The 56169-nt window shown below is 67.0% G+C and carries 49 protein-coding genes and 1 tRNA gene (1 of these 50 only partly in view); 26 read left to right on the forward strand and 24 right to left on the reverse strand.

Translation table 11 applies throughout. The annotated features are described in order from the left end of the window. Window positions 1–69: 69 nt before the first annotated feature. The 3 genes from KVT32_RS10470 to KVT32_RS10480 all read right to left on the reverse strand — a co-directional run bounded on the left by KVT32_RS10470 (window position 70) and on the right by KVT32_RS10480 (window position 5379). Window positions 70–1773 (reverse strand): toxin VasX, encoded by a 1704-nt coding sequence (locus KVT32_RS10470; RefSeq protein WP_217618152.1) that lies wholly within the window; start codon window positions 1771–1773, stop codon window positions 70–72. A 283-nt stretch (window positions 1774–2056) separates the two neighbouring features. After that, window positions 2057–4237: an ATP-binding protein gene (locus KVT32_RS10475; RefSeq protein ID WP_152382707.1), complete on the reverse strand. Its 2181-nt coding sequence runs from the start codon at window positions 4235–4237 to the stop codon at window positions 2057–2059. 191 nt (window positions 4238–4428) lie between these two features. Beyond that, complete coding sequence (locus tag KVT32_RS10480; RefSeq protein ID WP_056324879.1) at window positions 4429–5379, reverse strand: LysR family transcriptional regulator; 951 nt, start codon at window positions 5377–5379, stop codon at window positions 4429–4431. Between the two features lie 92 nt (window positions 5380–5471). Here KVT32_RS10480 and KVT32_RS10485 point away from each other — a divergent pair, with 92 nt between their 5' ends. The 7 genes from KVT32_RS10485 (at window position 5472) to KVT32_RS10515 (ending at window position 13181) form a co-directional block, all read left to right on the forward strand. Further along, the gene (locus KVT32_RS10485; protein ID WP_152382706.1) at window positions 5472–6947 is read left to right on the forward strand and encodes an aldehyde dehydrogenase; all 1476 of its coding nucleotides are present in this window, start codon (window positions 5472–5474) and stop codon (window positions 6945–6947) included. A gap of 6 nt (window positions 6948–6953) precedes the next feature. Continuing rightward, on the forward strand, window positions 6954–7988 hold the full coding sequence (locus tag KVT32_RS10490; protein ID WP_128829331.1) for an NAD(P)-dependent oxidoreductase: 1035 nt from the start codon (window positions 6954–6956) through the stop codon (window positions 7986–7988). Window positions 7989–8078: 90 nt separating this feature from the next. After that, window positions 8079–9053: a tripartite tricarboxylate transporter substrate binding protein gene (locus tag KVT32_RS10495; RefSeq protein ID WP_152382705.1), complete on the forward strand. Its 975-nt coding sequence runs from the start codon at window positions 8079–8081 to the stop codon at window positions 9051–9053. 38 nt (window positions 9054–9091) lie between these two features. Continuing rightward, window positions 9092–9769, forward strand: a complete 678-nt coding sequence (locus KVT32_RS10500; protein ID WP_217618153.1) for an RraA family protein — start codon at window positions 9092–9094, stop codon at window positions 9767–9769. Beyond that, a complete protein-coding gene (locus KVT32_RS10505) occupies window positions 9766–10731 on the forward strand; it encodes a 2-hydroxyacid dehydrogenase (RefSeq protein ID WP_217618154.1) in 966 nt (321 codons plus the stop codon). The genes KVT32_RS10500 and KVT32_RS10505 overlap by 4 nt, the downstream gene beginning before the upstream one ends. Further along, window positions 10728–12149: an FAD-binding oxidoreductase gene (locus tag KVT32_RS10510; protein WP_217618155.1), complete on the forward strand. Its 1422-nt coding sequence runs from the start codon at window positions 10728–10730 to the stop codon at window positions 12147–12149. The genes KVT32_RS10505 and KVT32_RS10510 overlap by 4 nt, the downstream gene beginning before the upstream one ends. 81 nt (window positions 12150–12230) lie before the next feature. After that, complete coding sequence (locus KVT32_RS10515; RefSeq protein ID WP_223573203.1) at window positions 12231–13181, forward strand: tripartite tricarboxylate transporter substrate binding protein; 951 nt, start codon at window positions 12231–12233, stop codon at window positions 13179–13181. Between the two features lie 9 nt (window positions 13182–13190). Here the strand turns inward: KVT32_RS10515 and KVT32_RS10520 are convergent, their stop codons facing one another. The 4 genes from KVT32_RS10520 to KVT32_RS10535 form a co-directional block, all read right to left on the reverse strand. Then, complete coding sequence (locus KVT32_RS10520; protein WP_152382700.1) at window positions 13191–13814, reverse strand: glutathione S-transferase family protein; 624 nt, start codon at window positions 13812–13814, stop codon at window positions 13191–13193. An 18-nt stretch (window positions 13815–13832) separates the two neighbouring features. After that, entirely contained in the window at window positions 13833–14411 is a 579-nt protein-coding gene (ampD, locus tag KVT32_RS10525; RefSeq protein WP_056324903.1) for a 1,6-anhydro-N-acetylmuramyl-L-alanine amidase AmpD, read from the reverse strand. A 93-nt stretch (window positions 14412–14504) separates the two neighbouring features. After that, on the reverse strand, window positions 14505–14759 hold the full coding sequence (locus KVT32_RS10530; RefSeq protein WP_063954633.1) for a PP0621 family protein: 255 nt from the start codon (window positions 14757–14759) through the stop codon (window positions 14505–14507). Window position 14760: 1 nt separating this feature from the next. Continuing rightward, window positions 14761–15603: an inner membrane protein YpjD gene (locus KVT32_RS10535; protein ID WP_062839871.1), complete on the reverse strand. Its 843-nt coding sequence runs from the start codon at window positions 15601–15603 to the stop codon at window positions 14761–14763. 107 nt (window positions 15604–15710) lie between these two features. Here KVT32_RS10535 and ffh point away from each other — a divergent pair, with 107 nt between their 5' ends. Continuing rightward, entirely contained in the window at window positions 15711–17117 is a 1407-nt protein-coding gene (gene ffh / locus KVT32_RS10540) for a signal recognition particle protein (protein WP_056324911.1), read from the forward strand. Between the two features lie 115 nt (window positions 17118–17232). On the opposite strand, the gene lysM is transcribed toward ffh, so the two are convergent. The 4 genes from lysM to trmB form a co-directional block, all read right to left on the reverse strand. Continuing rightward, a complete protein-coding gene (lysM, locus tag KVT32_RS10545) occupies window positions 17233–17679 on the reverse strand; it encodes a peptidoglycan-binding protein LysM (protein ID WP_056324913.1) in 447 nt (148 codons plus the stop codon). A 303-nt stretch (window positions 17680–17982) separates the two neighbouring features. Then, window positions 17983–18183, reverse strand: a complete 201-nt coding sequence (gene thiS / locus KVT32_RS10550) for a sulfur carrier protein ThiS (RefSeq protein WP_063954630.1) — start codon at window positions 18181–18183, stop codon at window positions 17983–17985. An 11-nt stretch (window positions 18184–18194) separates the two neighbouring features. Next, window positions 18195–19136, reverse strand: a complete 942-nt coding sequence (gene pip / locus KVT32_RS10555) for a prolyl aminopeptidase (protein ID WP_062839872.1) — start codon at window positions 19134–19136, stop codon at window positions 18195–18197. Beyond that, on the reverse strand, window positions 19136–19978 hold the full coding sequence (gene trmB / locus KVT32_RS10560) for a tRNA (guanosine(46)-N7)-methyltransferase TrmB (protein ID WP_254607162.1): 843 nt from the start codon (window positions 19976–19978) through the stop codon (window positions 19136–19138). Before trmB ends, pip begins: the two co-directional genes overlap by 1 nt. A gap of 127 nt (window positions 19979–20105) precedes the next feature. Between trmB and KVT32_RS10565 the strand changes: the two genes are divergently transcribed. From KVT32_RS10565 to KVT32_RS10585, 5 genes are all read left to right on the forward strand, one after another. Next, the gene (locus tag KVT32_RS10565; protein WP_062839874.1) at window positions 20106–21002 is read left to right on the forward strand and encodes a LysR substrate-binding domain-containing protein; all 897 of its coding nucleotides are present in this window, start codon (window positions 20106–20108) and stop codon (window positions 21000–21002) included. A gap of 121 nt (window positions 21003–21123) precedes the next feature. After that, entirely contained in the window at window positions 21124–22317 is a 1194-nt protein-coding gene (locus KVT32_RS10570; protein WP_217618156.1) for a CaiB/BaiF CoA-transferase family protein, read from the forward strand. After that, the gene (locus KVT32_RS10575; RefSeq protein WP_217618157.1) at window positions 22314–23267 is read left to right on the forward strand and encodes a hydroxymethylglutaryl-CoA lyase; all 954 of its coding nucleotides are present in this window, start codon (window positions 22314–22316) and stop codon (window positions 23265–23267) included. The genes KVT32_RS10570 and KVT32_RS10575 overlap by 4 nt, the downstream gene beginning before the upstream one ends. 74 nt (window positions 23268–23341) lie before the next feature. After that, the gene (locus tag KVT32_RS10580) at window positions 23342–24328 is read left to right on the forward strand and encodes a tripartite tricarboxylate transporter substrate binding protein (protein ID WP_063954026.1); all 987 of its coding nucleotides are present in this window, start codon (window positions 23342–23344) and stop codon (window positions 24326–24328) included. A gap of 132 nt (window positions 24329–24460) precedes the next feature. Continuing rightward, window positions 24461–24534 (forward strand) — tRNA-Gly (locus KVT32_RS10585). A gap of 144 nt (window positions 24535–24678) precedes the next feature. Here the strand turns inward: KVT32_RS10585 and KVT32_RS10590 are convergent. Then, entirely contained in the window at window positions 24679–25065 is a 387-nt protein-coding gene (locus KVT32_RS10590; RefSeq protein ID WP_217618158.1) for a VOC family protein, read from the reverse strand. Between the two features lie 590 nt (window positions 25066–25655). Here KVT32_RS10590 and KVT32_RS10595 point away from each other — a divergent pair. After that, the gene (locus KVT32_RS10595) at window positions 25656–26051 is read left to right on the forward strand and encodes a hypothetical protein (RefSeq protein WP_175156141.1); all 396 of its coding nucleotides are present in this window, start codon (window positions 25656–25658) and stop codon (window positions 26049–26051) included. A 32-nt stretch (window positions 26052–26083) separates the two neighbouring features. Here KVT32_RS10595 and KVT32_RS10600 read toward each other — a convergent pair whose 3' ends face one another. The 3 genes from KVT32_RS10600 to KVT32_RS10610 all read right to left on the reverse strand — a co-directional run bounded on the left by KVT32_RS10600 (window position 26084) and on the right by KVT32_RS10610 (window position 29881). Beyond that, window positions 26084–26689 (reverse strand): hypothetical protein, encoded by a 606-nt coding sequence (locus KVT32_RS10600; protein ID WP_223573190.1) that lies wholly within the window; start codon window positions 26687–26689, stop codon window positions 26084–26086. 82 nt (window positions 26690–26771) lie between these two features. Then, window positions 26772–28625, reverse strand: coding sequence for an ABC transporter ATP-binding protein (locus KVT32_RS10605; protein WP_217618159.1), 1854 nt, complete (start codon window positions 28623–28625; stop codon window positions 26772–26774). A 356-nt stretch (window positions 28626–28981) separates the two neighbouring features. Further along, window positions 28982–29881, reverse strand: coding sequence for a LysR substrate-binding domain-containing protein (locus KVT32_RS10610; protein ID WP_152382689.1), 900 nt, complete (start codon window positions 29879–29881; stop codon window positions 28982–28984). A 144-nt stretch (window positions 29882–30025) separates the two neighbouring features. On the opposite strand from KVT32_RS10610, the gene KVT32_RS10615 reads away from it, so the two are divergent. Further along, window positions 30026–31003 carry a tripartite tricarboxylate transporter substrate binding protein gene (locus KVT32_RS10615; protein ID WP_152382688.1) on the forward strand — a complete coding sequence of 326 codons (978 nt, stop codon included), beginning with the start codon at window positions 30026–30028 and terminating at the stop codon, window positions 31001–31003. An 83-nt stretch (window positions 31004–31086) separates the two neighbouring features. Then, window positions 31087–32496 carry an amidase gene (locus KVT32_RS10620; RefSeq protein ID WP_152382687.1) on the forward strand — a complete coding sequence of 470 codons (1410 nt, stop codon included), beginning with the start codon at window positions 31087–31089 and terminating at the stop codon, window positions 32494–32496. A 13-nt stretch (window positions 32497–32509) separates the two neighbouring features. Here the strand turns inward: KVT32_RS10620 and KVT32_RS10625 are convergent, their stop codons facing one another. Continuing rightward, complete coding sequence (locus KVT32_RS10625) at window positions 32510–33358, reverse strand: Crp/Fnr family transcriptional regulator (RefSeq protein WP_227741308.1); 849 nt, start codon at window positions 33356–33358, stop codon at window positions 32510–32512. 147 nt (window positions 33359–33505) lie between these two features. On the opposite strand from KVT32_RS10625, the gene KVT32_RS10630 reads away from it, so the two are divergent. The 5 genes from KVT32_RS10630 to KVT32_RS10650 all read left to right on the forward strand — a co-directional run bounded on the left by KVT32_RS10630 (window position 33506) and on the right by KVT32_RS10650 (window position 39939). Next, the gene (locus KVT32_RS10630) at window positions 33506–34723 is read left to right on the forward strand and encodes an ABC transporter substrate-binding protein (RefSeq protein WP_152385362.1); all 1218 of its coding nucleotides are present in this window, start codon (window positions 33506–33508) and stop codon (window positions 34721–34723) included. A gap of 9 nt (window positions 34724–34732) precedes the next feature. Continuing rightward, window positions 34733–35647, forward strand: coding sequence for a 3-keto-5-aminohexanoate cleavage protein (locus KVT32_RS10635; protein WP_152382686.1), 915 nt, complete (start codon window positions 34733–34735; stop codon window positions 35645–35647). 131 nt (window positions 35648–35778) lie between these two features. Next, complete coding sequence (locus KVT32_RS10640) at window positions 35779–36342, forward strand: sigma-70 family RNA polymerase sigma factor (RefSeq protein WP_371825581.1); 564 nt, start codon at window positions 35779–35781, stop codon at window positions 36340–36342. Then, the gene (locus KVT32_RS10645) at window positions 36339–37331 is read left to right on the forward strand and encodes a FecR domain-containing protein (RefSeq protein WP_152382684.1); all 993 of its coding nucleotides are present in this window, start codon (window positions 36339–36341) and stop codon (window positions 37329–37331) included. Before KVT32_RS10640 ends, KVT32_RS10645 begins: the two co-directional genes overlap by 4 nt. A gap of 139 nt (window positions 37332–37470) precedes the next feature. Next, window positions 37471–39939, forward strand: coding sequence for a TonB-dependent siderophore receptor (locus KVT32_RS10650; protein ID WP_371825578.1), 2469 nt, complete (start codon window positions 37471–37473; stop codon window positions 39937–39939). Window positions 39940–39951: 12 nt separating this feature from the next. On the opposite strand, the gene KVT32_RS10655 is transcribed toward KVT32_RS10650, so the two are convergent. The 5 genes from KVT32_RS10655 to KVT32_RS10675 are packed head-to-tail and all read right to left on the reverse strand — an operon-like array spanning window position 39952 to window position 44995. After that, complete coding sequence (locus KVT32_RS10655) at window positions 39952–42054, reverse strand: TonB-dependent receptor domain-containing protein (protein ID WP_152382683.1); 2103 nt, start codon at window positions 42052–42054, stop codon at window positions 39952–39954. Between the two features lie 32 nt (window positions 42055–42086). Continuing rightward, window positions 42087–42527, reverse strand: a complete 441-nt coding sequence (locus KVT32_RS10660) for a CopD family copper resistance protein (protein ID WP_152382682.1) — start codon at window positions 42525–42527, stop codon at window positions 42087–42089. After that, window positions 42524–43222: an ATP-binding cassette domain-containing protein gene (locus tag KVT32_RS10665; protein WP_217618160.1), complete on the reverse strand. Its 699-nt coding sequence runs from the start codon at window positions 43220–43222 to the stop codon at window positions 42524–42526. The genes KVT32_RS10660 and KVT32_RS10665 overlap by 4 nt, the downstream gene beginning before the upstream one ends. Further along, window positions 43215–43994, reverse strand: coding sequence for an ABC transporter permease (locus tag KVT32_RS10670; RefSeq protein ID WP_217618161.1), 780 nt, complete (start codon window positions 43992–43994; stop codon window positions 43215–43217). Before KVT32_RS10670 ends, KVT32_RS10665 begins: the two co-directional genes overlap by 8 nt. Beyond that, on the reverse strand, window positions 43991–44995 hold the full coding sequence (locus KVT32_RS10675; RefSeq protein WP_217618162.1) for an ABC transporter substrate-binding protein: 1005 nt from the start codon (window positions 44993–44995) through the stop codon (window positions 43991–43993). Before KVT32_RS10675 ends, KVT32_RS10670 begins: the two co-directional genes overlap by 4 nt. Before the next feature lie 57 nt (window positions 44996–45052). Here KVT32_RS10675 and KVT32_RS10680 point away from each other — a divergent pair, with 57 nt between their 5' ends. Next, window positions 45053–45766 carry a Crp/Fnr family transcriptional regulator gene (locus KVT32_RS10680; protein ID WP_152382678.1) on the forward strand — a complete coding sequence of 238 codons (714 nt, stop codon included), beginning with the start codon at window positions 45053–45055 and terminating at the stop codon, window positions 45764–45766. Between the two features lie 57 nt (window positions 45767–45823). On the opposite strand, the gene KVT32_RS10685 is transcribed toward KVT32_RS10680, so the two are convergent. Further along, window positions 45824–46522 (reverse strand): response regulator transcription factor, encoded by a 699-nt coding sequence (locus KVT32_RS10685; RefSeq protein WP_152382677.1) that lies wholly within the window; start codon window positions 46520–46522, stop codon window positions 45824–45826. Window positions 46523–46600: 78 nt separating this feature from the next. On the opposite strand from KVT32_RS10685, the gene KVT32_RS10690 reads away from it, so the two are divergent. The 3 genes from KVT32_RS10690 (at window position 46601) to KVT32_RS10700 (ending at window position 53109) form a co-directional block, all read left to right on the forward strand. After that, window positions 46601–48640, forward strand: coding sequence for a sensor histidine kinase (locus KVT32_RS10690; RefSeq protein ID WP_217618163.1), 2040 nt, complete (start codon window positions 46601–46603; stop codon window positions 48638–48640). A gap of 241 nt (window positions 48641–48881) precedes the next feature. Next, complete coding sequence (locus KVT32_RS10695; protein ID WP_217618164.1) at window positions 48882–51419, forward strand: autotransporter outer membrane beta-barrel domain-containing protein; 2538 nt, start codon at window positions 48882–48884, stop codon at window positions 51417–51419. 175 nt (window positions 51420–51594) lie between these two features. Beyond that, complete coding sequence (locus KVT32_RS10700) at window positions 51595–53109, forward strand: argininosuccinate lyase (protein WP_152382674.1); 1515 nt, start codon at window positions 51595–51597, stop codon at window positions 53107–53109. Window positions 53110–53183: 74 nt separating this feature from the next. Here the strand turns inward: KVT32_RS10700 and KVT32_RS10705 are convergent, their stop codons facing one another. Beyond that, window positions 53184–54086: a LysR family transcriptional regulator gene (locus KVT32_RS10705; RefSeq protein ID WP_175156137.1), complete on the reverse strand. Its 903-nt coding sequence runs from the start codon at window positions 54084–54086 to the stop codon at window positions 53184–53186. A gap of 144 nt (window positions 54087–54230) precedes the next feature. Between KVT32_RS10705 and KVT32_RS10710 the strand changes: the two genes are divergently transcribed. After that, on the forward strand, window positions 54231–55643 hold the full coding sequence (locus KVT32_RS10710) for an MFS transporter (protein WP_227741307.1): 1413 nt from the start codon (window positions 54231–54233) through the stop codon (window positions 55641–55643). A gap of 41 nt (window positions 55644–55684) precedes the next feature. Here KVT32_RS10710 and KVT32_RS10715 read toward each other — a convergent pair whose 3' ends face one another. Further along, window positions 55685–56169, reverse strand: partial view of a tripartite tricarboxylate transporter substrate binding protein gene (locus tag KVT32_RS10715; RefSeq protein WP_175156136.1) — the 3' portion only. It continues 481 nt past the right edge of the window; only the last 485 of its 966 coding nucleotides appear in the window; the start codon falls outside the window, past its right edge; the stop codon is at window positions 55685–55687.

A 56169-nucleotide genomic window follows, 5' to 3' on the forward strand; every position in this document is an offset into this window, starting at 1 on the left:
GCTAGGCTATAAAACCCCAGCCCAGGTCGAGGCCAATGTGTCCTAACCAAACTGTCCGAGAAATCCGGGTTAGCTCAAACCCTTGACTTGCAAGGTTTGTCTCAGCGTGTTGGGGACTTCGTCCAGTAGCACTGGAGCGCTCAATGCGATACTTCCGTCCAGCACTTCAAGCATTCGTGAATAGCGGGATCCGGGGAATCTCTCTGGGGCCAGCAGTCCCTTCTTCCCTAGAAGCCCAAGCGTAATCTGGCTGATCTGTTGCGAGGCAGCGTCGGGCGGAACGGATTTGAATAGTGCATCCAGTTCTTTCAAGGCCGCGCTCGCCACTTGCTCCAAACTCAGAGACGCTGTCTTCACGACCACGTCGCTATTGTCCTGGGAAGTCGTCTGCGAGACGGCTGGCGCGTTCACGTATTGGGCAATGGCAGGATGGCCGAGCATCGCGTAGTAAAACGCGCCAGTGGGTCCGTGTTCCAGCAACTGGTCGGCCAGAGCCTGGCTGCCTTTCTCATGGTAGGCAAGGGCGAGTACACAGCGCGCGATCGCGCCGCGCATGGCTCGAAAGCTGAAATCGTCCTCCAAGTCATAGAGGGCGAGCGAGGGCCCCCAGGAGCCCGCGCCCGCATAGTTCCACCATTTCCAAAGCGGCTCCGTCCGCTGGCTGATGGATTTCATTAGCCGGTCGCGCGCCGCGAGGTCATTCTTCAGAAACTCTTGCCGTGCGTCATCATCCAGAAACTTCCTGCGCTTGTCGCGCGCCGCATTGCCAGCCCGTTCGGCTTCGGCGGCCGCACGCAGTCGCGGGTAGCCCGTTGCCGATGTCCCTCGCGAGCCACGGACTGCCAAGTCGCCGTTGTAGCTGTCTTCATACGCCTTGCGGTAAAGCGGGTCCAGCAACGAGTCGGCCACTTTCGAAACCCAAAGTGCTCTTTGCGAATACGCGTTGTATTCGGCCCATTCGGTGATCGCTGGGGCGATCATTGCGCTCAGTTCGCTGAGCAAGCCGACTGGGTCATGAAGGACGACCGCGAACCGCGCGCTGCCGGGACCTTGCGCCATGCTCGTGTCGGCCGTTGTAGGCAAGAGGCTGCCGTGAGGGTATTCAGACCAGGGGAGGTTATTTCCGTCAAGTCCGACCGCTTGTTGCGAGGTGACGTCCTCCAACCGGATGGTATGTCTGACGGATGGCGCGATCTCGGGGTTGGTGTTTGCCTTGAAAGCGGTCAACCATGGCACAAGATTGACTTCCGTGGCCAGCACGCTTCGCAAGTTGTTCGTATTGCCAAGAAAGGCGGTGAGCTTGCGGGGACTTAACAACGTGTCGGCAAACCAGATCGAGACCCGTGCAGGTATGTGCTCGTTAGCTGGGATGTAGGGGAACGGCAGCAACTCGCCGACCAGTGCCGTGGCGCGAAACTTGGCGTCCAATTCAAGCCGTTGGAATTTAGCTGGACCGCGTTGGCCCCCATTGGTACTGCCGTCCGTGCTGCGATAGACGAAGCATAGAATCTGTTCCCGGTTGTCCGGGTCGTGGATGTAACGGTAGCCGTCGTCATCGCGGAGCCCGCGCAAAACGTACTGGGCACCGTCCAATGCAGGGAAGCCGTTTTCGAGATTGGGATGGTTGTAGGCGTATCCGCCCTTCTCGGCGGGAGCGACGGCGTAGCGGAGTGGAAAAAATGGGATGACTTTTGCACAGTTGCGCGTTGACTGGCAGGAGTCGCTTGTAGTGCTGGCGCTAAGCTCGCGCGGGGTCTTTGCAATGACAGCCAATCTAAAAGGTCCTTCGTCGATACGTGCGTGCGGCGCAGTGTGGGCCGCAGACACCGCGAGTGAATCCTTGGCTGCGCGATTGACCGAGGCTTGTATGTGCGTGGTCCGCCGGCTGCCAGGCTTTGGCGGCAAGTATCTGACGAAGGCAGCTTTTTCGACTTAGGAAATATTCGAAATTTGCAGGCGCGCGTGCGCCGGGCGTCGGCCAGTGAACGCCTTGAAAACCGTCAAGAGGAATCTTGCAGGCTGCTCAGGACTGAAGCGCGGATTGCAATGCTTGCCCCTATCCCCGACCACCCCGCCGCTCGATCGTCGACAGCATCTCCAGCAGCACGTCCATATCCACTGGCTTGACCAGATGCGCATCGAAGCCGGCTTCCATCGACTCCCTGCGGTCCTCTTCCTGGCCCCAGCCGCTCAGCGCAAGAATCGTTGCGCGCTCGCCCCAGTCGAGGGTTCGCATGTGGCGGCAGGCTTCGTGGCCTGTCATGCCGGGCATGCCGATGTCCATGAGGATCACTTGCGGATGGACCTGGTTGCCGAGGGCAATGGCTTCTTCGCCGTCGTAAGCGGCAGTGACGTCGTGGCCTTCCAGGGCAAGCACGGCGACCATTGATTCGACCGCGTCGCGGTTGTCGTCGACCACCAGCACCTTGCGCACGATGGGCGATAGCGCGCTGGCGGATGGCTCGGGTGCGGCTGCCTGGATGCCGGTGACAGGCAGCCGGACGACGAATGTGCTGCCCTTGCCTTGGCCTTCGCTATGGGCGCGCACCGTGCCGCCATGCATTTGCACCAGGCGCTTGACGAGCATGAGGCCAATGCCCAGGCCGCCCTGCGCGCGTTCGAGTGTCCGGTCGACTTGCGTGAACATCTCGAAGATCCGGTCGAGCTGGTCGGGTGGAATGCCCGTGCCGTTGTCGCGGACAGTGACGTCGACGCTGTCCTGGCCCGGGTCGACGAAGAGCTCGATGTCGCCGCCGGGGGGCGTGTATTTGGCCGCGTTCGAGAGCAGGTTGCCGAAGACTTGCGTCAGGCGCTCGGCGTCGCCCTGCAGCGTGATCTGCGCGTCGGGCTGCACCAGCCTCAGCCGGTGCCCGTGTTGTTCCAAGGCGGGGCGGCAAGCCTCGATGGCGTGCTGCAGGACCGAGTCCAGCGTGAGCGATGTGAGGCGAAGCTCGAGCTTGCCGCGGTTGATGCGGTTGACGTCGAGCAGGTCGTCGACCAGCCTGACCAGTTGGCGCAACTGGCGGTCCATGACTTCGCGGGCGCGTGCCGTCATGGCGGGATCGCGCTCGGCGCGCTTGAGCACTTCGAGCATGTTGCGCAGGGCGGCAAGCGGATTGCGCAACTCATGCGCCAGCACCGCCAGGAATTCGTCCTTGTGCCGCCGTTCACGCGCCAGTTCCGATTCCGCGATATGACGTTCGAGCAGTTCGGCGGCCTGCCGCGCGAGCAGATCGATGTAGCGCAGGGCCTCCGGGGTGGGGCCGCCGGGCCACGTGTAATGGTTGTTGAGCATGCCGAGCAGCTGGCCGCTGCGGCTGAGCAGCGGTGTGCATTGGATCGACCGGATGTTGTCCTCCATGACGATCTCGAGCCCCTCGGTGCCTTGCAGGTCTGTCAGCAGTTCCACGTCGGGCACAACCAGCCGTTCCAGGTTCTGGGCAGCCTCGGCGCAGCTTGCGACCCAGCCGTCTTCCGCGAAATGCTCCACCAGGCGTGCACTCAGGCCTTGGTGCACGGCAATGCGCAACGTGTTCTTGGCGGGGTCGTAGATCTGGATGTTGCCTTTCTCGGTGCCGGAAATGTCGGCCGCGGCGGCGAGGATTTTTTTCAGAAGCGGTTCGAATTCGCCGGGGCCGACGAGTTCGGCGCTCAGCGCCTGCAGTCTGGCCAGGGCGTGGACTTCATGCCGAAGATGCGCGGCCGCGCGGTCCCGTTCGACCACGATGCTGGCGGCCAACGCGCCGAACTCCGCGACACGCTGCTCCCAAGTGCTCAACGCAGCAGCCTGAGGCAGAAACAACAGAAACCAGCCGACGGGCGCACCATCGGCAGCCTGTGCGGGTTGGGCGTGGCAGGCCCGGATACCGTGTTGCGCGCAAAGGGATTGCCAAGGCGCCGCCCACATCGCCGCGTCCTCGATATCGAGGCAGCCCGTTGGCTGATCACACCGCGCGGCAAGGCCCGGCGCGAAGAGCGCCTGATCGATCGATTGTCCGCGCAGGCCCGCGGCGAATTCGGCAGGCAATTGCGAGGAGTATCCGTCGTCCACGGTGGCGCGGCCCGCGCCGGCCAGAATGACGCAGGCGCGCGCGTCGGGAAGCAAGCGGCCGACGGCATCGGTAAGCGCCTCCAGGCATGCCTTGGCCGGCGTGCCGGACGCCGATGAAAGCAGGATCTGGCGTTGCGCTTCATGCAGCGCAGTGTGGCTTGCGAATTCTGGCGGCGGGCAAGTCAAGCAAGTCTCCTTCCTGGTGCCCCCAACGCATCAGTCATCTGGCGGGAACGATGCATGGATGGAGGCGTTTGGCCTGTGTCGCCGCGGTGTGCACCTGACGACGGCTTTAAATATTTACATGGATCCCGCCCCGCGAATGTTGCAATTTGTCGGTCAGCCGTCACGGATCGTGGCGCAGTTGTCGAGTTCTTTCAGGCGTCGGCGGTGATCGGGGGCAATGGCAACAGCCGCTGCTGGATGTGGGCCATCGCCGTCTCCAGTTGCTCGACCAGCGCCTGCGCGGCCGGCGACAGCGTGCGGTCGCGGCGATGCAGCACGCCGATGTAGCGGCGCGCCGACGCGTCGCAGAGGGGCGTGCAGAGAAGGCCAGAGAGGTTCAGCTCTGGCAGCGCCAGCCGCGGCAGCACACTGACGCCGAGTCCCTGGCGCACCATGCCGGCCGCCGTGCCCATGTGCGTGACGTCGTAGCGCAGCGCGGTGGTCGGAGCCCCGACCTCATCGCGCACGGCGCGGTCGAATTGTTGGCGCGCATGGGACCCCTGCGAGAGCAGGATCAGGTCGTAGCGCAGCACGTCGCGCCAGTGCAGCATCCCTGGCGCCTCGCCCAGCGGGTGGCCTGCGGGAAAGACGGCGCAAAAGCAGTCCTCGCCCAAGGGGGTGAACGTCAGGTCGGACGCCGGCTCGGCCTGTGCGGCCACGGCGAACTCGATCTGGTTGGTGCGCAAGAGGGCGACCAGTTCGTCGTTGTGGGCCTCGACCACACGCACCTTCAGCGCCGGATGCGCCTGGCGCAGCGTGCCGGTGGCGGCGGGCAGAAGTGTCAGAGCGGCCGAGGGCAGGGCGCCCAACGCCACATTGCCGCGCCGCACGGCAGCCAGATCCGCCAGGCTGCGGTAGGCCTCCTCGAGGTCGGCGATGGGCCGCTGCACGCGGGCATAAAAGTCCTGCCCGGCCGAGGTCAGGCTGATGCTGCGCGTGGTGCGTTCGAACAACCGCAGGCCGAGCACTTCTTCAAGGTCCTGGATCAGGGCGGTGAACGAAGGTTGCGTCACGCCGAGGTGATTGGCCGCGTGGGTGAAGGAGCCGGTGTCCACCGCGAGCAAAAAGGCCTTGAGCGGCCGGTATTTGATATTGATAGCCATCGGCTAATAATAGTGAAGAAATATCTATTTGTGTCTAATAATTGACCGGACGATGATGACGTCTACCGAAGCCCTCCGGATTCATAGACGTTATGGACGCATCGAGCCACAAGCCCTTCCGGCTGGGCGCCAACTGGCGCCAGAGCCAAGACGGCGACGCCGTCATCACCTCCATCAACCCGGCCGACGGCAGCATCGCCGGCATCGTCACGCGCGCGCTGCCGCAGGACGTTGACACCGCTGTTGCCGTCGCCTGGGACGCTTATCAAAACAAGCCCTGGCGCAAGCTGCGTCCCGACCAGCGCGCCGCCACGCTGTACGAAATCGGGCGCCGCCTGTCCGCCGAGCGCGAGCCGTTGGCGCGCCTGCAGATGCTGGACAGCGGCAAGCCCTACAAGGAATGCCTGAACATGGTCGACAGCGCGGCCGGGCATTTCCGCTATTACGCCGCCGTGTGCGAGACGTGGCAGAACGAGATGACGTCGCCGCGCGGGGAATACTTCTCCATGGCCTTGGCCGAGCCCTTTGGCGTGATCGCGGCCATCACGCCCTGGAACTCGCCGATCATGAACGAAGCGCAGAAGGCCGCGCCCGCGCTGGCCGCGGGCAACGCGGTGCTGATCAAGCCGTCCGAGGAAACGCCGCAATTGGCGCTGGAACTGGCCCGCATCTGCGCCGAGGCGGGGCTGCCGGAAGGTCTGCTGACCGTCCTGCCCGGCCACGGCGAAGATGTGGGCGTGGCGCTGGTCAAGCATCCCGGCGTGCGCATGGTGTCGTTCACCGGGGGTACCGAAACCGGCCGCGCCATTGGCGGCATTGCGGGCCAGCGCCTGATTCCGGTCGGACTGGAACTGGGCGGCAAGTCACCGCATATCGTGTTTGACGATGCCGACCTGGATCGCGCGGTGGCAGGCGTGGTGTCGGGCATTTTCGGTTCGGCCGGCCAGAGCTGCGTGGCGGGGTCGCGTCTGTTCGTGCAGAAGTCCATATATGGGCGTTTCATGCAGGCGCTGGTGGAGCGCACGCGGCAGGTCCGCGTCGGCCTGCCCGACGATTCATCCACGCAGATGGGGCCGCTGGTCTCTCGCGCGCATCGGGACAAGGTGGCGGGCTATGTGGACATCGGCCGTGCCGAGGGTGGGAAAGTCCTGGTCGGCGGCGCGGCGCCCACGCAGGCCGAACTGGCCAACGGATGGTTCTACCTGCCGACCGTGATCGATGGGCTGGGCAACGGCGCCCGCGTGTGCCAGGAAGAAATCTTTGGACCGGTGCTGGTGGCGCTGCCGTTCGCGGACGAGGACGATGTGGTCCAGCAGGCCAACGACACCGCCTTCGGCCTGGCCGCGGGCATGTGGACCGGCGACTACGCCCGCGCCTGGCGCGTGGCGCGTGAGATCGAGGCCGGCTCCATCTGGATCAACACCTACAAGCAATCGCATATCGCGACCCCGTTCGGCGGCTTCAAGGCCAGCGGCATCGGGCGCGAGAAGGGCCTGCACGGCCTGCGCCTCTACAGCCAGGTCAAGAGCCTGTACTGGGGCATGCACGACAAACCGATGGGACTTTGAACAAACATGACGACTGAAAAGAAACAAGGCGCGGCGCTGTCCCTGGCCGACGCGCGCATCCTGATTGCCGGCGCGGCCAGCCTGGTGGGATCCCACACGGCCGACGCGCTGCTGGCGGCCGGCGTCAAGGAGGTCATTCTGCTGGATAACTTCGCGTTCGGCACGCCAGAGGCGATCGCGCATCTGCAGGACAACCCCCGCGTGAAAGTGGTGCGCGGCGACCTGATGCGCCTGCCCGATCTGCTGACCGCCACCGAGGGCGTGGACGGCGTGCTGCACCTTGCCGCCTACATGACGCTGGGTTTTGCCCAGACGCCCTGGCAGGCCGTGGACGTGAACATCCGGGGCGCGCAGAACATGCTGGAGGCCTGCCGCGCCAACAAGGTGAAGAAGATCGTCTTCGCGTCGTCCAATGCCGTGTATGGCTATGGCACCGGCATTGCTGGCGCGCTGGTCGAGAACGGCCCCTTCCATTCGGTGGGCGCGCCTCCCGCGGCCATCCTGTATGGCGCGTCCAAGATCATGGGCGAGCAGCTATGCCGCCAGTACTACCAGAAGGCCGGGCTGGACTACGTGGTGCTGCGCTACTCCACGGTCTACGGCGAACGGCAGCATTACCGCGCCGCCAATTCCCTGTACATCATGGAAACCTACGACCGCGTGCGCAAGGGCGAGCGGCCCGTGCTGCCGGGCGACGGCACGGACACCAAGCATTTCGTGCACGTCTCGGACGTGGCGCGCGCCAACGTGGCCGCCTTTGAAAGCGCCGCCACCGATGTCGCGGTGAATGTGTCGGGGCCGGCGCCCATCACCACCGGTGAACTGGTGCGGCTGGTGCTGGACTACTGCAAGAGCGACCTGCAGCCCGAAATCAAGCCGGATCCGCCCGGCACGGTGCGCCTGACGTCGGGCGGCGCCTTCCACATCCCGCATGACCTGGCCGGCCAGCATATCGGCTGGCAACCCCGGGTCGGCATGGCGGAGGGCGTGAACCGGCTGCTGGCCTGGCGCGAGGCGCAGGAGGCCGTGCAGACGCCGTAAGGAGGAATGCGCTCACGGCGCCATAGAGCGCCGGGGCGGGCAGTACGTACTTCAGTAGTCACGATAACGACATCCACAGGAGACAGGACAATGAAGTTGCGACATTGCATTGCGGGCGTGGCGATCGGCATGGGGCTGGCGCTGGGTGGGGCCGCGGCGCAGGCAGCGGGCTACCCCGACAAGCCCGTGACGCTGGTGGTGCCGTATCCCGCCGGCGGCGCCACGGACGTCATCGCGCGCCTGATCGCGGAGAAGCTGCCGGCCGCATGGGGGCAGCAGGTCATCGTCAACAACCGGCCAGGCGCGGGCACCACGGTGGCCGCCGAGCAGGTGGCGCGTTCGCCCGGCGACGGCTACACGCTCTACATGACGACGGCCGCCCACACCATCAGCGCCAGCCTGTACAAGAAGCTCAACTACGATCCCTTGAAGGATTTCGCGCCGCTGACGCTCACGTCCACGATTCCGCTGGTGCTCGTGACCTCGCCCTCGCTGCCGGTCAAGACCCTGGACGATCTGATCAAGTACGGCAAGGCCGCGCCGCAGGGGTTGAGCCTGGCGTCCACCGGCAACGGCACGCCGCAGCACCTGACGGGCGAACTGTTCAAGGCCAGGACGGGCATCAAGCTGGTCCATGTGCCGTACCGCGGCGATGCGCCGATGCTGACCGACCTGATAGGCGGACAGGTGCAGATGGCCTTCGTCACGTTGTCGGCCGCGTTGCCCCATATCCAGTCGGGCAAGCTCAATGCCATCGCGTTGGCGCATCCGCGCCGTGTCGAGGCCATCGCGCAGGTCCCGACGATGGCCGAGGCGGGCATGAAGAACTTCGAAGCCGCGACCTGGTTTGGCCTTTTCGCGCCGGCCAGCATGCCGGACGCCCTGCGCGAGAAGATCTACCAGGATGTCGCCCGCGTCGTGGCCACGCCTGAAATGACCAAGCGGCTGCAGGAGATGGGCGGCGATGTGAACAACAGCTCGCCCCAGCAATTCCAGGCCTTCATCAACGACGAGGCGAAGCGGTGGGCCGAGGGCGTCAAGCTCTCCGGCGCACAGATCGACTGAGCGGCTGCACGGTCGATACCGACGGGAGAACCTACTGAATGAGCGACAACGATCAAGAACTGCTGGCGCGCTGCGCCGCCATCGGCACCAGCACCTGGGCCGATGCGATGGATACGCTGGGCATTGCCGGCGTGGTGCAGGGCATTGAGCGCCGGGGCGGGCAAGGCCGCATCGCTGGCTTTGCGGTCACCGCGCGCCACGTCTGGGGCGGCCTGGGAGACTTCGACCGCGCCGATTTCGCGGTGGGACGCCTGGTGGCCGCCACAGGTCCCGGGCGCGTGCTGATGGTGGACGCCGGGGGGACCTGCATTTCCACTTTCGGCGGCATTGCCTCGTTGGCCGCCTCGCGGCGCCAGGCAACCGCTGTCGTCATCGATGGCGCCTGCCGCGACGTCGATGAAATCCGTGCGACGGGACTGTGGCTGGCGAGCCGCCATGTCACCCCGTTGACCGGAAAGACACGCCTGCGCCTGCAGGCCATGGGCAATCCCGTCACCATCGGCGGCGTGCAGGTCGCCGAGGGCGATCTCGTCGTTGGCGACGACACCGGGCTCGTCGTCGTGCCGCGCGCGCGGTTGCAGGATGTGCTGGCGGCGGCAAAGCACGCGCTGGAGGTGGATGAGCGGGTGGAGCGCGGCATTCGGGACGGCCTGTCATTTGCTGAGGCCGCCGCCGCGGCCAACTACATTCCCGCCAGCGCCGGAGGCCGTGCGTGACTGCCCGCTACGAGGTGGTGCAGGTCACATCGCTGGGCGCCGCGTTCGATGCGCGTCTGGCCGCCCATTATCGTGTCCTGCAGGCCTGGCGGGAGCCGCTGGGTCTGGCGGCATTTGGCGACGAATTGGCGGGGCCGCGGGTCGCGGTGACCTCTGTCCGGCATGGATTCACGCAGCCGATGTTCGACGCGTTGCCGAATCTGCAGGCCGTGTGCAGCTGGGGGGTGGGTTACGACACCCTGGACCTGCGCGCCGCTGCCCACCGGCGCATCGGGATCAGCGTGACCCCCGACGTGCTGGACGACTGCGTCGCCGATCTGGCGTGGGCGCTGATGCTTTCGGCGGCCCGGCGTACCGCCGTGGGCGACCGCTACGTGAAGACGGGCCAGTGGCGCGCCATCGGGCAATTTCCGGTTGCGACCCGCGTATCGGGCAAGCGGCTCGGCATCCTGGGACTTGGCCGCATCGGTGAGGCGATCGCCCGCCGGGGCGCGGGCTTCGACATGCAGGTGCGCTATCACAATCGAAGCCCCAGGCCGCAGTCGCCATATCCCTATGAAGCAACATTAGTGGACTTGGCCGCGTGGGCCGACTTTCTGGTGGTGGCCTGCGTGGGCGGGGCCGCCACGCGGCATCTGGTCGATGCGCCCATCATTCGCGCGCTGGGCCCGCGGGGGATTCTGGTCAACATCGCGCGCGGCAGCGTCGTGGACCAGGCGGCGGCGCTGGCGGCGTTGCGCTCGGGCGAACTGGGCGGCGCCGGCCTGGATGTGCTGGAGCAGGAGCCCACCGATGCCGCCGATTTTGCCGATCTGGACCAGGTTTCCCTTATGCCGCATGCGGGCAGCGCCACGCACGAGACGCGGGCCGCGATGGCGGATCTGGTTTTCGATAATGTCGCAGCGTTTCTGCGCAGCGGCGCGCTGCTCACGCCGATCGCCGACCGGGAGATGCAGGCATGACCCCGGCTGCGCTGCGGGCGGCGTTGACGGCCTGCCTGGGCGAGGCGAACGTGCTGACGGGCGCGGATGCCCAGCCCTATTTGACCGATTGGCGCCAGGCCGTGACGGGCCGGGCCATGGCGGTGTTGCGGCCAGGCGATACCGGCGAAGTCGCGCAAGTCGTGCGTCTGTGCGCGGCAGCCGGGGTCCCGATCGTCCCGCAAGGCGGCAACACCGGACAGGTGGCAGCCGCCACGCCGGACGTCAGCGGTTCTGCCGTGGTGCTGTCGCTGGCGCGCATGAACCGGGTGCGCGCTCTGGATCTGGAAAACGACACCATCACGGTCGAAGCGGGTTGTGTGCTGCAGTCGGTGCAGGCGTCTGCGCGCCAGGCGGGCCGGCTCTTCCCGCTATCGCTGGGGGCGCAAGGAAGCTGCACCCTTGGCGGCAATCTGGCCACCAATGCGGGCGGCACGCAGGTGCTGCGTTACGGGAACGCGCGCGAGCTTGCGCTGGGACTGGAAGTCGTCACCCCGCAGGGCGAGATCTGGCATGGCCTGCGCGGCCTTCGCAAGGACAACATGGGCTACGACTTGCGCGATCTGTACATCGGCAGCGAGGGCACGCTGGGCATCATCACCGCGGCGGTGCTCAAGGTGTTTCCGTTGCCGGTCGCGCAGCGAACCGCGCTGATCGCGGTCGCCAGCCTTGAGCAGGCCCTGCAACTGCTGCAACGCGCCCGCGCGGGCTTTGGCGCCGGACTGACCGCATTTGAAGTGATGTCGGCGGCGTGCCTGCGTGACGTGGTCCAGGCTTTCCCGCAGCAGCGCCTGCCATTTGCCGATCTGCCGGCGGACGCATGGTGCGCGCTGCTTGAGCTATCGGACAGCGAGGACGAAATGCACGCGCAAACGCGGCTGGAGGCCGTGCTGGCGGCCGCGCTGGAGGCCGGCGAGGCGCTGGATGCGGCAGTGTCGGTGTCCGGCGCGCAAAGCGCCGCATTCTGGCACCTGCGCGAGAGCATCACGCTGGCGCTGGCCAAGGCCAGCGCGTGTGTCAAACATGACATCTCGCTGCCCGCCTCACGCATCCCTGCCTTCGTGCGGGCGACCGACCATGCCTTGGCCACGGCGTTTCCCGGCGTGCGCATGCGCGTGTTCGGCCATCTGGGGGACGGCAATCTGCATTACAACCTGCTGCCGCCGCAGGGCGTGCCGGAATCGGCGATCCAGCGGCTCGTCCACGACCGCGTGCACGAGGCCGGCGGGTCTATCAGCGCCGAGCAGGGGATCGGCCAACGCCGGGTGCTCGACCTGGAGCGATACAAGAGTCCCGTGGAACTGGACCTGATGCGACGCATCAAGCATGCCCTGGACCCGCAAGGGCTGATGAATCCCGGCAAGGTGCTGTCCGCCTCGGCAGATCGCGCCTTGGCGTAGCGCGCCACGACGGCGCGCACCATTTCAATGACGGCCTTCCGGCCCAATGACATAACAACTGGAGACAAGAAAATGTTGCTGATGAGCAAGACCCTCGCGCGCGCCGCGCTGTCCGTTGCCGGCCTTTGCGCCGCTTTGCCGGCATGGGCCTGGCCCGACCGGCCCATCGAACTGGTGGTCGGGTTTGCACCCGGCGGCGGCACCGACCTGACGGCCCGTGCCTTGGCCGTCTTCCTGGAAAAGGAATTGGGCACGACCGTTGTCGTCCAGAACAAGCCGGGCGCGTCCAGCGCGATCGCCCTGTCCTACGTGGCGCGCGCCAAGCCGGACGGCTACACGCTGGCGATGACGAACATGCCGGGGCTGGTGTCGCTGCCGATCGAGCGTCAGGCGGGCTTCACCGGCGATGACTTCACGTACCTGGCCAACCTGGTCCGCGACCCCAGCGCGTTCAGCGTGGCCAGCGACAGCCCGTACAAGACCTTGCAGGCGTTGATCGCCGCCGCCAAGGAACGGCCGGATGCGGTGAGTTATGGCTCGACGGGCGTGGGCACCGACGATCATCTGGCGCTGGTGTTGTTCCAGGCGCAGACGGGCACCAAGCTCAATCACGTTCCGTACAACGGCGCGGGACCGTTGCGCAGCTCGGTGCTGGGGGGGCATACCGTCATTGGCGGCCTGAATCTGGGCGAGGTCATGCCCTACAACGGCAAGAATATGCGGGTGTTGGCGCAGGCCAGCGAAAAGCGGTCGCCGCTGGGCCCGGATGTGCCCACCTTCAAGGAATTGGGCGTGAACCTGGTGTTTGCCTCGGAACGCGGCATCGTCGGACCCAAGGGCCTGCCCGCCGACGTGTCGGAAAAACTGCGGCAGGCGCTGGGCAAGGTGGCGGCCAATCCGGCGTTCCAGACCCAGATGAAGCAGCAGTTCACGGAAATGGACTACGTGGACGGGCCGCAGTGGCAGGAGCGCCTGAAGGGCGACGATGCGCGCCTGCGGCAGATCTGGGCCCAGACGCCCTGGGTGGAGTAGCCTGCGCGATTACGCCAGCGGCAAGGTCAGCACGCCTTGCGGGGCCGGGCGCATCATGACCCGCCGGTACCACGCCGATAGCGCGGGCGTATCGGGCCGCTCAATCGGCATGGCGAGCCATCGATGGGCGGCCGCGACCAGCGCGATGTCGCCCATCGTGAGATGACGGCCCACGATGAACTCGCGGCCTTGCAGGGCCTGGTCCAGGATCAGGGCGCGCGCGTTCGAGCGCTGGACGGATTTCTCGATGGCGGCCTTGTCGCGCTTGTCTTCGGGCGTGCGGATCAGGCCCAGAAATGCCGGCCCCATGGCCGGCTGCCATTCGGTCGCCTGCCAGTCCATCCAGCGGTCCGCGTCGGCGCGCAGGCAGACATCCTCGGGCCACAGCGTGCCCACGCCATAGCGTGCCGCCAGGTAGCGCACGATGGCATTGGATTCCCAAAGAATGAAGCCGCCGTCGTCGATGACCGGCACCAGGCGGTTGGGATTGAGCTTTGCCGCGTAATCGTCGGTGTCGACCACGCCGTAGGGGCCGCCAGCCTGGACAAAGGTGTGCGGCAGCGCCAGCTCGCGTACGGCCAGCATTACTTTTTGAACGTTGACGGATGTCAGGCGTCCCCAGATCTTCAACATAGCCAATCCTTTCAAGGGTCAGGCCGGCGGCAGGTGCCGCCGCGCAAAGCCGCTGTCGCGCCCGAAGCGCGTCCAGTCGAATGCCGGCCCGGGGTCGGTCTTGCGCCCCGGGGCGATATGTTCGTGTCCCTGGGCGGCCACCAGGGGATAGCGCGAACGCAGCGTGTGGGTCAGCTTGCGCAGCGACGCGTACTGCTCGTCAGTGTAGGGCAGCGTATCCGTGCCTTCCAGTTCGATGCCGAGGGAAAAATCGTTGCAGCGCTCGCGTCCCGCAAAGCGCGACACGCCGGCGTGCCAGGCGCGCCGGTCCGTGGAGACGAATTGCATGATGCCGCCGTCGCGGCGAATGAAAAAGTGCGCGGATACGCGCAGCCCGCGCAGGCGTTCCAGCCAGGGATGCGAGCCGTAGTCGAGCGTGTTCAGGAACAGGCCCGCGACTTCGGGGCCGCCGAATTTGCCCGGCGGCAGGCTGATGTTGTGCAGGACCAGCAGCGAGACCTGCGCGCCCGCGGGGCGCGTGTCGCAGTTGGGCGAGCGCAAGAGGGAAACGCCCGGCGCCGGCGCCAGCCAGCCATGTCGATCCAGGAGCAAAGGCATAGGGAGGGAGCGAGTGAGGATTCCGGCGCCCATTATGCCGTGGGCCCGCCGATTGCCCTATCCGGCCACTTGGCCCGCCCAGAGGAATGGGGATCAGCGCTTGGCCGGGCCCAGGCGCGCGTGGTCGGCGCTGCACCAGGTCTGGCCGTTCTGCAGCAAGGCCTCGGAGCGGGGCAGATGGATGCCGCAATGGGCGCAGCGCACCATGGACTCCAGGGCGGGCGGGGCTGCGTCGGCCTGCGCCTTTTTCTTCGGGCCGGCCTGCCGCTGCGCGGCCATGCGGCCGGCGACGCGGGCAACAAACAGGACCAGGATGATCAGAACGATCCAGAAAAGCAACTTGCCCACGTCAGCCTCGATGCAGAATCATTTCCAGCACGAACCGGCTGCCGGTATAGGCCAGAATCAAAAACCCGAAACCCGTCAGGGTCCAGCGCAGGGCGACGCGGCCGCGCCAGCCCCAGATGTGCCGTCCGGCCAGCAAGACCCCGAAGGTCAGCCAGGACAGCAGCGTGAAAACGGTCTTGTGGTCGAACGGGAGGATCTTGCCGGTCAGCTTCATGGAGGCGATCGAGCCCGAGCCCACCGCCAGCGTCAGTACGACGAACCCGATCCAGATGATGCGGAAAAGCAGTTGCTCCTGCACCAGCAGCGGCGGTTGGGAATCGAGCACGCGCCCGATGATGCTGCGTTCGGCCGGCGCGTCCAGGGGCCGGTGCAGGTGGCGGTCCAGGAGAGCCATCATCATGGCGTGCAGGGCCGCGATGGTGATGAGCCCGTAGGCCGCCAGGGCGATCAGGAGGTGCACGCGCAGCCAGGCGTCGTTGGCATGCGGCACGAATTGCCCTTGCGGGAAGATGGCGGCAAGCCCGCTGGCGATGGCGGCGGCGGGCAGCAGCAGCAACTGCAGGCCGTCGATGCGCACGAGCAGGCTTTCCACCCAGAACACCACCATGCCCAGCCAGACGGCGGCTGACAGGGCGAGTGCCCATCCGATGAACAGATGCTGGGCGCCCAGCATCGATTGTTGCAGCCCGATTCCATGGAGAACCAGGGCGCCCAGCAGGCACAGACGGGCAATTTTGCCGGTCTGTTCCACTTCCTTGGCGCCGGCCAGGCGGATCCAGAGCGACCCCCCGAGCACTGCGTACGCCAAGGCAGCCGCTGTGTGAAATACAATGCCTAGTGACATAGAAACCGTTGTCTGGATGGGGCCTTTGGGGTGCACGTCACCCGAAAGCGCAGAATCCGCGCCTGCGGCCACCGTTCAATCGACTAGTTTAAGCGGAAACGCCTCTCATGCTCGATAACCTAACTCAACGCCTGTCGCGTGTCGTCAAGACGCTGCGCGGGGAAGCCCGCCTTACCGAGGCCAACACGCAGGAGATGCTGCGCGAAGTGCGCATGGCGCTCCTGGAAGCCGACGTCGCGCTGCCGGTCGTTCGCGACTTTGTCGCGCGGGTGAAGGAAAAGGCGCTGGGCGAAGAAGTCGCCGGCAGCCTCAGCCCGGGCCAAGCGCTGGTCGGCGTCGTCCACAAGGAACTGACCGCCCTCATGGGCGGCGACCTGGGCGCCGACGCCAACGAACTGTCGCTCGCCGTCCAGCCGCCAGCCGTGATCCTGATGGCGGGCTTGCAGGGCGCCGGCAAGACCACCACCACCGGTAAGCTGGCGCGCTGGCTCACCGAGGGCCAGCATACCCAGCACGGCCGCAAGACCGGCAAGAAAAAAGTGCTGGTGGTGTCCGCCGACGTCTATCGTCCGGCCGCTATCGACCAGTTGAAGAGCGTGGCCGCGCAGGTCGGCGTGGATTTCCTGCCTTCCGACCCCAGCCAGAAGCCCGAAGACATCGCGCGCGGCGCCGTGGATCACGCCCGCCGCCATCATTACGACGTGCTGATCCTGGATACGGCCGGCCGTCTGGGTATCGACGAGGCCATGATGCGCGAAATCCGCGCGCTGCATGACCTGGTCAAGCCGGTGGAAACGCTGTTCGTGGTGGACGCGATGCAGGGGCAGGACGCGGTCAACACCGCGCGCGCCTTTGCCGAAGCGCTGCCGCTGACCGGCGTCGTCCTGACCAAGCTGGACGGCGATGCCCGCGGCGGTGCGGCCCTGTCGGTGCGCCACGTGACGGGCAAGCCGCTCAAGTTCGTCGGCGTGTCCGAAAAGCTGGATGGCCTGGAGCCCTTCTATCCGGACCGCATGGCGCAGCGCGTGCTGGGCATGGGCGACATCGTCTCGCTGGTTGAACAGGCGCAGAAGAACATCGACATCGCCGAGGCGCAGAAGCTTGCGTCCAAGATCAAGTCGGGCAACAAGTTCGACCTGAACGACTTCCGCGACCAGCTCGGCCAGGTGAAAAAGCTGGGCGACATGGGCTCGCTGCTTGAAAAGCTGCCCGCCCAGTTCCAGCAGGCTGCGGGCCAGTTGCAGGGCGGCCAGGCTGAAAAGCAGCTTCGCCGCACCGAAGGCATCCTGAATTCCATGACGGCCGCCGAACGCGCCAAGCCCGAACTCATCAAGGCCTCGCGCAAGCGCCGCATCGCGGCCGGCTCCGGCGTGCCGGTCCAAGAGGTCAACCGCCTGCTGGCTCAGTTCGAGCAGATGCAGGGCATGATGAAGCAGATGAAAAAGGGCGGCATGGCCAAGATGATGCGCGCCATGGGCGGCATGAAGGGCTTGGGCCGTTTTGGAATGAAGTAAAAAAATGGCCAGACGTTGCGTCTGGCCAAGCAATCGCGGCGGGCAGGGGGCGCCGCGCCGCGACACAAGCCGGGGAACGCATGGGTGTCCCCCGGATTGTCGGAATGCAGGCCGCTTACGACAGCGGCGGGATGCGCAGCACCTGGCCCGGGTAGATCTTGTCGGGGCTGGTGAGCATGGGCTTGTTGGCTTCGAAGATCAGCGTGTTCTTGGCGCCCTGGCCCTTGCCGTATTGCGCTTCGGCGATCTTCCACAGGTTGTCGCCCTTTTGCACGGTGTACATCTTGGCTTCCGGCGTGGCCTGCTTGACCTGCAACTGGTTGTCCACCGCGGCCACGCCCACGGTGTTGCCCAGCGCCAACGAAATCTTCTCGGCCTCTTCCGTGCTCAACGCCTGACCGGCGACCGTGACCTTGTCGCCGTCCACCGTGATTTGCAGGCCATCCGCGTTCAGGCCGTGCTTATCGAGCTCTTTCTTCAATTCTTCCGCCGTCGCGGCCTTGGCCTCGCTGGCGCCGAAGAGCTTTTCTCCAACGTCCTTGATGAAATTGAGCAGACCCATAGTGTTTCCTTTTATCGATGTTGCGGTGAGAAAACCTGCGTGCTCCAAAGGCGCCTGCCGGGGGCAGGGCGGCGCGACAGAAACGATTATGACTCGCACATTTGCCGTACGACGAGAGGGCGCGGTGTAACAGGTTGCTAGCCCCTTGCCAGACTACGCAACAATGCTGGCACCTTCGCAGGACGTTGGTATCCGCGGATGTACGCCGCCTCATGCGCGGGGCGGCATGCAAAAAGGCCGCTGTATGTCAGCGGCCTTCAAGGTGACGTGCGATGCGGCGCCGAAGCGCTGCAAACATAGCGGTCAGCCGCCGCCCACCGCCACGACGATTTCGATCTGGTCGCCGTCGGACAACGTCGTCTGCGCGTGCTGGCTCTTGGGCACGATTTCGCCGTTGCGTTCGACGGCCACGCGCTTGCCGGCATAGCCCAGCGTGTCGAGCAGTTCGTTCACAGTCGTGTCCAGCGGGAACTCGCGGGCGTCTCCGTTCAGGGTGATATGCATGACAGGGGTCCTCACTGTTTGGCGTAGTCGTCGGTGGCGGCGATCAGGCGCGCCAGCGTGCCGGGTTCGTCGAAGGCATGGCCGGCATCGGGCACCAGATGAAAGTGCGCCTCGGGCCACGCGCGGTGCAGGTCCCACGCGGTGCGCGCGGGCGTGCACACGTCGTAGCGTCCTTGCACGATGGTGCCCGGGATGCCGCGCAGCTTGTGCGCGTCGCGGATCAGCTGGCCTTCTTCCATGAAGCCGGCGTTGAAGAAATAGTGGTTCTCGATGCGCGCGAAGGCCAGCGCCGCGCGGTCGGCGGCATGGCTTTGCTGGTGGCGCGGGCTGGGCAGCAGCGTGATGGTGCTGTCTTCCCATTTGCTCCAGGCCTTGGCGGCACGCAGTTGCTCGGCGGGGTCGCTGCCCGTCAGGCGCTTGTGGTACGCCGCGACCAGGTCGCCGCGCTCGGCTTCGGGGATCGGCGCCAGATACCCTTCCCAGCGGTCGGGAAACAGCCACGATGCGCCTTCCTGGTAGAACCACTGGATCTCGGCGCGCCGCAGCCCGAAGATGCCGCGCAGCACCAGCTCGCTGGTGCGCGCCGGGTGCGTCTCGGAATACGCCAGCGCCAGCGTCGACCCCCACGAGCCGCCAAACACCAGCCACTTGTCCGCGCCCATGACTTCTTCGCGCAGGCGCTCGATGTCGGCGACCAGATGCCACGTGGTGTTGTTGTCCAGGCTGGCGTGGGGATGCGAACGGCCGCAACCGCGCTGATCAAAGAGCAGCACGTTGTAGCGTTGCGGATCGAACAACTGCCGGTGCACGGGCGAGCAGCCGCTGCCGGGCCCGCCATGCAGGAAGACGGCGGGCTTGCCGTTTGGGTTGCCGCACATTTCCCAATAGATCTGGTGTCCGTCTCCGGTGTCCAGCATGCCTTGACGGTAGGGTTCGATCGGCGGATAGAGCATCAGGCGGCTCGCTTGAAGATCAGGTCCCAGACGCCGTGGCCCAGGCGCAGGCCGCGTGTCTCGAATTTGGTGAGGGGGCGGTAGTCGGGGCGCGGCGCGTAACCGTCCGCGGTGTTCTTCAACAGCGGCTCGCCGCTCAGCACTTCCAGCATCTGCACCGCGTAATCTTCCCAGTCGGTGGCGCAGTGGATGTAGCCGCCGGGAGCGATGCGGCTGGCGAGCAGCGAGATGAACGCGGGCTGGATCAGGCGGCGCTTGTGATGGCGCTTCTTGGGCCAGGGGTCCGGGAAGTAGATGTGCACGCCGGCCAGGGAATCCGGGGCGATCATGTCGCGCACGACCTCCACGGCGTCATGCTGGATGATGCGCAGGTTCTGGATGCTGGAGTCTTCGATGCGGCGCAGCAGCGAACCGACGCCGGCGTTGAAGACTTCCACGCCCAGGAAGTTGTCGTCAGGCCGGGCGAGGGCGATCTTTTCGGTGGTCTCGCCCATGCCGAAGCCGATCTCCAGCACCGTCGGGGCCTGCCGTCCGAAGGCGGCGGCCGGATCCAGGCGGCGGGGGGCGTAGGGAATGGACCATTGGCCCATCAGGCGCTCCAGCGCGGCAAGCTGGCCCTGCGTGATGTGGCCGCGACGGTGCACGAAGCTGCGGATGTGGGTGGCGCCGGGGCTGTTGGGCGCATAGGCGGCGCTGGCCAGCGCCGCCTGCGTTTCGGCTGAGACGGCGGCGGGCGCAGCGGCGGGCGCGGCGGCAGGGCTCACGGCGGGCTTGGCGGACGCGTCTGCGGCGGTGTCTGCAGGGGGGCTGGCGGGGGTGTTCGTGGGGCTATTCGTATTCATAGGCGGGATTGTAGTGGCAGGCTTGCCCGCGCGGAGCCGGTCAGAAGGACTAAAATAGGGACACATTTATCCCGCTTACCTGCGGCTATAGTTTCAGCCCGGTTTCCCTGTGCTGTAGTCCTTTTTCATGAACGTCGCCCGGATCGACCTCGTCACGCTCGCCCTGTTTGTCTCCGTGGCTCGCCAGGGAAGCATCTCGGCCGGCGCGCGCCAGTCGCATCTGGCGGTGGGCGCGGCCAGCAAGCGGATCTCCGACCTGGAAGCGGCGCTCGGGTCGCCCCTGCTGTACCGCAACGCCGCCGGCGTTGAACTGACCGACGCCGGCCAGGCGTGCCTCGCGCACGCGCTGCGCGTGCTGCAGGAAGTGGAACAGATGGCCGGCGCGCTGTCGGACTTCGCGCAAGGGGTGCGCGGGCAGGTGCGCATCGCCGCCAACACCTCGTCGCTGACGCAGTTCCTGCCCGAGGACCTGGCCGCTTTCATGGACGAGCACCCCGCGGTGCGGATCGACCTGGAAGAGCAGAACAGCATCGACATCGTCACCGCCGTGCTGGAGAACCGCGCGGACATCGGCGTGTTTGCCGATCGCACGCCGGCAGATGGCCTGGCCACCTTCCCGTACCGCCTGGACGAACTGGTGCTGATCGTGCCGCAACGCCACCCGCTCGCGGCCGAACCGCAGGTCGCCTTCGCGGACACGCTGGCTTACGACTACGTGGGCCTGCCGCCCGCGACGTCGCTGGCCACGCGCCTGTCCGAGGAAAGCGGCCGCATGGGCCGGGCGATGCGGCTGCGCATCCAGGTGCGCAGCTTTGACGCCATCTGCCGCATGGTGGCGGCCACGCGCGGCGTGGGCATCCTGCCGCGCATTGCCGCCGAGCCGCACGCGCGGTCCATGCCGATCCGCCTGATTCCGCTGACCGACGAATGGGCGCGCCGCTGGCTGCTGCTGGGCGTGCGCGACGCCGACACCCTCACCGTGGCCGCGCGGCTGCTGCTGGCCCATCTGCGCGGCGAGCGCTGAGGGTTAGCCCGGGGTTTCTCGTTCCGGGAATGCCCCTTTCCCCGATTGTCCATTCCGCATTCTGACGTTTTGCGCGCACACTGCCGCCCATCATTACCGTAGGACGCGCCTGGGAGGCGATATGGCAGGGCAGATTCTTGCCGGCATTCGTGTGCTGGAACTGGGACAACTCATCGCAGGGCCTTTTGCGGCCAAGACCCTGGCCGACTTTGGCGCGCAGGTCATCAAGATCGAGCCGCCGGGCCAGGGCGATCCGCTGCGCAAATGGCGCCTGCTGCACGAGGGCACGTCGGTCTGGTGGGAGGCGCAGTCGCGCAACAAGCAGTCGGTCTGCGTGGACCTGCGCCAGCAGGAAGGCCAGGACATCGTGCGCATGCTGGCGCGCGAGGCCGACGTGCTGATCGAGAACTTCCGCCCCGGCACGCTTGAAAAGTGGGGCCTGTCGTGGGAGGCGCTGCACGAACTGAATCCGCGCCTCATCATGCTGCGCATCTCGGGCTACGGCCAGACCGGCCCGAAGGCGCGCGAACCGGGCTTTGCCGCGATTGGCGAAGCCATGGCGGGGCTGCGCTACCTGAACGGCGAGCCGGGCCGCGCGCCGGTGCGCGCCGGATTGTCGCTGGGCGACACCATTGCCGGCCTGCACGGCGCGCTGGGCGTGATGCTGGCGCTGTACCAGCGCGATGCGCGGGGCGGCGTGGGGCAGGTGATCGACACCGCGCTGTATGAAAGCCTTTTCAATCTCAGCGAGAGCCTGCTGCCCGAGTATTCGGTGTTCGGCGCGGTCCGCGAGCCTGCCGGGGCGTCGCTGCCCGGCATCGCGCCCTCCAATGCCTATCCCTGCCAGGACGGCTATGTGCTCATCGCCGGCAATGGCGACGCCATCTACACGCGCTTGATGGCACGCATCGGCCGCGACGACCTGGGGCAGGATCCGGCGCTGGCGCACAACGACGGACGGGCGCGCCGCGTGGACGAGATCGACGCCGCCATCGGTGCGTGGACGCAGCAACGCCGGATCGACGACGTGCTGGCCGCGATGCTGGAAGCGGGCGTGCCGGCCGGCCGCATCTATTCCGTGGCCGACATTGCCAAGGACCCGCACTACCGCGCCCGCAACGCCATCACGTCGATGGAATCGGCCGCGGGCGTGCAGGTCGAGATGCCCGCGGTCTTCCCGTATCTGTCGTCCAACCCCGGCGCGGTGCGCGAGCGCGCGCCAACGCTGGGCGAACACACCGACGCGGTGCTGGCGTCCGCTGGCCTGACTGAAGCACAGCGCGCCGCGCTGCGCGCCAAGGGAGTGATTGCATGAACCAGGGACCCGCCCGCATCGAGATCAACGAGGTCGGGCCGCGCGACGGCCTGCAGATCGAAAAGACCCTGGTGTCCACCGACGACAAGGTCGCCTTCGTGGATGCGCTGTCCGAATGCGGCTTCGCGCGCATCGAGGTCACCAGCTTCACGTCGCCCAAGGCCATTCCCGCCCTGGCCGACGCCGTCGACGTCATGCGGCGCATCCGCCGCCGTCCCGGCGTGATCTACACCGCGCTGGTGCCCAACGTGCGCGGGCTGGAACGCGCGCTGGAAGCCGGCACCGACGAAATGAACCTGGTCATGTCGTGCAGCGAGACGCACAACCGCGCCAACCTGCGCATGACGCGCGACCAGTCGTTTGCCGAGCTGTCGCAGGTGCTGGCTGCCGCGGCGAAGGCCGGCGCGCCTTGCAACGTGTCCTTGTCGACCGCTTTTGGCTGTCCCTTCGATGGCGACGTGCCTCCCGACACGGTGCTGGATCTGGCCGCGCGGCTGGTCGATGCGGGCGCTGCCGGCATCACGCTGTGCGACACGACGGGCATGGCGTTTCCGACGCAAGTGGGGGCGCTGTGCGAGCAGGCTGCCGCCCGCCTGCCGGCCACGCCGCTGACCGTTCACTTGCACAACACGCGCGGCATGGCGCTCGCCAACGCCATCGCGGCCTGGCAGACCGGCATCACCCGCTTTGACGCGGCGGCGGGCGGCCTGGGCGGATGTCCTTATGCGCCGGGCGCCAGCGGCAACGTCAATACCGAAGAACTGGTCCACATGTTCGCGTGCATGGACGTGCAGACCGGCGTGTCGCTGGAACCGCTGCTGGCCATTGTCCGCAGTCTGCCGGGCCTGGTTCAGCGGGACCTGTCCAACGCGCTGTTGCAGGCGGGCCCCAGGCTGGCCCTGCATGCGCCGCCGGCGTGGCTGGCGGAACGGTTTCCGGCCGGCGCCTGATTGATCGTCCGTTTTTCAGCAGTACCTGCAATACCTGACACCACCCACAGATAACAATACCCAGGAGACAACGCATGGCCTCTTTCCGCCTACCCACCGCCCTGCGCGCCAGCGCCGCCTTTGCCCTGACCTTTGCCGCCGGCGCCGCCAGCGCGCAGGCCGATTTTCCGAATCGCCCCGTTACGCTGATCGTGTCCGCCGCGCCTGGCGGCACCACCGACATCGCCGCCCGCCTGATCGCCCAGCCCTTGGGCGCGGCACTGGGCCAGAGCGTCGTCGTCGAGAACAAGCCCGGCGCTTCGGGCGGCATCGCCGCGCAGGCCGTGGCCCGCGCCAAGCCGGACGGCTACACGCTGCTGCTGCAATATTCGGGGTTTCAGGTCATCACCCCGCACGTGACGCCCGCTGCCGGCTGGGATCCCATCAAGGATTTCTCGCCCGTCGCCAACGTGCTGTCGGCGCCGCAGGTCGTGGTCGTGCGCCCGGATCTGCCGATCAAGTCGCTGAAGGAACTGGTCGAGTACGCCAAGGCCAACCCGGGCAAGCTGAACTATGCGTCGTCGGGCAACGGCTCGCTGCAGCAGGTCGCCACGGAGCTGCTCAACCAGATGGCCGGCACGCAGATCACGCACATTCCCTACAAGGGCACGGGTCCCGCGCTGAACGATCTCTTGGGCGGCGCCGTAGACATGACCATCACCACGCCGCCGCCGCTCCTGGGCCAGATCGCCGCGGGCAAGCTGCGCGCGCTGGCGGTCACGGGCAACGCCCGCCTGCCGTCGCTGCCCGACGTGCCCACGGCCGCCGAAGCCGGCTACCCCGACCTGATCGTCTCGTCGTGGTTCGCCATGTATGCGCCCAAGGACACGCCCGCGCCGGTCGTGGACAAGATCGCCGGCGAGATCCAGAAGATCATGAAGACCGACGAGTTCCGCAAGAAGGCGGCCGAGCAGGGCGCCGAGGCGACGTTCATGGGTCCGAAGGAACTGGGCGCCTACACGCAGACCGAACTGGACCGCTGGGGCAAGGTGGTCAAGGCGGCCAACATCACGGCGAATTGATCGCTGCGGGTGATCGTAGCGATTTATCGTAGCGATTGACCGGAACGGGGCGGTTTGCCGCCGCCCCGCACGAAAAAAAGCCGCGCTATAATCGCGGCTCTGCCCGGCCCACGGCCGCGGCACGACACCCGAGCGGGTGTAGTTCAATGGTAGAACGGCAGCTTCCCAAGCTTCATACGAGGGTTCGATTCCCTTCACCCGCTCCATCAATCCCCAGCAAGCTTTCCTCTGCACGACGTGAATCCTTCGATTCTGCCGCGTCGGCGTTTCATTCCCTGCATCGATTCAATGTCCCGCGTGCGGATGTCCGCGTCGGCGTGCGGCGCGGGGTTCCCACGCGCGCCGTGCGGTCAGGCGGCGCGGTGACACACCGCCTCGACGTTGTAGCCGTCGGGATCCAGGATGAAGGCGCCGTAATAGTTGGGGTGATAGTGGGGCCGTAATCCCGGCGCGCCGTTGTCCCGGCCGCCGGCGGCCAAGGCGGCGCGGTGGAAGGCGTCGACCTCGTCCCGGCTGCGGGCGCGGAAGGCCACGTGCACGCGCGGGGTGCAGGGCGTGCCTTCATGGATCCAGAACTCGCCGCCCGGGTTGCCGGCATCCGCGGGGTCGCCGGCGCCAAAGCCCATGTCGGTCTCGAACGTCTTGCGTGGCACATAGCCCAAGGCCGCCAGCGCGCTCTGGTAGAACGCGCGGCTGCGCGCGAAGTCGCTCACGTGGATGGTGATGTGGTCCAGCATGCACTGCTCCTTCAGCAAGGCGGCCCCCCCGGGCCGGAGCGATCAGCATAGGCCATGGGGGCGGGCAAGGAAGCGATGTATCGCAAGTCGAGGCGACTGCATGGGGCTGGCGCGGCGGTCGCTCACACCTGCGCCATGCCGCCATCCACAAACAGCTCGACGCCATTGACGAAGCTGGCCGCGCAATCGCCACGTCACGCACCGGCTGCGCGTGTTCATTGATTGGCTCTTGACGCAACTTCCCGCGCGGCTTGGGGATTGAGCCAGGCTGCCGGGGCATTCTCCATTACCTGGCGCGTGGGTAGCCGCAGGAAAATTTCCATCGATCCATTTCGAATTTGTGGTGCGTTTGGCGCAATTGAGGTCTGTCCTGCTCTCAATCAACGGACCGCCATGGAAGGGCACTAATGGCCGACAGCGGCTGGTAAAACGACGTCGAAAAACGATGGCGAAGCGTTTCTTGTCTTCGCCGTCATGAGGGGAATCCGAGTCGGCCTTTTTGCCGAAAGGGACCCGCCATCGACTTCGTTACCGGGGAGTGCTGATTCCATGTTGCGCCAGCGTGCGTTCCTTTTGTTTGGCATGCCGGCATGACGCAGGCTCCCCTCCCGCTGCTTGAGCGCCTGCGCGTCGACGGCGTCATTCGCGCTGACCACCATGCGGCTGCGCTGCTTAGGCTGCAAGCGCTGCCGCAGGCGCCCTTCATGACGCTGGGCGGCGCCCTGGTCTGGCTGGCGGCCGAGGGCATCCTGTCCGAACTGGATCTGGATGAGATGTTCGAGTTGGCCGTGTCCGAGGGTACTGTCGACCGCAACGCGACGCGTCGCCAGGCCCTGGCAGAGATGGAAGCGTTGTGCCAGCGCGGGATTGACAATCACGTCGCACGTTTGGCGCGGGGCAGCCTGCTCCAGGCCATTTTTTCGGGACGGCGCTGGGCCTGGCTGATGGCCATTGCCGGGGCGGCCGCCGCGGTGACGCTACTGTAGCGGCAGGCGGTCCTGCCGCTTGCCGCGGCGCATCAGAAGCTGGGCTTTCTCGACTGGCTACGCTGCACAAACTCGATCCGTGCATTCGTCCATGCCGGGTCAACCATCTGGATGCTGACGCCGCTGTATTTCAATACCGCCTGCGTCATGTCGTTCGAGCAGCCCATGCCGGGATTCGAGCTGGGCTTGGCGCACCACTCCATATTCAGGTCGTTGGGATAGTTGGACTGGCGGCCATACTTCTCCAGCGCCGCCTTGCCCATCGCTTCCTTGTTGGCCGGGGTCCAGGGCAGTTCATAGCGGATCTGCGACACCGCGAGCGGGCGTTGCTGGTCGACGGGCACGCGGGGTTCGAAGTGGACGATGAAGTTGATGCCGTCCTTCTCGTAGCTGAAATTCATCGGCATCTTGGAGTTCGTGACGGGGTTGTTCCTCGCGTAGCCGATCCGGATGTCTTTCTTGCCGACATGAAAATTCTTGGCGGCGGCGGCGAGCGCTTCGTCAAAGTCCATGCCGGTCTTGACGCCGGCAACGTCGAACTCGCGGGCATCGACGGAGCGCTGTGAGGCGGCGTGCGCGGGCAGAACGGCGGCGGCGCCGAGCGCCGAGATGAGGAGGGCAGCTTTCAACTTCAACATAAAGATCCTTATCGAATGGCGCGAGGATTATCCGATCGGACCTGTATTGCGTCCCTAATAAAGTGCAACGAAACTTCTCCGGTCACGGCCGCTGGCTGGGTTCGCTGGGCTCTTCCGCCAGAAAACCGCCGCTCTGATGACGCCACAAGCGCGCGTACACCCCGTTCATCGCCAGCAGTTCCGCGTGGCTGCCCTGTTCGATGATGCGCCCTTGATCCATCACGATAAGCCGGTCCATGGCGGCAATCGTCGATAGCCGGTGCGCGATCGCGATGACGGTCTTGCCTTGCATGACTTCGTCCAGGCTCTCCTGGATGGCGGCTTCCACTTCCGAATCGAGCGCGCTGGTGGCTTCGTCCAGCAGCAGGATGGGCGCGTTCTTGAGCATGACGCGGGCGATCGCGATGCGCTGGCGTTGTCCGCCAGACAGCTTGACGCCGCGTTCGCCGACGAGCGTGTCGTAGCCGGAATTGCCATGCGAATCGCTGAGCTGCTGGATGAATTCGTCGGCCTGCGCACGGGCCGCGGCGGCGCGGATCTCTTCGCGGCTGGCGTCGGGGCGGCCGTAGGCGATGTTGTCGCAGATGGACCGGTGGAGCAGGGACGTGTCCTGAGTGACCATGCCGATGGCGCTGCGCAGGCTGTCCTGCGTGACCTGCGAGATGTCCTGGCCGTCGATGCGGATGTGGCCGCGTTCGACATCGTAAAAGCGCAGCAGCAGGTTGATGAGCGTGGATTTGCCCGCGCCCGAGCGGCCCACCAGGCCGATCTTTTCGCCGGGGCGCACGGTGAGCGTGAGGCCGTCCAGGACCTGGCGCTCATTGTTGTAGTTGAAGTAGACGTCGTCGAACTGAACTTCGCCGCGCGCGACGCGCAGGGTGGCCGCGTTGGGCGCGTCCTGGACTTTGGGTGCGTGGGTCAGGGTGGCGATGCCGTCCTGCACGGTGCCGATGTTCTCGAAAAGCGAGGTCATCTGCCACATGATCCAGTGCGACATGCCGTTCACGCGCAGCGCCATGGCAGTGACGGCGGCGACGGCGCCGGTGCCGATTTCGCTGCCATGCCAGAGCCACAGCGCGTAACCGCCGGCGCCCAGGATCAGCGCCGACACCAGCGCCTGGTTGACGATCTCGAACTGGCTGACCAGGCGCATCTGCCGGTAACCGGTTTCCTTGAAGTCCTCCATGGCGGCGCGCGCGAAGCGGGCCTCGCGGTTGGTGTGCGAGAAGAGCTTGACGGTGGTGATGTTGGTGTAGGCGTCGGTGACGCGGCCGGTCATGGACGAGCGGGCATGCGCCTGTTCCTTGCCGACCTTGCCCAGGCGCGGCACGAAATACATCATGGCCAGCCCGTAAAGCGCCATCCAGCCGATGAAGGGCAGCATGAGCCGCCAGTCGAACCCGCCGGCCAGTGCGACGATGGTGATGAAGTAGACGGCGATGCCGAGCACGATTTCGCAGAAAGTCAGCAGCACTTCGCGCACGGCCAGCGCGGTCTGCATAACCTTGGTGGTGACACGGCCGGCAAATTCATCGGAGAAGAACGACAGGCTTTGCCGCAGCATCATGCGGTGAAAGTCCCAGCGCAGGCGCAGCGGAAGATTGATGGCCAGGACCTGATGCTGAACCAGCGTGCGCAACGCGACGACGCCGACGCTGGCGCACAGCACGATGGCGATGCCCCACAGAACGCGCTGTTCGTGCGCCGACGCGGGCTCGCCGGCGTTCCAGGCGGTCAGCATGTCGACGACCTGGCCCAGGAAGGCGAAGAGCCATGCTTCGTAGATGGAGACGGCCGCGCTCAGGATCGCCAGTGCGGCGATGTAGCGGCGCGAGCCGTGGGTGCAGAACCACAGGAACGCGAAGAATCCCGTGGGCGGCGGGGGCACGTTCTCGGAAGGGAAGGGGTTGAGCTGGCTTTCAAATCTGCGGAACAAGGCAGAGACTCCAAATTCACGAATTAATGCGAGACGGTCGCGCGGCGGACCCGATAGGGTGATAACTCAGCGATATTTCAGCGTGTCGAAAAAGGCGGAAAGGCGCGCGAGCCGGGTGGGATTCAGGAGAAAGCCCCGGCGAGCCGGGCCATTCTTCTCGGAGTCCCCGGGTGGGTGGAGTCGGGCGGCCGGCATCGGGCGACCGGCATCGGGCGACCGGCACCTGGCGACCGGCGAAGCTGACGCAGGGGAGCCCGGCCGGGGCCGGTGGCGTGGCGGGCGCCGGATTTCACGCGTCGTTCGCAGGCGATCCTACCATCATCAGACGTCAGGCCGGCCCGATCCTTGCCGCCAACTCACGGCATGGCGGCGACGCGCCGCCGGAAGACGTCCGCCATGGTGGCCGCCGCCAGCGATAGCGGCGTGCCCTGCAGTGTCATGATGCCGATGCTGGCCACCGGCATCGGCACGTTGGCGCGAATACGCCGGGCGGCGTCGCCGTAGGGCTTGATGTCGAGCATGCCGGACGGGCAGAGGATGAGCGCGTCGCTGCGAGTCATGAGGCTCCACATGACGCCAAAGGTGTCGCACTCGACGACTCGCGTTGGCGCCGGCAGGCCATGTTCATGCAGGCCGTCCAGGAAGGCCTCGGTATGACTGCCGCCCGAGACGTTGAGCAGCCATTCACAGTGCCGGATGTCGTCCCAGCGTCGTGCGCGCGCCAGCGGGTGGCCCTTGCGGCAGGCAATCATGAATTCCAGCGGACGAATCTCCTCGAATTCGAATTCCCGGCCGCCCGGGGTGTCGTTCATGCGCGAGGCCAGCGCGAAGTCCAACGTGCCATTGCGCAGGGCAGGCTGCACCGACGGCAGCAGGCCTTCCGACACCTTGACCTTCGCGGCCGGCATGCTGGCGCGGAATTCGGCGAGCACATCGGGCAGCACGCTCAGCATGACCATGGGGGTGACGCCCACCGCCACGCGTGCCTGCGCGCCGCTGAGCAATTGGCGGATGTCCTGGCGCGCGAGCGCGAGTTGCGCCTGCGCGAGGCGGGCCCGGACCGTCAGATGTTCGCCGCACTCGGTAACCGCAATGCCCTGGGGACTGCGCGTGAGCAGCGGCGCGTCCAGCTCGGTTTCGAGCTCTTTGATGGCCTTGGTGACCGCCGCCTGGCTCAGATGCAGGCTGCGCGCGGCGGCGCGGATGCTGCGCAGTTCGGCCACCTTCAGCCACGCCCGCAGTTGATGGTCTTTCATGATGGCGCGATCCCGACAACTGGAAGTGGTCACCTTAACAAAAATATAGCCTTACATGCAGCGCGGACGCTCTCTAAGCTGATCTGCGATCAGGCCCGGCAAGACCGAGAGGCCTGGCTCGACAAAGCGCTTCAGGAGAATGCCATGCCGATCTTCGCCCGCCGTGCCGTTTCCTTGTTTCTTGTCCTGCTGGCAGCCACCGGTGCCAGCGCCGCCCGGGCCGCCTGGCCGGAAAGGCCCATCAAGCTTATCGTGCCGTACGCCGCGGGCTCGGGCCCCGACGTGGTGTTGCGCCCGATTGCCGACGCGCTCGGCCGCGATCTGGGGCAGCCGGTCATCGTGGAAAACCGGGGCGGCGCGGGTGGCATCGTCGGCACCCAGGCGCTGGCCTCGGCTCCGCCCGACGGTTACACCATAGGCTTTGGCAACATCGTCACGCTGGCCATCAACAAGAGCATGTATGCCAAGCTGCCCTATGACCCGCAGCGTAGTCTCGCGCCCGTCAGCCTGGCGATCAGCAATGCGCTGGTGCTGATCGCGCGCAACGGCCTGCCGGCCAACAACGTGCAGGAGCTGGTTGCATATGCGAAAAAGAACCCCGGCAAGGTCAGCGTGGGATCGCTGGGGGTCGGTTCCAGCGCGCATCTGGCGGGAGAAATGCTCAAGAGCGAGACGGGCGTCACCATGTTGCACGTGCCGTACAAGAGCGGCCAGCAGGCCGTGGTGGATCTGGCCGGCGGACAGCTCGACCTGATGATCGACAACGTCGCGGGGGTGCTGCCTTTCATTCGTTCCGGTCAGGTCAAGGTGCTGGGCGCCACCAGCACCACGCGCGTGCCGGTACTGCCGGAGGTGCCGACGCTGGACGAGTCGGGTCTGAAGGGTTTCGAGGTGGTGTCGTGGGGCGGCATCGTGACGCCGGCCGGCGTGCCAAAGCCGGTGATCGACAGACTGAATGCCGCCGTCGCCAAGGCGTTGCTGGACCCCGCGGTGCAGAAGCAGAACGAGACCCTGTCCGTCGACGCCACGCCGTCCACGCCAGCGCAATTCGCGGACCTGATCGCGGCCGAGATTCCGCGCTGGGCCGCGATGGTCAAGCAATCGGGCGCATCCGCCGACTGAACGCGCGCGGCGCAACGGGTGATGGAGATCGCGTGCTACGGCACGGTCCGCGCAGAACGGGAATTTCAGAATAGGGAGACACCATGACGAACACACTCTGGCGCTGGAGCGCGCTCGACCTGGCCCGCGCCATCCGCAACGGTGAAGTATCCAGCCGGGATGCGGTGCAGAGCTGCCTTGATCGCGCCCAAGTGGTCAATCCGGCCTTCAATCCGCTAACGCAGACCTATTCCAAGCAGGCGCTGCGCGCCGCGGATGCGGCCGACGCGGCGGTGCGCGGCAAGCAGGAATTGGGCGTGCTGCATGGCGTGCCGGTCACCATCAAGGCCAACGCGGATCTGGCGGGCACCGCCACGACCAACGGCGTGACGGCCTACCTGGACCGCATCGCACAGGAAAATAATCCGGCGGTCGACAACTGGCTGCGCGCGGGCGCGATCGTCATCGGACGCACGAATGTCCCGGCGTTCTCGTGGCGCTGGTTCAGTGACAACGATCTGCACGGCCGCACCCTCAATCCGTTCGATGTGGCGCGCACGCCAGGCGGCTCCAGCGGGGGCGCGGCCGTGGCGGCGGCATTGGGCGTCGGCCCGCTTGCCCACGGCAGCGACCAGGGCGGCTCGATCCGCTATCCCGCGTATGCATGCGGCGTGGCGGGGCTGCGACCTTCGCAAGGCCGGGTGCCGGCGTATAACGCAACGCAGCAATCAGAGCGCGCGGTGGCCTCGCAGATGGCGGCCACGCAAGGTCCGCTGGCGCGTACCGTGGCGGATCTGCGGCTGGGGTTGGCGGCGATGTCGGGCGGCGACGTGCGCGACCCCTGGTGGGTGCCAGCGCCGCTGGAGTTTGCCGATGTGAACGGCAACCGTCGCGTCGCGCTGTTCGCGGGCACTGAGCAGCACAAGGCCGCCGCCGCAGTAGCCGAGGCGCTGCAACGCGCCGCCGGCTGGTTGCAGGACGCGGGGTACATCGTCGAGATCGCCGAGCCGCCGCAATTCGACGCCGCAGCCGCGCTTTGGTTGGACGTGCTGATGAACGAGGCCGCCGGCTCCATGCAGCGCGAGATCGAACGCGCCGGTGATCTTGCCATCCAGAACGCTTACCAAAGCATGCTGGCGCACACGCCACGTCGGGACAAGGACAGCTTCATCCAGGCGATGGCGATGCGCACGACGATCCTGCGTGAATGGGGCCGCTTCTTTGAACGCTATCCCGTCCTGCTGATGCCCGTGTCTTTTGCGCTGCCTTTTCCCGTGGGTCGGGATCAGCAGGGCACGGGCGTGATGGCGGACATGCTGCGGGCGCAGAGTCCGTTGACCTCGACGGCGATTCTGGGACTGCCTGGGCTGTCGATGCCGGTGGGGCTGGCAGACGGCGTGCCGGTCGGTGTGCAGCTTGTGGCGGGGCGGTTCCGCGAAGACCGGTGCCTGGCGGCCGGCGAAGTCATCGAGGCGCGCGCGGGCTGGTCGGTGCTGGACCGGCTGGGGGCGTGAGCGCGCGCGGCCGCTACCGGTCGGTGTCTGGCGGAACTTCGCTGATCCGGGCTTTCGTGACCCGGTCTTTCGTGACCCGGTCATTCGTGACCCGGTCATTCGCGACCCGGTCATTCGCGACTCGATCGATTTTCGCGCACTGGTACAGCGCTTCCTTGTCCAGCACCGTCAATCCGCCGTAGTGCGTCTGCAGCACACCTTCGCGCGCCAGCCTGGTTAGCGCGGTGTTGCAGCGCTGGCGAGAGACGCCGCACAGACCGGCGATCTCTTCCTGCGATATGCGCAGCCGACCCTGCGTTCCCGAATGGATTTCGGCGTCCAGCTGGGCCGCAACGGCGCGCGCCACCGTGGTGTCGACGTCGAGCAGCACGTTGCTCGTGTAGCAGCCCATCAGCCAATTTACCCGCTGCGCCAGGTGCGTCATCAGCGCCTTGGTGAACTCGATGTTGTTGTTCCAGAGGCGCTCGCAGGTGTCTCGTGGCAGGATTACGATGCGGCTGGGCCGCAGGGCGACGACTTCATATTCGAAGCGCTCGCGGCGGATCATGGTGGCCTCGCCGAACCAGCTTCCCGTGCTGAATCCGGCCAGCGACAACGTGCGGCCATCGGTGCCGGGCGACGACCATTTCACCAGGCCTTCCACCACCCCGTACCAGCCGGGCGAGCGAGACCCCGCGCGAAACAGGTATTCGCCTGTCGTCAACGACACCGTGCGCAGCTCGGCGCGCACCACATCGCGCTCGAGTTCGGGCAGACCCTTGTACCAGGGCACCACGTCGAGCATCTTGTCCACGGCGCTACGCGCGGGCCGGCGACTCGCGTTGAGCGTGTCATTGCCCGCCAGGGCAGGCGGTTCGCGCATGTTCGTTCCCTGTCTGGAGGTGGGATGCGGCCCAGGTAAACCCTAGGATTCTTTGTCAACGTGATGACTGTCCGCAAGGGCGGCCGGGCCGCAGAATGTTTGACGCCTACGGGCCAAAAACCATAAGAGGAGACCGGTATGTTGTCAATGCCACGCCTGCTGTCCGCCACCGCCCTCGCCGGCGCCCTGTCCGCCACGCTGCTGCCCGCCACGGCCGCGCAGGCGCAAATGTCGGACGACGTGATCCGCATCGGATTCATTACCGACATGTCCGGCGTCTACTCGGGCCCTGACGGCCCCGGCGGCGCGGAAGCCATCAAGATGGCGATCGAGGAAATGGGCGGCCAGATCGACGGCAAGAAGATCGAACTGTTGACGGCAGACCACCAGAACAAGGCCGACGTGGCCTCGGCCAAGGCGCGCGAATGGTTCGACCAGCGCGGTCTGGACATGCTGATCGGCGGCACCAATTCCAGCACGGCGCTGGCCATGTCCAAGGTGGCCGCCGACAAGAAGAAACCCATCATCGTGGTGGGCGCCGGCGCCCCCGCGCTGACGAACGAGCAGTGCACGCCCTACACGCTGAACTACGCGTACGACACTGTCGCGCAGGCGCGCGGCACCGGCGCGGCGGTGGTCAAGACGGGGGGCAAGCGCTGGTACTTTCTGACGGCCGACTACGCCTTTGGACACGCGCTGCAGGCCGACACCACCAAGGTCGTCGAGGCGGGCGGCGGCAAGGTCGTGGGCAGTGTGAAGCATCCGCTGGCCGCCAGCGATTTCTCGTCGTTCCTTTTGCAGGCGCAAAGCAGCAAGGCGGAGATCCTGGCGCTGGCCAATGCCGGCGCGGACGCGACCAATTCGATCAAGGCCGCGAACGAGTTCGGCATCACCAAGACGATGAAGCTGGCGGGCATGATCATGTTCATCAACGACATCCACGCCATGGGCCTGCCGGCCGCGCAGGGCATGTACCTGACCGACAGCTGGTACTGGAACGCGTCGGACGAAACGCGCGCCTGGGCGCGCAAGTTCTTCGAGCGCCGCCAGGCCATGCCGTCGTCCTTGCAGGCGGCCGACTATTCGGCGGCGTTGCAGTACCTGCGCGCGGTCAAGGCAACCGGCACGGACGACGCGGACAAGGTGCTGACTTACCTGCGCGAAAACAAGCTGAACGACATCTACATCAAGGACGGCGTCGTGCGTCCCGATGGCCGCGTCGTGCACGACATGTACCTGCTGCAGGTCAAGCGCCCGGATCAGTCGAAAGCGCCGTGGGATTACTTCACGGTGGTGCAGGCCATCGACGGCAACGAGGCCTTCACGAAGCAGTCAGAAAGCCGCTGCGCGCTGTGGAAATCCTAGGAGAACGGCATGGCCAAACGCAAAGTGATCGTGACCATCGCCCCGACGGGGGGCATGGCCTTGAAGAGCCAGAATCCGCACCTGCCGACGCAGCCCGCGGAGATCGCGGATGATGTCTACCGCTGCTACAACGCCGGGGCAAGCGTAGTGGCGCTGCATGCGCGGCGCGCGGATGACCTGGCGACGTGCGATGCCGGCGTGTACCGGAAAATGAACCAGCTCATCCGGGAGCGGTGCGACATCGTCCTGAACAACTCCACCGGCGGCGGCGTGCACGGCGACATGGTGGCCGAGACGTCGCCCGGCACGTGGGAGATCCTGTGGGAGGAGCGTCTGAAGGGCATGGATGCGGGCGCCGAGATGTGCACGCTGGACGCCACCACGCTGAACCTGGCGTTCGGCGACCGCGAATACCTGATGAACACGCCGCTCAGCAAGGGGCGCGAGCTGGCGGCCGGCATGAAGGCGCGCGGCATCAAGCCCGAGTGGGAGGTGTTCAGTCCCACGCATATCCTGCAGGACGTGACCACGCTCATCAATGAAGACCTGGACGAAGGCCCGCACTTCATCAACCTGGTCATGAATGTGCATCGCAACTTCCAGAACGCCATGCCGTTTTCGCCGCGGCATCTGCAGATGATGGTGGACCTGCTGCCCAGGAACAGCGTCTTCTGCGTAAGCGGTATCGGGCCGTCGCAACTGGAGGCCAACATCAGCGCGCTGCTGCTGGGCGGCCACGCGCGCGTCGGGCTGGAAGACAACCTCTACTACCGGCACGGCGAGCTGGCCACCAATGTGCAGCTGACCGAGCGCATCGTGCGCATCATCCGCGACATGGACATGGAGCCGGCCACGCCCGCCGAGGCGCGCGAAATCATGGGCCTGCCGCTGAAAAGCGGCATCCGCCCGGAGTTCGCGCTTTGACGCAACCGTCAGGCGGTGCGGCGCAGGGCCGCGGACCCGTTGCCAAATCCCGCCGCCCCGGTCCATAATCTGCGCTTTGTTAACTGATAACCGTTCGCATTATTGTCAATGCGGAAGGTGTCGCGGGCGGGATCGTGAGCGGATCGGAAGGGGCATCCCAGGACTTCGAAAGCCTGTACGGCAATCATCACGGCTGGCTGCTGGCCTGGGTGAACTGGCGCCTGGGCAATGCGGCCGATGCCGCCGACCTGGCGCACGACGCGTTCGTGCGCCTTTTGACGCGCCCGTGCAAGTTCGACAACGCCCGGCATGCCAGGACCTATCTGCGCCGGATGGCCAACGGCATGTGCATCGACCTGTGGCGCCGCCGCGACCTGGAGCAAGCCTGGCTGGACGCCCTGGCGGCGCAGCCGGAACCCACGGTGTCGTCGGCCGAAGACCAGGCCATGGTGCTGCAGGCGCTGGGCGAGATCGACGCCATGTTGCGCGGACTGCCGCCCAAGACCGCCCACGCCTTCGTGATGGCGGTGGCGTGCGAGATGACCGACCAGGAAGTGGCCGACGTGCTGGGCGTGTCCTCGCGTATGGTCCGCAAGTATGTCGCGCAGGCCATGCTGAGCTGCATGAAGCTGGAAGCGCGGCTGGCGGCGGGGATGGCGGGCGAGCCGTCGATGCCGCAGGTGGCGGCCCCATGACCGCCGCGCAAGCGCGCGAGCCCTCCCATCGCGCGATGGAGCAGGCCGCCGAATGGTATGCGCTGCTGCGGTCGGGCGATGCGTCGGCCGCCGAACGCCAGCAATGGCAGCAATGGATCGACCGCGCGGCAGAACACCGTGAAGCCTGGGGTTACGTTGAACGTATCGGCCGCCGCTTTTCTCCCCTGCAATCCAGTCCGGACCGGGATGCCGCCGTGACGGCGTTCGGGCAAGCCGCGGCGGCCCGGCCGCGCGCGCGCCGGCAACTGCTGCTGGGCATGGCGGGCGCGCTGGGCATGGCGGGGCTGGGATGGACGGCGTGGCGGCAGACGCCGCTGCCGCTGGTGGCCTCGACCTGGGGCGCGGACCATCGGGCGGGACTGGGCGAAACCCGGCAGATCGCCCTTGAGGACGGCACCCAGGTCTGGTTGAAGGCGCTCAGCGCGTTCGATGTCGACTATGGCGCCACGCTGCGCCGGTTGCAGCTGGTCGCCGGCGAACTGCTGATCGATACCGCCAAGGATTCCCTGCGTCCCTTTGTGGTCGACACCGCCCAGGGGCGCCTGCAGGCGCTGGGCACGCGTTTCACGGTGCGTGGCGAGGACGATGGCGTGGTGGTCGCCGTGCATGAAGGGGCCGTCCGGATCGACACGGCGGCCAGCCGCGCCAGCGGCATCGTGGCGGCGGGGCAGCAGGCGAGGTTCACCGCGAACGCGCTGGATGGGTTCGTGCCCGCGGACCCGGCGCGCGAGGCCTGGACGCGCGGCGTGCTGGTGGCCGACGACACGCCGCTGGCCGACGTGGTGGCCGAATTGCGCCGGTATCACTTCGGCCACCTGGCCGTGGCGCCTGACGTTGCCGGCCTGCACGTCTTTGGCAGCTATCCCATCCGCGAAACGGACCGCGCGCTGAACATGCTGGCCTCGGTGCTGCCGGTCCAGGTGCGCCGCACGATGCCCTGGTGGATCAGCCTCGAAGCGCGGGCCTGAAAAAAATCCGCGAAACGGTTCCGGGTTTTGCCGGCTCGTTCGAATAAGGAGAGTAAGAGACGCTCGCGCCCTGCCATCCGCGGGGCCGGCGCGCCGCTCTGACTTCCCGAACCCTACGCACGAGAGCACTGGTCCCGTCATGTCCCACCGTCATTCCTGCCCCGCCGCGGCCTTCCCCGTGACCCGCGCGCGCGCCCTGGCCCGCCGCTGCGGGCGAATCCCGTCCTGGGGCTTGCCACTGGCCCTGGCGATGGCCATGTCCGCCGTCTGGGGCCCGTCCGCCCACGCGCAGGCGGCGCCCGCCGCGGCTGACGTGGCCGATCTCTTCACCTTCGACATTGCGCCCGCGCCGCTGAACCAGGTGCTGACGCGGCTGGCGAACGAGTCCGGCATTCTGTTGGCCGCCCAGCCGTCGCTGGTGGCCGACCGCCAGAGCAATGGCGTGCGGGGCCGCTATACCCGCCACGAGGCCCTGGACCGGGCGCTAGCCGGAACGGGACTGCGCGCCACGCGCGAGGCGCCGAACCAGTACCGGCTAAGCCTCTTGCCCGCCGCGCAGGCCACGACGCTGGAACCGGTGACCGTGACGGCGTCAAGCCTGTACAGCGGCCTGCCGCCCGTCTACGCCGGCGGCCAGGTGGCGCGGGGCGGGCGCCTGGGCCTCTTGGGCGACCGCGACGACATGAGCACGCCGTTCAGCGCGACGCAGTACACCGCCAAGCTGATCGAGGACCAGCAGGCGCAGAACATCGGCGACGTGCTGGTCAATGACCCGACCGTACGCAATACCTATTCGCGCGGCGCGGGACGCGACGAGTTCAACATCCGCGGCTTCACGCTGTTCAACTACGACGTGTCGTTCAACGGCTTGTACGGCGTGTCGCCGCGCAATTCGAGCTCGCTGATCGGCGTGGAGCGGGTGGAAGTGCTGCGCGGCCCCAACGCGCTGCTGAACGGGATGGCGCCGTATGGGTCGGTGGGCGGTTCCATCAACCTCGTGCCCAAGCGCGCCGGCGCCGATCCGCTGAACCGCTTTACCGTGTCCTACATCAGCGACAGCCAGTTCGGCGCGCACGCCGACCTGTCGCGCCGCTATGGCGAGAGCCAGGAGTGGGGCGTGCGCCTGAACGTGGCGGGCAGCGGCGGCGACCTGCCGATGGACGGGTCCAAGGAAGACCTGGGCGCGGTGGCGCTGGGCCTGGACTACCAGGGCGAGCGCCTGCGCCTGGAAGGCGACATCAACTACCAGAACCGCACCACCGATGCGCGCAGCGGCCTCCTGTTCCCGCCGCCTTCCGGCGTCGATATCGGCCGGGCGCCGGACGCGCGCCGCAATTTCTTTCCGTCGTGGACCTACTGGAAAACCAAGGAATGGTCGGGCGCGCTGCGCGCCGAGTACGACGTGTCGCCCGATTGGACCGTCTACGGCGCGGTGGGCGCGCGCAAGCATGATTTTGAAAGCATGCAGACCAGCTGGCTCATGCTGAACGAAGCGGGCGACATCGGCGCGGTGCCGGCCCGCCTGAACGAGTCGCTGATCAGCAAGACGGGCGAGGTGGGCGTGCGCGGCCGCGTGCAGACCGGCCCGCTCAAGCATGAGCCGGCGCTGAGCGCCAGCGTGCTGGACATCGACTATTCGGCGGCGCGGATCCGGTCCAGCACGGTGTTCTCCAACATCTACAACCCCGTCGACCTTGCCAAACCGAACATCGCGCGTCCGTCGGATCTGCCCCGTGTCAGCGACTCGCGGCTGTACAGCATTGCGCTGGCCGATACGATCTCCCTGGCCGACGACCGCGTGCAGTTCATTGCGGGTGTGCGGCACCAGCGCGTGGAATCCACCAACTTCGACGCGATGAGCGGCCGCCAGACGTCGAACTACAACGAGTCCGCCGTCACGCCGGCGTTTGCGCTGACCGTCAAGCCCACCGAGCGCCTGTCGCTGTACGGCAACTACATCGAAGGGCTGAGCCAGGGCGGGACCGCGCCCCAAGGGGCCGTCAACGCCGGCGAAGTGTTTGCGCCGGAAATCTCCAAGCAGTTCGAAGTGGGCGCCAAGTACGACTTCGGCCAGTTCGAAACCACCCTCAGCGCGTTCCAGATCGAGCGCCCCAGCAGCTACCTGGATCCGGCCTCCCTGCGCTACGTGTCCGACGGCAAGCAGCGCAATCGCGGCCTGGAATTCCTGGTGCAGGGCGAGCCGGCCCGCGGCGTGCGGCTGCTGGGCGGCGTGGCCTACACGGATGCGCGCCTGACGCGCACGGAAGGCGGCGTGAACGACGGCAACCGCGCGCCCGCCGTGCCGCGCCTGCAGTTCAACGCGTCGGCCGAATGGGACACGCCGTTCGTGCCGGGCCTGACACTGACGGCGCGCATGCTGCGCACCAGCTCGCAGATCGTCGACGTCGCCAACACGCAGGAGATCCCGGGCTGGACGCGGTTCGACGTGGGCGCGCGCTATGCCTTCAACGCCAACGGCAAGCCCGTGGTCATCCGCGCGATGGTCGAGAACGTGCTGAACAAGAACTACTGGCAGTCGGCGGCGCGCGAAGGCCTGACGGTCGGCGCGCCGCTGACGGTGCTGTTGTCCGTCAGCACGGAGTTCTGAGGCAGGCCCGCATCAGAACTTGTACGCCACGCCCGCGCTGAATGCGCGGCCGTTGCCCGGCAGGAAGATGGGCATCGCGGGCGTGGCGGTGTTGCGGATGGCGTAGCTGCTGGCGTAGGTCTTGTCGGTGAGGTTGTCGGCGGTGACGTAGCCGCTCCAGTGCGCGTCGTGCTCGTAGGCGATCTTGAAGCCGAGCAGTGCGTAAGCGTCCTGCTGCGTGCCGGGCGCATTGGCGTGGTTGGTTTCGGTGTCGCTCATCAGCCAGCGCACGTTGGGGCCGAAGCGCCAGCCGCCAATGCGGTACATCACTTCGGCGCTGAGCAAGTGGCGCGGCACGCCGGCGATGCGGTTGCCCTGGTATTGGCCATTGCGGAAGCGGAAGTCGCTGAGCGTGTACGCGATGCGGTAGTCGAACATGCCTTCGCCGGGCGAGGGCAGGGTGCCGTAGAGCCCGGCTTCGATGCCCTGGTGGCGCGTGCGGCCGTTGTAGTTGTAAGTGCCGGCCGGCGTGCCGTTTTCGTTGGTGACGGACATCAGCTCGTCCTCGACGTTGCTGCGGTACAGCGACACGCTCCAGTGCTGGTCGCGGCCGGCGGCCGTGAAGGCGCCATCCCCGCCGATTTCATACGTCAGCGCGCGCTGCAGGTCCAGCTTGCTCATGGACGTGCTGGCGGTTGCCGGATTCATCGGCGCGGCGACTTCGCCATTGACGATTTCCCAGAAGGTCGGCACCTCGTTGCTGCGGCTGACGTTGGCGTACCAGCGCTGGGATGCGGCCGGCTGCCAGATGACGCCCATCTTCGGAGTGGCGTAACGCCAGTCCTGATCCAGTGTCTTGCCGCTGTTGCGTTCGTGCGCGTCCCGCACGGCGTCGGTGTATTTCACGTCGCCGACCACGCTGAACTGCGGGGTCAGATGCCAGTCCAGGCCGACCATCGCGCTGCGATTCTCGGCGCGCAGGTCGTAGTTGCCGAAGCGTTGCAGGCGCTGGCCGTCGGACGGCCGGATCGCGTACAGGTCGCGGTCCATGTTGCTGCGCTGCCAGTCCAGCCCCGCGCGGTAGTCCACCGTGCCGACCTTGCCGTTCAGTTGCCAGGCGATGCCATAGGTGTCGCCGTCGGTCACGTTGGCGACCTGGGGATTGGTGAAGTCGTCGTTGGTGTGCTGCCAGTAAACGCCCGCCGCCTGGTTCAAGGCCTCGGTGCCCCAGAAGCTGCGGTTGGCCAGGCGAAACTGGTTGGTGTTGCGATGCGGATCGCGGTTGTAGACGTTGTTGGCGATGTCCTGCGGCGAGTTGCCGTCGCCCAGCACGCTGCGCGGGTCTTCAAGCATGCGCGCCTTCGGGATGGGCTGGGGGATGTCGAACTTCAGGTCGGTGTATGAAAGATAGGTGCGGTTCTCGAAGAGACCGCGGCGAAATCCCACGTTGCCCTGAAAGCTGGTGCGCTCGGACGACGAGTGATGGCGGTAACCGTCCGACTTGTCGTAGCCGAAGGCGAAGCGGCCGTCGAACCGTTCGTCCTGAAAGCCCTTGGCCAGCGTGACGTTGCGCATGCCAAAGCTGCCGCCGCCCAGCCGGATGAAGTCGCCCTGCGTGCCGGTGAGCGACTGGAAGTCCACCTCGCCGCCCAGCGTGCTGGCGCCGGGGGCCAGCGCGTTGGCGCCGCGCCGCACGCTGATGAGGCCGGCGTTGCGCGGTTCAAGCAGGCTGATGATGAACGAGCCGTCCGCGTCGTTCAGGGGCAGGCCGTCCTGCATCAGCAGGATGCCGCGCGACAGCGGGTTGCTCTGGATGCCGGAGCCGCGGATGTTCAGGCGCGGCTGGTCCAGGCCGCCGAAGAATTCTTGCACGATCACGCCGGGCTGGTAGTCCAGCGCATCGCGCAGCGTGATCAGGCGCACCGCTTGCTGCGGCTGGATCAGGTTGGTGCCGCCGGGCACGGACTGCAATTCGGCTTGCGTGCGCTGCACGCTGGGTTCAAGGGCGTTTGCAACGGCGGCGCCCGAGACGACGACGGGGGCCAGCGACGGCGCCTCCTGCGCCACGGCGGCGGACAGCCCGAGGGCGCCCAGGGTGAGAGTGGAGGCGAGCTGGCGCAGGACAGGGGTAGACATCAGAAGGTTTCCACGAAGAACGGGCCTGGGCGTTACCAGGAAAGGTGAAACATGATCTTGGCCAGCAAGACGATGCCAGCCATGTGACAGAAAACGCTCAGGTGCACGCGAGAGCGCAGCGCGGCGTGCAGGCGCTGGCGGCGCGCCAGCGTCATGGCCGTGATCACGTGCAGCAGCACGCTGCCGGCCAGGGCCATCTTCAAGAGCAGCAAGGCGCCGAAGGCCGAGCTGCCAGGGCTGGCGAGCGCGGCGCGGTAGTGCCAGGCCATGACCAGCCCGCAGGCGTAGAGCACCGCCAGCACCCAGGGCATCACCCCCCGAACCCGCGGCGCGAGCTCCTGCGACAGCGCGCGGCGCACGTCGGCGGGCAGGCGCCGGGCCACGGGTTCCAGGAACAGCACTTCGAAGATCACCGTGCCGATGAAGATCAGCGCGGCGTACAGATGCACGATGTGCAGGACGATGTAGGTCATGGTTGGTTCCTTGAGTCGAGCAGCAGGGCATGCAGGCGTTCGGCGTCGGCGGCGCGTTCGGGGCTGCCGATCGGGCCCGAGAGTGCGATGGGTTCGACGCGGCCCTGGCCGACCACGACGCAGCGGTCGACCAGCCCCAGCAGTTCGTGCGGGTCATGGCTGATGCAGATGAGGGCTGCGCCGCGGCGCGCCACTTCTTCGTGGCAGCAGGCCGAAAGCTGGCGGCGCAGCGCGGGGTCCAGCGCGCTGAAGGGCTCGTCGAGCAGCAGCAGGTCGGGTTCGAGCGCCAGCGCGCGCGCCAGCGAGACGCGCTGCGCCATGCCCCCGGAAAGCTCTGCAGGCCACGCGCTGCCCGCGCCGTCCAGGCCGACGCGGGCAAGCCAGGCCTCGGCCATGGCGTGGGCATCGGCGGTGCGTTGACCCGCCGCGCGCAGCGGCAGCGCCACGTTGTCCCGCGCATTGCGCCAGGGCAGCAGCCGCGGTTCCTGGAACATCAGCACCGGATGCCGGAACGTGTTGCGCAGCGTGCCTTGCGTCGGCGCGAGCAGGCCCGCCGCCAGGCGCAGCAGCGAACTCTTGCCGGCGCCGCTGGGCCCGACAAGGCCAAGCCGCTCGCCGGCCGCGAGCCGCAGGTCGACCTGCGCCAGCACGGTCTGGGGGCCAAAGCGCAGCGCAAGGTTTTGCATCTCAAGCATGGCTTGGCTCCATCCAGCGTCCCAGCCGGCGCTGCAGCGGTTGCAACAGCGCGAATTCCAGCAGCGCAACCAGGCCGAAGATCAGCAGCACCCAGGCGAAGAGTTCAGCGGTGTCGAAGGTGCTGCGGGCGTTGGCGAGCGCGTAGCCGATGCCGTTTTCCGCGCCCAGCACTTCGGCCATCACGACCAGGCGCACGCCGCCGCACAGGGCAATGAGCAGGGCGGCCAGCAGCGGCGCGCTGAGCGCGGGCAGGTACAGGTGCCGCAGCCGCAACCACGGGCCGTAGCGGTAGACGTGCGTCATCTCCACAAGCCGCCGGTCCACGTGCAGCATGCCCTTGACGGTATTGACGTACATGCCGGGCGCCATCATCAGCGTCGTGATGAAGATCACCATGGGCGAGCCCATGCCGAACCACAGCATGGCTAGCACCACCATCACCACGGGCGGCACCGCCATCAGCAGCCAGCGCAGGGGCTCGATGAGGCCGCGCAGGCGTGCGCTGTGTCCGGCCAGCACGCCCAGCGTGAAGCCGATCGAGGCGCCGGCCAGCACGCCCGCGCCGATGCGCATCAGGCTGACGCCCGCGTTGGCGAAGAACTGCTCGCTGCGCACCAGGGGGCCGATGGCGCGTAGCGCCTCCCATGGCGTGGCCATGAGCAGCGGGCCGAGATGGCGGGCAGTCAGGTGCCACGCGAGTACCAGCAGCAGGATGCCGGCCACGCTCCAGCCGCGCGAGGTGCGCGCGGGACTTGCGGCGGGCGCGCTCATGGTCCGTAGAATCCGACGGGCGGCAGGTCGCCGCCGATGGCCTGCGGAAAGCAGCTGGCCAGCAGGCGGTACAGCGCCTCCAGTTCAGGACGGGCGTCGTGGGCGCTGCGGCTGTCCAGCCGCGTGCCGCGGATCGCGGTCACGATGGCAGGCGCGGGCAGGTGGGGTAGGTGTTCGCGCACGAGGTCGGCGCAGGACTCGGGATTGGCGGCGCACCAGCGCGCCGACGCCGCATACGCGACATCCACCGCCCGGCACAGTGCGGCGTCGCCCGCCACGCCGGCGCCGGCCATGACACCTGCCTGCGGCAGCGAAGGCTGTTCCGGAAAGCGGGCGCGCCACGCGGCTTCCAGGCTTTGGCCGCGGTGCAGCGCCACGCCGCCCGCTTGTTCGGCGCGCCACAGCAGCAGCGAGGCCATGGGCTCGACGAGCAACACGCTTTCGGCCTGGCCGCCCAGCATGAGGGCAATGGCGTCCTGCCCATCGCGGGTGCGGCGCAGCGTGACGTGGGCGAGGCCCTGCTCGGTCTGGGCTTGCAGCAAGGTGTCCAGCAGCACGGCCGGCAGGTCGCGTTGGAAGGGTGCCACCAGTTCGCGTCCGGCCAGGTCGGCGAAGGTCTTGACGTCGGGATTGCGGCTCACCAGCCACAGGATGCCCCACACGGAAATGTTCAGCAGGCGCACCGGCATGCCGCGGTTGTGCAGCAGCGCGGGCAGGGTGCTGGGCGCGGCGCTGAAGTCGACGTCGCGGTTCACCAGCAGCGTGCGCAACTGGTCCGGCGTTTGCCACAGGCGAAAGCGCAGCGTGTTGGTGTGGTCGGCCAGTGCGCCAGTGGCTGCCATGTGCATCAGCGGATAACTGACGACGGCGCCGGGGCCGGCAAGCGTCAATTGGGCCCGGCGGTCGGACACGGCGGCCCTGACGATTTCAAGGCGCGGCAGGAGGGCGGCGCCCAACGCCGCGGCGCAAAACCGGCGGCGGGTGTGCTGATGTGCGGTCATTATTCTAAATACGAATTATTATCGTTTTATTCTGACACTCAGCCTGAAAGACCCAGAATGACAAATATCAATGTGCTGGAGCCGCGCGCGGCGGCTGCCCGCCTGCTTGCAAGGCATCCGCTGCTGGCCGGCCTGCCGGCGGACGTGGCCGACGATCTGCTGCTGGAGGCCAGCGTGATGCGCGCGCCGGCCGGGCAGATACTTTTTGGCGAAGGCGATGAAGCGCGTCACTACCTCCTGGTCGAAGCGGGGCAGGCCGAGGTCATGCGCTACAGCTACAACGGCGACGAGCGCGTGTTCCGCGTGTTCGAGCCGGGACAGTTGATGGCCGAGGCCGCAATGTTCATGCCGCATGGCCGCTATCCCATGCAGGCGCGTGCGCGCACAGACGTGCAGTGCTGGCGGCTTGTCCGCGGCAAGCTGCACGATGCTTGCCGGCGGTGGCCCGATCTGGCGCTCAAGCTGCTGGCCGGCATGAGCCAGGCCGTGTATGACCAGGTGAACCGGGTGGACTGGATGACGTCGAGCTCGGCGGCCGAGCGGTTGGCGAACTACCTGATGGGTTTGCGGGAACGGCAGGGCGCCGAGGTCACGCTGCCGTTGAACCAGCGGCAGCTGGCGGCGCACCTGGGCATTCGCGCGGAAACGCTCAACCGGCTGTTGAACGACTGGCAAGCGCAGGGCTATATCAGCGGCAAGCGCAGCCAGTGGGTGGTGACCGACCCGGCCCATCTGGCCAGTCTGGCGATGACGGCGAAGCGGCCGTTTTGATTCGCGAAGGGTCGGGACTGCGCGTGCGCGCGAGTGGGGACGCGGCTGCGGCGCGCGTCAGCCCTTGACCTGGGCTGGCTGATAGAAGCAGTACCCGCTGTTGCGTAGCGTCTTGACTGGCAGCGTCTGCCCGCTCAGGGCTTCGACGCGGCGGCGCAATCGGCGCATTTGCGTGTCCAGCCGGCGTTGGTCGTATTCCAGATAGTCGGCACCCAGCGCCTCGACGATCTGGCGGCGGCTGATGTTTTCGCCGGGTTGGCTCATGAGGACATGCAGCACGGTCAGGTCCTGCTGCGACAGCGGCATGGCCTCGGCGCCGGGGATGTGCAGGCGGCGCGGGCCGATTTCCAGCAACCAGCTGGGAAGCGGCTGATCCTGACCCGGCTGGGGCAGCCCCAGGCGGCGCACCAGCGCGGCGAGTGTGGCGGCCAGTTCGTCCAGGTCGCAGCCCTTGCCCAGGTAGTGATCGGCGCCCATGGCAAGGCCCGAGATCCGGTCGCGGCCGGTCTGGCGCGCACTGAACACCACGATGCCGACCTGCTGGCCTTGCTGGCGCAGCCGCTGGATCAGGTCCAGGCCGCAACCGTCCGGCAGGCCGATGTCGATGACGGCAAGATGGTGGCGGCCGGGATCGAAGCGCTGGTCGAATTCCTGCAGGCTGGACACGCACGAAGGCGCGTACCCCAACTCTTCGAGGAACTCGCCGAGCTCCTGGCGCAGCACGGGTTCGTCTTCGAGCAGGATCACGTCGGGCATGGCGCGCCCGCGGAATGCAGCGTGAAGGGCTGGTGTAATCTGCCGGGTTGCACGGGAATGCTGCGTAAATTGCGATTGATGAAACGGGAATGTTACTCCAGGGCCACGCTGTGGCTGGCGCTGCTGGCCTGCCTCTTCGCGGGTCTTGTGGCCGCGGCCGGGCCGGCGCGCGCCGAGCCGCTGCGCCTGGATGGCCAGGAGCGCGTGCAGGATGCAAGCGGCCATCTTGAGCGGCTGATCGATCCCGATGGCGGGCTTGATGTCGCGCACGCGGCCGCCGCGGACGGCTGGACGGCGCTGCCGGGCAGCCTGAGCGCGGGGTTCACGCCCGCGACGATCTGGCTGCGCCTGCCCGTGCAGGTGGACAAGGTCATGCACGGCGGCTGGATGCTGCGCCTGAGCAATTCGCTGCTGGACGACGTGCGCATCTATGTGGGCCACGCCGGCGGCTGGACGATGCTGGGGCGCAGCGGCGAGGATCTGGCGCGGCGCAAGTGGCCGGTGGACTATCGCAGCCCCGTGATCCAGTTCAATCCGTCGCAACCCGGCGCCTACGTCATCCTGGTGCGGCTTCAAAGCAAGAACGCGCTGGCGACGCGGCTCGAAGTCTGGCAGCGGCTGGCGTTCGACAACCAGTCGCGGCGCGAAGGCTTGCTGTTCGGGCTGTACTTCGGCTTTTACCTGCTCCTGATCTGCGCGCACGCCGCGTTCTGGCTGGTGACGCGCGCGCCCATGAGCGGCCTGTTCCTGGCCTACATCGGCAATTGCGTCTTCAACGAGGTGCTGTCGCTGGGGTTGGTGCAGCAGTTGACGGGCCTGCCCGTGGCCTGGAGCGACCGCTTGCTGGGCGTGGGCATTGCCGTCAGCCTGCCGGTGGCGCTGCGCGTCGCGTTCCGCCAGTTGAATCTGGAAGCGCTATATCCGCGAGCCGTGCGCGGCCTGTACTGGCTGTTCTGGGGCATTGCCGCCGTGTGCTCGGCGCTGATCGTGACGGGGCATTATGGCGCCGGCATGCTGCCGATCCAGACGCTGGGGCTGCTGGTGATCATCGCGTTCATCGTCCTGGGCGCGTACCTGCTCAAGCGGGGCTGGCGGCCGGCGCGCGTTTTCGCGTTGGCGTTTGGCGTGTTCTACGTGGGCGTGCTGATCGCCTTCCTGCGCAACCTGGGGGTGTTCCCGGTCAACGCCTTCACCGAGTACGTGTCCACGCTGGGCACGATGCTGCACATGCTGCTGCTCAGCCTGTTCATCGTGGGACGCTACGAGCGCCGGCGCCGCGTCCGGGAATTGCAGCAGGCCAATCTGGCGGCCGATCTGGCGCGCCAGCACAGTCATTGGCTGGAACGCGAAGTGGCCCTGCGCACAACAGAAATGCAGAGCGAGATCGAACGCCGGGTCGCGCTGGAAGGCGAACTGCGCACCTCGCTGGAAAAGGAACGGCAGATGTTCACCGAGCAGCGCGAATTCGTGGCGATGGTGTCGCACGAGTTCCGCACCCCGCTGGCGATCATCACGACGTCGGCCCAGCAATTGGGCCGCAACCTTGCCGCGCCGCTGGAAAAAAGCCTGGCGCGCTGCGCCAACATCCGCGATGCGGCCATGCGCCTGTTGGCGCTGGTGGACGAATACCTGACCGATGACCGCATGCGCGAGCCGCGCGCCGAACTGCGCCTGACCCGGTGCGACCTGCCCGCGCTGCTGCAGGATCTGGCAAGCGAGTATCCGCCGGGCAGGGTGCAGTGCGCCTACGAAACGCAGACCCGGACGCTTGACTGCGACGCGGGCCTGCTGCGGATCGCGCTGCGCAACCTGCTGGCCAATGCCGACCGGCATTGCGCCGAGGGCGGGACGGTCAGCGTGTCGGTGCGCGAGGACGGGGACCAGCTGCGCATTGCGGTTTCCAATCCCGGCAGCGCCATTCCGGCCGGAGAGCAAGAACGGCTGTTTCAGAAATACTATCGGGGGCAGAATGCCACCCGGCATCCGGGGGCGGGACTGGGGCTGTATCTGGTCAGTTCCATCGCAGCGCGGCTGGGCGGTTGGGTGGCACTGGAAGCGGCCGGGGGCGTCGAGCCGGTGCGCTTTTGCATTACGTTGCCTCACCTGCGAGCCGGCTGAAGCCGGCACTGCCGCGAATATTGCGACGTGCGCGGCAATTGTTGCGTAAATGCATCCATTCCGCGCCATCCTTCGCGGGCCGCCGACGGTTCAAACGGGGGAAAAGCGCCGTCTTTTGGGCCTATTTGCGGCTATTCCACGAGAAACGGCTGCAGCTATTACAAGTTGCTCAGATTCGCTCAGATTCCGTTTTGCAATGATCGGTACATTTCAGACACGAAATTTACATGGTCACTACAAAATGTCTCGCCGCTTTCCGCTTACTCGCCTCGCCGCTTTGCTTAGCCTGAGCCTGCCGTTTTCCGCCCCGTCGGCGCTTGCACAGCCCACCGACTACATCCTCCATGCGGGTAGTGTGCCCACCGTTGTCAACGTTGGGGATTACACCTCGATCAGCCTGGTCGGCGGCACGATCGTGGACGGCGACGTCGTGAACGATGGCTTGATGTGGCCGATGCGCTTCAGCCCCAATGGCGGCATCAAGGTGCAGGGATCGACCGTCAATGGCTCGATCATCAACCAGGCCGCCCGGCAACTGACCAGCAATCGCGCCGGTATCAGCATCTCGGCCGGCGCCATGGTCAAGGGCGACATCATCAACGAATATCGGATTTCGGGCGAGTACAGTTCGGGCGTCGGTATCGAAGTGATCACCTCGAGCACAGTGCTGGGCAAGATCATCAACAACGGAAGCATCGACGCGGGCATCGTTGTCTCGGACGGCACGGTCACCGGCGGCATCCTCAACAACGGCGTCATCAATCCCAAGATGGATGGCATTGCCCTTGACGTCGCCGGCGCCAGCGCGCCGATGACGATCGTCAACGGCGGCACGATCGCCGGCGACGTGATGCTTGGCACGTCCACCCTGGACATCACCGGCGGCACCATTACGGGTGGCGTCGTGGGCCCCGACGCCATCATGAACATCAATGGCGACTTCGGGGCAACCTCCAAGATCAGCGTCGGCCAGATCAACGTCGCGCCGGCCGCGACGCTGACGCTGAACGGCAACACCATGAAGGGCCTGGTGAACGTGAAGGGCACGCTGGCGGGTTCCGGCGAAGTCGGCCCGACGACCTTGGAGTCGGGTTCGACCCTGTCGCCCAACGCCGCGGCGCAGTCGAACCACATCTTCATGATGTCGATGTCGCCGGTTGTCGTCACCCCGCCGTCGCCGATCGGCACCATCACGGTGAATGGCGACCTGACCTTCAAGCCGGGCTCGACCTATCGCGTCGACGCCACCGCCGAGGGCAAGAGCGATCGCGTCAAGGTCACCGGCACGGCCAATCTGGCGGGCTCCGTGGTGCACGTGGGTTCGGGCGGCACGTACGCCGAATCGACGGCCTACACCATCCTGTCGGCCAACACCCTGAACGGCCACTTCGACAGCGCGACCAGCGACATGGCCTTCCTGCAACCGTCGCTCAGCCATCAAGGCAACCAGGTCGTGCTGACGCTCGACAAGAAGCAAGTGCCGACCGACCCGGATCCCAAGCCGACCGAGCCGACTCCCACGCCGACCGAACAGGCCCCCACGCCGACCGAACCGGCCCCCACGCCGACCGAGCCGGCTCCCACGCCGACCCAACCGGCCCCCACGCCCATCGGCAACGGCGGCACCCGCCCGATCGAATTCGCCGACCTGGCCGTGACCGGCAACCAGCGTGCGGCCGCGAACGCGTTGCAAAGCCTGCCCACGACCAGCTCGCTGTACACGCGGGTCCTGAACCTGCCCAACGGCGCCCCGGCCGGCGTGTTTGCCGACCTGTCCGGCGAATCGTTCGGCAGCAGCGTGTCGGCGATGCAGAACGTCAGCAACAACGTCGCCAGCCTGCCCACGGCACAGCTGCGCGCCAACATGAATGCCGGTTTCGTGGCCGGTCCCCCCACGGCGCAGGTCGGCCGTGGAGACGCCTCCATGCTGCCGCGCTCGAATGCGCAGCCGCTGTGGGCGCAGGCCTTCGGCAACTGGCGCACGATGGACGGCAACGGCGACGTCGCCAAGTCCCGTGAACGCGACGTCGGCATCTTTGTCGGTGGCGATCATGGCGTGGGCAACGGCTGGCGTCTGGGTGGCGCGTTCGGTTACACCGATAGCCGCATCACGGTAAACGACCGCTCGGCCAAGTCCGACGTGAACAGCTACAGCGCGATCCTGTACGGCGGCAAGTCGTTCGAAGCCGGCTCGGGCAAGATCAACTTCACGGCTGGCGTGGCCTACACGTGGCACGACATCGACAGCAAGCGCAACATCAACGCGGCGGGCCAGTATCAGGAGCTGAAGGCCGACTACAGCGCCAGCACCGGCCAGGTCTTCACCGACGTGGGCTACGCCATCCCGCTGAACGACCGCGTCACGCTCGAGCCGTTCTTTGGCGCGGACTTCAGCGACCTGCGCACCCGCGGCTTCTCGGAGTCGGGCGGTGACGCCGCGCTGAGCGGCAAGCGCAGCACGAACAACGTGGGCACCACCACGCTGGGCCTGCGCGCACAGACGACGTTCGACGTGAAGGACAACGCGGGCCGCCTGCGCGGCATGCTGGGCTGGCGCCATGCTTACGGCGACCTCAATCCGGAAGCCACGATGTCGTTCGACGGCAGCCAGCCGTTCACCGTCGCGGGCAACCCGCTGGCGCGTGACGCGGCGGTCATGGAAGTGGGCGTGGATCTGGCGATGAGCAAGAACGCGACGCTGGGTCTGGCGTACTCGGGCCAGTTCGGCGACGGCAACCGCCAGAACACCGGCACGGTCAACGTGAGCTGGCGCTTCTAAGGCGATTCGATTCTGATCGGATGCGAAGGCCGGCCTCTTGGAGGCCGGCCTTTTTTCGTGCGGGGCCCGTCTTCGCCCGGCAAGGTGTCAGGCGCCCGCGCCTCGGTGCAATACCGGGTGTCCGGCGGCATCGCGCTTCGATACACTGTTTGGCCACCCCTATAACGAGAACGCCATGAGACAGATGCTTCCGACCCTGGGCGCCGCCCTGTTGCTATCGCTGGTCGCGAACGCCGCCGCCGCGCAGCAATCCCCACCCCGCGATCCCTTCTTCTGGTTGGGAGAAATCAACAAGGCCACGGCGGTGATCAACACCGACGAGGGCCTGCTCGACAAGTCCATGGCGCCGCGAATCGCCGCCGGCGTGGCCAAGGTCATTAGCGACGGCAATCAGCCCGGCGCCAAGCGGCCGGCCACGGTCATCACCTTCGAGCCCCTGCTGATCAAGGCCGCTGGCGAGGATGTGACCCTGCTGCACGCGGGCCGTTCCAGCCAGGACATGCACGCCACCTATCGCAGCGCGATTCTGCGCGACAAGCTGCTGGAACTGGCCGACCAGTTGAACGCCACGTCGACCACGCTGGTGGAGCTGGCCGCCAAGCATGCGGGCACCATCGTTCCCAACTACACCAATGGCGTGGCCGCGCAGCCCAACAGTTACGGACATTACCTGCTGGGTCAGGCGGCAGGCCTGGCGCGCGATGCGCAGCGCATCCGCGAGGCCTACGTGCGCATCGACCGCTCGCCCATGGGCACAACCGTGCTGAACGGCACGAGCTGGCCGCTGGACCGCAAGCGCATGGCGCAATACCTGGGCTTCGAGGCGCTGGTCGACAACGCCTACGACGCCTCGCAGATCTCGTCCATGGACCAGCCGGTCGAGGTCGCGTCCATCGTCACCAGCATCGCGCTGCGTACCGGCAATTTCGTCGAAGACGTGATGACGCAGTATGCGCAGTCGCGTCCGTGGATCCTGCTGCAGGAAGGCGGCGGCAATACCTACGTGTCCAGCGCCATGCCGCAAAAGCGCAATCCGGGCCTGCTCAACGACACGCGCAGCGACGCCTCCACCGCGGTGACCCTGGCGATGGGACCCGTGCTGCAGACGCACAACATCACGCCGGGCATGAGCGATCCCAAGGACGTGAAGCAGAATTCCGCGATGGTCGACAGCGCGATCTCTGCGCTCAAGCGCTGGGACCGCGTGCTCAAGGCGATGGTCATCAGCCCGGACCGCGCGCTGGAAGAGCTGAACAGCGACTGGACGGCCTCGCAGGAACTGGCGGACGTGCTGATGCACAAATACAAGCTGCCATTCCGCGCGGGCCATCATTTTGCGTCCGAGGTGGTGTCGTACGCCAAGGCCAACAACATCAAGCCGTTGGATTTTCCGTACGAACAGGCGCGCCGCATCTATGCGGACGCCATGAAGGATTCCAAGTACGGCACGGACCTGCCGATGAGCGAAGCCGAGTTCCGCGCGACGCTGGATCCCGTGGCCATCGTGAAGAACCGCGCCACCAGCGGCGGCCCGCAGCCCAAGGAGATGGACCGCATGATCCAGGAGGCGCGCGAGCAGCTGGCCTCGCAGGACAAGTGGATCAAGGCGCGCCGCGCGCACATCCGCGATTCGCTGGCGGAACTGGACAAGCAGTTCGACGCGCTGGTGGCCAGCGCACCGAAGCCGTAGCGGCCAGCGAAATACGCCTGAGGCCGTTTCACGGGGGCGGCCCCACCTTGGCGGCCCCACCTAGACGGCTTCACCTAGGCGGCCCCGTCTCCCCCGCAGGCCTGCAGCACGCAGCCGCGCAGCCAGCGATGGGCGGCATCGCCGTCCATTCTGGGATGCCACAGCATCGACACCGTGAAGGGCGTCATCGAGAAGGGCAGCGCAAAGCTGCGCATGCCCGCGCGTAGCGCGGCAGTGTGCCTGTCCGGCACTGTGGCGATCAGGTCGGTGTCGCGCACTAGCGCCAGCGCTGTGGAAAAACCGCTGGCAATCGTGGCGACATGCCGCGCGCGGCCAGCCTGCGCAAGCGCCTCGTCGATCGGGCCGGATTCGCGCCCGCGGCGCGACACCAGAATGTGGCGCGCGTTCACGTAGCGCGTCAGCGTGACGTTGCCGCGGGCCAGCGGATGGCCCGCGCGCATGACCCCAATAAAGTGATCCTGGAACAGCGCGCGCGTGCGCAGCTCGGGACTGGCTGACTGGCCCACCACGCCGGTCTCCAGGTCCACGGCGCCGTCGCGCAGCGGCGCGCTGTCCTTGTCCAGTTTTTGCAGGAAGCGCAGCCGCACGCCCGGCGCTTGCGTGTCGATGCGGGTCAATAGGCGCGCGCCGAAGTTCTCCACGAAGCCGTCGGTGACGCGCAGGGTGAAGGTGCGCACAAGGGCCGCGGGATCCAGCGTTTCGGTGGGGCGCAGCACGGCCTGCGCATCCCGGACGAGCCCGCCGACCTGCTCGCGCAGCGCCAGCGCACGGGGCGTGGGCACCAATCCGCGCCCGGCGCGCACCAGCAGCGGATCGCCCGTGACGTCGCGCAGCCGCGCCAGCGCGCGGCTCATGGCGGAGGGACTCAGGCGCAACCGGCGGGCGGCGCCGGCCACGCTGCCTTCCGCGAGCAGCGCGTCCAGGGTGATGAGAAGGTTCAGGTCGGGCGTGGACATGCGGCAAACGTAGCACGCCGGCAGCCGATGCGCTGACATTTGGCATGGCGCCGCGTGCAGGTATTAGCTGCAAATGCTGCGCCTTCCGCCAGGTGATATTGCGGCCTACGCTGGTGTCCTGTCTCTTCCATTCAGGACGCCATCATGCCGATTTCCGATCCCTCGCCCTCCCAGCCCCGTCTGGCGCTACTGTGCTGCCTTTCACTGGCGATGCTGCTGTCTTCGCTGGGCACCAGCATCGCCAACGTCGGCCTGCCGGCATTCACGCTGGCATTCGGCGCGCCCTTCCAGTCGGTGCAGTGGGTCGTGCTGGCTTACCTGCTGGCCATCACGATTGCGGTGGTCAGCGCCGGGCGGCTGGGCGACCTGATCGGCCGCCGCCGTCTGATGCTGGCCGGGCTGGCGTGGTTTACCGCCGCGTCGGTGCTTTGCGGGGTGGCGCCCGGTTTGTGGACGCTGGTGGCCGCGCGCGCCGCGCAGGGCATGGCCGCGGCCGTGTTGATGACGCTTGCCATGGCCTTTGCCGGCGAGGCGGCGCCCAAGGGGCGGGCCGGCAGCGCCATGGGTCTGCTGGGCACGATGTCGGCGGCCGGCACCGCGCTCGGGCCGACGCTGGGCGGCGCCCTGATCGCCGGGGCGGGGTGGCGGGCGATCTTCCTGGTGAATCTGCCGCTGGGGCTGCTGGCGTTCTGGCTGGCCTGGCGGCACCTGCCTCGCGATGCGCAGCGTGCCGCGCATCAACCGGTTCGCTTCGACTGGCCGGGCAGCGTGCTGCTGGCGCTGACACTGGCCGCCTATGCGCTGTCCATGACGCTCGGGCGTGGCCGTTTTGGGGGGCTCAATGTCATTCTGCTGACTGCGGCGGCGGGCGGCGCAGGCCTGTTCATGTGGGCGCAGGCGCGAACGGCGCAGCCGCTGGTGCGGCCGGCCATGATTGGCAACCCTTTGCTGGCGGGCGGCTTTGCGGCCAATGCGCTGGTCGCCACGGTGATGATGGCGACCTTGGTGGTGGGGCCGTTCTATCTGTCGGGAGCATTGGGGTTGAGCGCCGTGCAGGTCGGGCTGGCGATGTCCTGCGGTCCGCTCGTGGCGGCGCTGGCCGGCGTGCCGGCGGGCCGCTGCGTGGATCGTTTCGGCAGCCGGCCGATGACGTTGCTTTCGCTGGGCGCGGTGGGCGGCGCCTGCGCCGCGCTGCCGGCCGCCGCGCAGGCGTTCGGCGTGACGGGTTACGTCGCGGCGCTTGCCACGATGACGGCGGGGTATGCACTGTTCCAGGCAGCCAACAACACGGCGGTGATGGCGGCCGCAGGCGGCAGCGAACGCGGCGCCGTGTCGGGCATGCTGAACCTGTCGCGCAACCTGGGCCTGATCACGGGCGCCTCGGCAATGGGCGCGGTGTTTGCCGCGGGCGCCGGGGCCGCGTCATTGGCCGATGCGCCACCCGCCGCGCTGGCGGCCGGGCTGCGCGCGACGTTTGTCCTGGCCGCCGTGCTGTGCGGGCTGGCCATGGCCGCCGTCGCGGCAAGCAGCAAGCGGCTTGCCGCCGTCCAGCCGTAACGCAGTCCGGACAGGGCCGCCCGCCGCCGGCCGTCAGCGCATCATTCCGCCTTCAGGCCCGCCTGCACGATCAGCGGCTGCCACTTCAGCCGTTCGCTGCGGGCGAAGGCGGCCAGTTCGTCGGGCGTGCCGCCGCCGGGTTCGTGGCCCAGGTCCAGTAGCTTCTGCCGGACCTCCGGACGCGCGAGGATCTTGGTCAGGTCGTCGTTCAGCCGCTTCACGGCCGCGGGCGGCGTGCCCTTGGGCGCATACAGGCCGTTCCAGGCGATCACCTGGAAGCCGTCCAGCCCCTGCGCCGCCACGGAAGGCACGCCGGGCAGCAGGGCCGACTCCTTCAACGAGGTCACCGCCAGCGGACGCAACTTGCCGCTGGTGATGAACGAGCGCGCGGCGCTGACGGTGTCGATGCCGAGCTGCACCTGACCGCCCATCAGGTCGGTGGTGGCGGTGGCCGAACCCTTGTAGGGAATGCCCCGGATGCTGTTGACGCCCTGCTGTTTGAGCAGTTCGAAGACGAGGCGCGCGG

It is taken from the genome of Achromobacter sp. GbtcB20, from assembly GCF_019091095.1.
In the GTDB taxonomy this organism is placed as follows: Bacteria; Pseudomonadota; Gammaproteobacteria; order Burkholderiales; family Burkholderiaceae_B; genus Achromobacter; species Achromobacter mucicolens.

Excerpts from the sequence above, each read along its gene's own strand:
- KVT32_RS10650 (WP_371825578.1), top strand. The coding sequence starts at position 37,471 with ATGTCCCACCGTCATTCCTGCCCCGCCGCGGCCTTCCCCGTGACCCGC.
- KVT32_RS10600 (WP_223573190.1), bottom strand. The coding sequence starts at position 26,689 with ATGTTGAAGTTGAAAGCTGCCCTCCTCATCTCGGCGCTCGGCGCCGCC.
- KVT32_RS10710 (WP_227741307.1), top strand. The coding sequence starts at position 54,231 with ATGCCGATTTCCGATCCCTCGCCCTCCCAGCCCCGTCTGGCGCTACTG.
- KVT32_RS10520 (WP_152382700.1), bottom strand. The coding sequence starts at position 13,814 with ATGTTGAAGATCTGGGGACGCCTGACATCCGTCAACGTTCAAAAAGTA.
- KVT32_RS10705 (WP_175156137.1), bottom strand. The coding sequence starts at position 54,086 with ATGTCCACGCCCGACCTGAACCTTCTCATCACCCTGGACGCGCTGCTC.
- KVT32_RS10615 (WP_152382688.1), top strand. The coding sequence starts at position 30,026 with ATGCCGATCTTCGCCCGCCGTGCCGTTTCCTTGTTTCTTGTCCTGCTG.
- KVT32_RS10575 (WP_217618157.1), top strand. The coding sequence starts at position 22,314 with ATGAACCAGGGACCCGCCCGCATCGAGATCAACGAGGTCGGGCCGCGC.
- thiS (WP_063954630.1), bottom strand. The coding sequence starts at position 18,183 with ATGCATATCACCCTGAACGGAGACGCCCGCGAGTTCCCGCTGGACACG.
- KVT32_RS10580 (WP_063954026.1), top strand. The coding sequence starts at position 23,342 with ATGGCCTCTTTCCGCCTACCCACCGCCCTGCGCGCCAGCGCCGCCTTT.
- KVT32_RS10590 (WP_217618158.1), bottom strand. The coding sequence starts at position 25,065 with ATGCTGGACCACATCACCATCCACGTGAGCGACTTCGCGCGCAGCCGC.
- KVT32_RS10690 (WP_217618163.1), top strand. The coding sequence starts at position 46,601 with ATGAAACGGGAATGTTACTCCAGGGCCACGCTGTGGCTGGCGCTGCTG.
- KVT32_RS10685 (WP_152382677.1), bottom strand. The coding sequence starts at position 46,522 with ATGCCCGACGTGATCCTGCTCGAAGACGAACCCGTGCTGCGCCAGGAG.
- KVT32_RS10515 (WP_223573203.1), top strand. The coding sequence starts at position 12,231 with ATGAGCAAGACCCTCGCGCGCGCCGCGCTGTCCGTTGCCGGCCTTTGC.
- KVT32_RS10535 (WP_062839871.1), bottom strand. The coding sequence starts at position 15,603 with ATGTCACTAGGCATTGTATTTCACACAGCGGCTGCCTTGGCGTACGCA.
- KVT32_RS10565 (WP_062839874.1), top strand. The coding sequence starts at position 20,106 with ATGAACGTCGCCCGGATCGACCTCGTCACGCTCGCCCTGTTTGTCTCC.
- KVT32_RS10495 (WP_152382705.1), top strand. The coding sequence starts at position 8,079 with ATGAAGTTGCGACATTGCATTGCGGGCGTGGCGATCGGCATGGGGCTG.
- KVT32_RS10635 (WP_152382686.1), top strand. The coding sequence starts at position 34,733 with ATGGCCAAACGCAAAGTGATCGTGACCATCGCCCCGACGGGGGGCATG.
- KVT32_RS10660 (WP_152382682.1), bottom strand. The coding sequence starts at position 42,527 with ATGACCTACATCGTCCTGCACATCGTGCATCTGTACGCCGCGCTGATC.
- trmB (WP_254607162.1), bottom strand. The coding sequence starts at position 19,978 with ATGAATACGAATAGCCCCACGAACACCCCCGCCAGCCCCCCTGCAGAC.
- KVT32_RS10620 (WP_152382687.1), top strand. The coding sequence starts at position 31,087 with ATGACGAACACACTCTGGCGCTGGAGCGCGCTCGACCTGGCCCGCGCC.
- KVT32_RS10700 (WP_152382674.1), top strand. The coding sequence starts at position 51,595 with ATGAGACAGATGCTTCCGACCCTGGGCGCCGCCCTGTTGCTATCGCTG.
- ffh (WP_056324911.1), top strand. The coding sequence starts at position 15,711 with ATGCTCGATAACCTAACTCAACGCCTGTCGCGTGTCGTCAAGACGCTG.
- KVT32_RS10630 (WP_152385362.1), top strand. The coding sequence starts at position 33,506 with ATGCCACGCCTGCTGTCCGCCACCGCCCTCGCCGGCGCCCTGTCCGCC.
- KVT32_RS10480 (WP_056324879.1), bottom strand. The coding sequence starts at position 5,379 with ATGGCTATCAATATCAAATACCGGCCGCTCAAGGCCTTTTTGCTCGCG.
- KVT32_RS10675 (WP_217618162.1), bottom strand. The coding sequence starts at position 44,995 with ATGACCGCACATCAGCACACCCGCCGCCGGTTTTGCGCCGCGGCGTTG.
- KVT32_RS10665 (WP_217618160.1), bottom strand. The coding sequence starts at position 43,222 with ATGCTTGAGATGCAAAACCTTGCGCTGCGCTTTGGCCCCCAGACCGTG.
- KVT32_RS10655 (WP_152382683.1), bottom strand. The coding sequence starts at position 42,054 with ATGTCTACCCCTGTCCTGCGCCAGCTCGCCTCCACTCTCACCCTGGGC.
- KVT32_RS10625 (WP_227741308.1), bottom strand. The coding sequence starts at position 33,358 with ATGCGCGAACCGCCTGCCCTGGCGGGCAATGACACGCTCAACGCGAGT.
- KVT32_RS10510 (WP_217618155.1), top strand. The coding sequence starts at position 10,728 with ATGACCCCGGCTGCGCTGCGGGCGGCGTTGACGGCCTGCCTGGGCGAG.
- KVT32_RS10610 (WP_152382689.1), bottom strand. The coding sequence starts at position 29,881 with ATGAAAGACCATCAACTGCGGGCGTGGCTGAAGGTGGCCGAACTGCGC.
- KVT32_RS10680 (WP_152382678.1), top strand. The coding sequence starts at position 45,053 with ATGACAAATATCAATGTGCTGGAGCCGCGCGCGGCGGCTGCCCGCCTG.
- KVT32_RS10500 (WP_217618153.1), top strand. The coding sequence starts at position 9,092 with ATGAGCGACAACGATCAAGAACTGCTGGCGCGCTGCGCCGCCATCGGC.
- KVT32_RS10570 (WP_217618156.1), top strand. The coding sequence starts at position 21,124 with ATGGCAGGGCAGATTCTTGCCGGCATTCGTGTGCTGGAACTGGGACAA.
- pip (WP_062839872.1), bottom strand. The coding sequence starts at position 19,136 with ATGCTCTATCCGCCGATCGAACCCTACCGTCAAGGCATGCTGGACACC.
- KVT32_RS10645 (WP_152382684.1), top strand. The coding sequence starts at position 36,339 with ATGACCGCCGCGCAAGCGCGCGAGCCCTCCCATCGCGCGATGGAGCAG.
- ampD (WP_056324903.1), bottom strand. The coding sequence starts at position 14,411 with ATGCCTTTGCTCCTGGATCGACATGGCTGGCTGGCGCCGGCGCCGGGC.
- KVT32_RS10695 (WP_217618164.1), top strand. The coding sequence starts at position 48,882 with ATGTCTCGCCGCTTTCCGCTTACTCGCCTCGCCGCTTTGCTTAGCCTG.
- KVT32_RS10595 (WP_175156141.1), top strand. The coding sequence starts at position 25,656 with ATGACGCAGGCTCCCCTCCCGCTGCTTGAGCGCCTGCGCGTCGACGGC.
- KVT32_RS10490 (WP_128829331.1), top strand. The coding sequence starts at position 6,954 with ATGACGACTGAAAAGAAACAAGGCGCGGCGCTGTCCCTGGCCGACGCG.
- lysM (WP_056324913.1), bottom strand. The coding sequence starts at position 17,679 with ATGGGTCTGCTCAATTTCATCAAGGACGTTGGAGAAAAGCTCTTCGGC.
- KVT32_RS10670 (WP_217618161.1), bottom strand. The coding sequence starts at position 43,994 with ATGAGCGCGCCCGCCGCAAGTCCCGCGCGCACCTCGCGCGGCTGGAGC.
- KVT32_RS10485 (WP_152382706.1), top strand. The coding sequence starts at position 5,472 with ATGGACGCATCGAGCCACAAGCCCTTCCGGCTGGGCGCCAACTGGCGC.